This is a genomic window from Pseudomonas sp. DF11, assembly GCF_058148565.1.
Genome location: NZ_JBYVYN010000012.1, coordinates 1 through 57,671 on the forward strand (window position 1 = coordinate 1; position 57,671 = coordinate 57,671).

A 57,671-nucleotide genomic window follows, 5' to 3' on the forward strand; every position below is an offset into this window, starting at 1 on the left:
GGTCATGTGTCCTGCCAGTGGGCCCAGCATGCTTGCCACCGCTGAGGGTGCCCGCAGATGCTCCAACCACCCCAAACCCTGTGGCGAGAGGATTTATCCCCGTTGGGCTGCGCAGCAGCCCCAAGCAGATCGAACTCAATCAACCTGACACACCGTGCCGGATGGTTTCGGGGCTGCTTCGCAGCCCAGCGGGGATAAATCCCCTCGCCACAGATACCCCCCAACACCACAGATATCTCCCCTTACCAGAAATGGACCGCGCTAAAAAGCCAACCCCCTGTTGGCTTTTTCCACACCTGACGCCTCGCCCAGCCCTTGGTCAAAACGCCCATAAAATGAAGCAAATTGGCATATTTCACTGCCCACGCCACCTCCCTAACCTAGATCCCAACAACCTCATCACCCGGATCAAGGACATAACAAAAATGACTGAATACAAACTGGCGCTGGTCGGCTTCGGCGGTGTGAATCGGGCATTGGCTCAACTGATTGCCGAGCGCAACCCACAGTGGAAAACCGAACTCGGCTTCACCCTGAAAATCGTCGGCGTGACCGATCTGTTCCTCGGTTCGGTGATGGACCGCCACGGCCTCGACGCCGCCTCACTGGCCAAACTACCGGCCGTCAAAGGCGCCATGTCACAACTCCCAGGCGGCACCGTCGATGCCCTCAACGAAGCGGTGATCAAAGACTGCGGCGCCGACATCATCGCCGAAGCCACTTTCACCAACCCGGTGGACGGCGAGCCCGCCACTTCGTTCTGCCGCTGGGCGCTGGAGCGCGGCAAGCACGTGGTCACCACCAACAAAGGCCCCATCGCCCTGCACGGCGCCGAGCTCAAGGCCCTGGCCCAGCGCAACAACGTCGCCTTCGAATACGAAGGCTCAGTGATGAGCGGCACCCCGGTCATTCGCCTGGCCAAGCAATCCCTGGCTGGCAGTTCGATCAGCGGTTTCGAAGGCATTCTCAACGGCACCTCCAACTTCGTCCTCACCTGCATGGAAGGCGGCCTCGGATTCGCCGAAGCCGTCAGCCAAGCCCAAGTGCTGGGCTACGCCGAAGCCGACCCCACGGCAGACGTCGAAGGCCACGATGTGCGCCTCAAAGTGGTGATCCTCGCCAACGAACTGCTCGACGCCAAACTCACCGTCAACGACGTCACCTGCCGCGGCATCTCCTCCCTCGGCCTCGACGACATCGAAAAAGCCCGGCAAAACGGCGCGCGCTGGAAGCTCATCGGCGCCGCCACCCGCAATGCCGACGGCTCCATCAACGCCAGCGTCGAACCGCGCCTGCTGAACAACGACCACCCACTGGCGAGCATCAGCGGCGCCACCAACGCCGTGTCCTTCACCAGCGAACTGCTCGGCGCCGTCACCGTTTCCGGTCCGGGCGCAGGCCGCACTGAAACCGCCTTCGCATTGCTCTCAGACATCATCCACATCCACCAATCGGCAACCCGCAAACAGGAGCACACCCTGTGAACGTATCGCGCCTGGCCCTGGCGGTTGTCGAACCGCACATCGAAGTCCTCAACCCATTTGACGGCAGCGTCGTCGGCACCGTCGCCGACGTGTGCGCCTCAGAAGTCCCACACCTGCTCGAGACCGGACGCAGCGGCGTCCAAGCCTGCGCCGCACTGCCGCGTCATCGCCGCGCCAGCATCCTCGAACAGGCTGCCTTGAACATCGAACGCGACGCCAAAGCCTTCGCCCGGCTGATCGTCGACGAAGCCGGCAAGACCCTCAAACAGGCGGAAAAAGAAGTCAAACGCTGCGTCAACACCCTCAAGCTCTCCGCCGAAGAAGCCAAACGCAACGCCGGCGAAATCGTGCCGTTCGACGCCTACGAAGGCGCCGAATCGCGCCAGGGCTGGTTCACCCGCGAACCCCTGGGCCTGATCGTCGCCATCACCCCCTACAACGACCCGCTGAACCTGGTGGCGCACAAACTCGGCCCGGCCATCGCCGGCGGCAACGCGGTGATCCTCAAACCGTCCGAACTGGCGCCGTTGTCGGCCCTCAAACTGGTCTCGTACCTGGTCGCCGCCGGCCTGCCACAAACCGTGGTCACCGTCGCCACCGGCGGCGCCGAACTGGGCAAAGCCCTGGTCGCCACCCGCGACGTGCGGATGATCTCCTTCACCGGCGGCTTCGTCACCGGCGAACAAATCGCCCGCAGCGCCGGCCTGAAAAAACTCGCCATGGACCTCGGCGGCAACGCCCCGGTCATCGTCATGGCCGACTGCAACCTCGACGCCGCCGTCGAAAGCTGCGTCTCCGGCGCCTTCTGGGCCGCCGGGCAAAACTGCATCGGCACCCAACGCCTGCTCATCCACGCCCCGATCTACGCCGCCTTCCGCGAACGCTTCGTCAACCAGGCCCAAGCCCTCGTCGTCGGCAACCCACTGCTCGCAGGCACCGACATCGGCCCGATGATCACCCAACAGGCCGCGCAGAACGCTGAACAGGTGGTGAACGAAGCCCTGCAACAAGGCGCCACATTACTCTGCGGGCACCGTCGCCAAGGCAACTGCTACGCCGCCACGGTGCTGGAGAATGTCGATCATTCCAGCCGACTCTGGCGCAACGAAGCCTTCGCCCCGGTGGTGGTGTTGCAGCCGTTCGAGACGTTCGATGAAGCCATCGCGTTAGCTAATGAACCTGAATACGCGCTTCACGCCGGGATTTTCACCAACGACCTCAGCACCGCGATGAGCGCTGCACGACGGATCGAAGCGGGGGGCGTGATGATCAATGACTCGTCGGATTTTCGCTTCGATGCGATGCCGTTTGGCGGGTCGAAATACGGGAGTTTGGGTAGGGAAGGGGTGCGGTTTGCGTATGAGGAAATGACCCAGCCGAAGGTGGTGTGCCTGAATACGTTGGGTTGATGGGGCAGGTCGTTGGCATCGGGCAGGTTGGTCACCTGCCTGATTTTTTTTGCATCCCAAAGGGCCTCGACTCTTGCACTTCACAAATATTTTTCAGGGGCTGTCGGCCAAATCGTCCTGGCTCATCTAAGCTGAATTTTCCTGGAATATGCGCCAAGTGCCCCCTCACACGAATGCGGCCAACCCGGCTTGCGGCACCGCTCAGCAGCCAGGCGGGAGGAAAGGATGCCGAACGTACTGGTGGTGGTCTGGGACTTCGATACACGCAGATTACGAATCCCGATCAATAATAGCCTTGTCTGCATACAGCATAGAATTGGGGCCTTGGAGTACTTGGCGAAAACGGCTTTCGCCAAAAATGTCGATCAGCATCAACTGGATTACTGTTTGGTCGTTGCTCCCGAGTACCTCTTTTCCAAGGAAAAACCTGCCTCATTCCTTTCGGAAGAAGAAAAAGAAATCATCCGGGCTGCATTGGTGGATGTTTCAAAGAGAAACCCAAGGCTGATACTGGTCCCAGGCACGACGCTTTGGTCCAAATCAATGATGCGGCCAGATTTCAGGATGTTGAAAAGGGAAACGGGGGAGTTGAAATCTCTGGGGCAGGCTAGAAACATCAATAAGAGAAAATATCATGTGGAAATGGATGCGGTGGTGAACGAAATACCACCGACTGACCGCATGAACAAAGGGATTTATGGCGATTACGTAAGGGCTACGAAAGCGGTGATCGCCGAAATGGAATCAAGAGGTCCAAAAGCCAGCGACGGAATCGTCAGGAATACAGGCTTCATCATTTGGGATGGAAACGTTTTTTATCAGCATAAACGCTACCCCAATATCGGGAATGATGGGCTGGAAGAAATGTTTGGGACGGAGTTATGGTTCGATAAGATATTCATGCCAGGCAGTTATCGAGAAACCCCTGCTATCCATGGGCTGCAACTCGCTTTGGAAATATGCGCAGAGCACTTTGTTGGCGCGACGGTTCTGCATAAGAACAACGTCCTGGATTTTCATATCCTGGTCTCGGCCAGTATTACTCTCAATAGACAGCGTTTGGGTGTAAAGCACGGAGGGTATGTGGTTCACGCTGATTCGGAGGGCAGTTCAGTTTACCGACGTGAAGGCATGAACTTGGTTCGACTCCAAGCCATCGATGAAACACCCATAGGGGTGATGGGAATTGAAGCCGGCCGCGCCAGGAGTTTTGTTTGCGCGATTGCCTAGACCGAGCCTGACCCCGTCCGCCGAAAGAGCCGCGGTTGATGTGAAATCCAGAGCCGCGCTCACGCCAGGATTGTGTGACTGAGCGTTCGAAGTCAAAACAACAAACCCACCCCCTCAACCAAGCCATGCCCTTGAATTTTCTACCAAGCGTCAATTGTGCAGAAACCTGCCATGTCGCTAAAACCAAATTTCGACGACACGTTTTATTCTCATGTCGTCGCCAGCGACATGAGAACAGAACGTGTCGCAAAAACAGAAAAACAGCGACACGTTATCCCCTCGTGTTTACACTGACGACACGAGAGGGCGCCTGACTGAACGCCCTTGCCCTTTAATCTAAAGGACCAGGATCGCCCCCATGACTGCAGCCCCTAACGTCTGGCAGGCCGATAAGCCGTATAACCAATTACCGCCCCTGCCTCCGGCAGCCGAATTGGAAACCCGTGCAGTACTCAAACGCTGTATCGAGGCGCGCACGGCCTTGGCTGAGTTGAAGCAGGCGGCCGAACTGATCCCCAACCAAACGGTGCTGATCAACACCATTCCCTTGCTGGAAGCCAAGGACAGTTCCGAAATCGAAAGCATTGTCACCACCACCGACTTGCTCTTTCAGCATGCCCAGGAGGCTGACGGCCATGCCGATCCGGCGACCAAGGAAGCCCTGCGCTATCGCAAAGCCCTGCACCACGGCTACTTGTCACTGGCTGAGCGTCCATTATCCACGGGCACGGCAGTCGAGATCTGCCGCACGCTCAAGGGTGTGAACATGGACATCCGACGCGTACCGGGCACCCAGTTGGCCAACGACCGTACCGGCGAGATCATCTACACCCCACCGGACGGCGAAGGCCATCTGCGTGATTTGCTCGCTAACTGGGAGCGCTTCCTGCACAACGAGACGGATCTGGATCCGCTGGTGCGTATGGCCGTCGGGCACTACCAGTTCGAGGCTATTCACCCGTTCACCGATGGCAATGGCCGTACCGGGCGGGTACTTAATACGCTGTTCCTGATTCAGGAGGGGCTGCTGAATCTACCGATCCTCTATCTCAGCCGTTACATCATTGCCCATCGAGCCGATTACTACCGTCTCCTGCTCGACGTCACTCGTGAACAGGCCTGGGAACCCTGGCTGCTCTACATGCTCAGCGCCGTGGAAGAAACCGCCCGCTGGACCTGTGCCAAAATCGCCGCCATGCGCAGCCTGTCCGAACACACCACCCAATTCGTGCGTGAGCAACTGCCGAAAATCTATTCCCGTGAATTGGTGGATGTGATCTTCGAACAACCGTACTGCCGCATCCATAACGTCGTAGAGAAACAAATTGCCGGGCGCCAGGCTGCTTCTCGCTACCTCAAAGACCTCGTCAACATCGGCGTTCTGCAAGAGGCGCAGGTCGGCAAGGAAAAGCTCTTTATTCACCCGAAACTGATGCAGTTGTTGGCTCGGGATAACAATGAGTTCAAGCCTTATGCCTGACCTTCTCAGCCGAAGGTGGTTTGTTTGAATGCGTTGGGGTGACAGGTCAGGTCGTTGGCATCGGGCAGGTTTGGTCACCTGCTCGATGCTTTTCTGCACAAACCTCACGTCCCCCGCCATCCCCTGTGGGAGTGAGCCTACTCGCGAAGAGGCCAGCAAACCCACCCCGTCAACCAAGCCAGACCCTTGTGGGAGCGGGCTTGCTCGCGAAGAGGCTGGCAAACCCACCCCCTCAACCAAGCCAAACCATTGTGGGAGCAAGGCTTGCCCGCGATGCCCTTCGCTCACTCTCGACATTGGGCTTTGCGCAGAACGCGCAAGCTCAGTTGAACCCTCTATGCACTCCTTCCGCCCGTTGCCCAGTTAAGCGCGCTTTTCATCGAGCGGCGCTCAGAGCACCAACGTGCAGCCAACGTCGCCTATCTCCAGAGGAATGAACTTCTGCGAATGTTCATGGCTGAAACGTATCAGCTCCAAGAAAAAATCAAAATATGCACAAGTGCATTTTTTTTGCTTGACCCGCATGGGTGAGTCTCTATAAGGTGATTTCACTGTATGCACATACAGTATTTCTAAATCGCTATTTATTTGAATCCATTCATGGACGAGGCAATAACCTATGAAAACCACCACTGAAAAATTCGGTGTAACCCCCCATCAACCCAGCCTTTGGACCCGCGCTGATGCGTTGAAAGTCCGGGCAGACGATCCCACCACCACGCAGCCGCTGGTCCGCGCGGATTTCCCGGTACTGAACAACGACGTGTTTATCTGGGACACCATGCCCCTGCGCGACCTGGACGGTAACGTGACGTCTGTCGATGGCTGGTCGGTGATCTTCACCCTGACGGCCGATCGTCATCCAAACGACCCGCAGTACCTCGACGAGGACGGTAACTACGACATCCTCCGCGATTGGAACGATCGTCACGGTCGGGCAAAGATGTACTACTGGTTCTCTCGTACCGGCAAGAACTGGGAATTCGGTGGCCGTGTGATGGCCGAAGGCGTTTCGCCGACCGCTCGCGAATGGGCCGGTACGCCGATCCTGTTGAACGACCGAGGCGAAGTGGACCTGTATTACACCGCCGTCACTCCGGGCGCGACCATCGTCAAGGTGCGCGGTCGGGTGGTGACCACTGAACACGGTGTCAGCATGGTCGGCTTCGAGAAGGTCAAGCCGCTGTTCGAGGCCGACGGCAACATGTACCAGACCGAAGCACAAAACGCGTTCTGGGGTTTCCGCGACCCGTGGCCATTCCGCGATCCGAAAGACGGCAAGCTGTACATGCTGTTCGAGGGCAACGTGGCCGGCGAGCGCGGCTCGCACAAAGTGGGAGAGGCAGAAATCGGCGATGTGCCGCCGGGTTATGAAGATGTCGGCAACTCGCGCTACCAGACCGCCTGTGTCGGCATCGCCGTGGCCCGCGACGCGGACGGTGATGATTGGGAAATGTTGCCGCCACTGCTGACCGCCGTGGGCGTAAACGACCAGACCGAGCGCCCGCACTTCGTGTTCCAGGATGGCAAGTACTACCTGTTCACGATCAGCCATACCTTCACCTACGCCGACGGCGTGACCGGCCCGGACGGCGTGTACGGTTTCGTCGCGGACTCGCTCTTCGGCCCTTACGTGCCGCTGAACGGATCCGGCCTGGTGCTGGGCAACCCGTCCTCCCAGCCATTCCAGACCTACTCGCACTATGTAATGCCAAACGGCCTGGTGACCTCCTTCATCGACAGCGTACCGACCGACGAAACCGGCACGCAGATTCGTGTGGGTGGCACTGAGGCTCCAACGGTGGGCATGAAAATCAAAGGGCAGCAGACCTTCGTGGTGGCCGAGTACGACTACGGTTACATCCCGCCGATGCTCGACGTCACACTCAAGTAATAGCGACGCAGGGGGTTCAGGCAGCGGGTTTGCGGTCGATGACAAAACCGTTGTGGATATGATCGAGATATCCCGCCTGATTCATTGCGATGTTGCTCGCAAGCCCCATTGAACAATGAGTCGTAACCCTCTTCGCGACTGGCTGCAAGGATGCAGCCAGTCGCGAATGCATTCCCCAGCGACGTATGCACACAAGCTCCTCTGTGGGAGCGAGCCTGCTCGCGATAGCGGTGCATCAGCAACATTCCAGCCAGCTGTTTATCGTGACTCCACGAGACTAGCCACGACCGACATCGCCTTGCGCCATTGCCTACAACTACGCCAGAATCCGCCGGCTTGTGCGTCTTGGAGGGCGTCGGTAGTTTGAGTCCTGTCACTGAGCATCAGTGATCGGGTTTAGTCGCCCGTCTCAACCTAAGGCGTACCAAGTCCCGTCGGACAGGCTGTGCTGTTCCTGTATTGATGGTGGCTGTGCGCAGGGCGCCCCCGGGCGCGCCGGGATTCTTAGGTTCACCGGTCGACTAACCTGCGCACAGCTGCCGCCCTCTCGTTTAGTCGCGAGGTGGTTGCAGCACCACTTACAGGAACCTAAGTCGATGGCAAAAATTACACCGAACCCTCCGACTGCCGATGAGCATGTGTCTCGCGCTCAGTCTGCTCGTAACAACAAGCTTGATGATGCTGCCAACCGGGCGTTGGATTACTACCTGAAGCCTACGCCGAAGAACGAAACGTCTGACAAACCCAACACCATCTTCCGTATCGCACCGGATATTGATTCGGAATGTCTGCTTGCCAATCTCAGCGAAAACCTGGCTTCGGCGAATGCCATGATCAGTGATCTGGCGTTTGGTCTTGAGGGATCACGACGGCATTTTGCGTTGGGAATTTTGCAGGTGATTGAGGTGAGTGAACTGCTGGCGAATCGGGCTTTGGATATTGTTGAGGTGAGGTAGCAAGGGGCGGCGCTTACCCCGGGTATGAAAAAAAGGTCTTGCATGGCAAGGCCTTTTTTATGACTGCGCAATTGGAACAGCCTTCCATCACTCATCATCAAAATAATCTCGATCCAATGCGGGAAGCTTTAGTAAGCGTGAAGTAACACCCACCTCATGATCCATCATCAGGTTCACCAGACGGTTGCCGTCCACTAACACAATACCTTCCACTGACTTGGCGAAATCAATCGCGAGAGCGGTAAAACCTGAAGTAGTAATAAATACGCCTCGCTTCGCTTTCTGCCCAGCGAGCGCCCCGTAGAAGGCCTGTAGCTCAGGACGGCCAACGGTGTTCTGCCAGCGTTTGGCCTGAACGTAAACTTTCTCAAGTCCTAGCTTGTCGAGCGAAATGATCCCGTCGATCCCAGCATCGCCGGAACCGCCCACTCGCTGAAGATCATTGCGGCTCGCGCCATAGCCCAGACGGTGCAGCACGTCCAGCACGATCACCTCAAAACGGTTGGGAGATACTTGCAGAAGATTGTCTAGCAGATCCGCGGCAGTAGCTTCTCGCAACTCTTGCAAAGCTTGTTCGAGGCGGTCATCAGGACTGGCGGTGGCTGAAGTAGCATCCGGCTCCCCGGGAAGCGGTTCATCAAGCAGAACGGCATCTGCAGCGACTTTCAGTGTCACATTCTTATAACGGATGGCTAGACGTTCCACTTCGTCTTGAGGCAATGGCTCCGCCCTGGTTTGTGCGTAGGTCATCCCCGCATCAGTCAGCTTCCAATAACCACGTTTCGCGCTGCTGGATAAACCGGCACGTTTGAGTCGGTCATGAGCCCAGCCGGCTCGGTTCTTATAAGTGGCCTGGCCGCTGGCGATTAATTCCTGTCGTTGTTCTTCGGTGAGCTGGAGAGCCTTCGCCGCTGCTTCTTGCACGTCGCGCGCGGGAGCGCCTTCGGGTTTGGTGGCTAAGAAACGGAGCAGTGGCTCGATGAATTGGTCGTAGGTGGGAACGGGCATAGAGGCCTTTTTGTGCATAAGCTAGAGAAGTGATGGTCGCCGTCCTTCGATGGCCCCCTGAATCTCATCGGCTACTTCGGCATCAGCGATTGAGGAAGGTACTGCGAGTATTTACTGTGAAGCAGTGCTATGCCGTCGTCTTTTCTGGCTGTGTAGTCCAGTTTTTTTCGAAAGGCATCTAGTCTAGCGCGGGAGGCACCGAGAATTTCGCTCCATGTGGCAAGACCAATCCTTAGATTTGGCTCATCATGGAAGAAACCGAAGGCTTTTCCCTGCTGACGAACTGACCGTGCCGCTTCTTCAGTAATTTCGTTCGATACGGCGAGGAATGTCCAGTGAGTGTTGTGTTTGTCGAATCTTTCATCCGCTGCTACTGCCATCGCATAACTCTCTATCTGCGCTTTCACCTCAAGGTCAATTTTCTGTGATGGACGCTTCAGCTCTACGACCAAGTATTCTCGACGTGTATTCGCATATGCAGGTACCTCCCGGCCTAGTAGCAAATCGATGACTCCCTGTGAGCCATCATCTCGGAGCACCGCTTTTGTCTTTCTAGGTTTTTTCTCGGACGGCCGCAGTTTGCCCAGGTGTTTGCGCAGGACAGTATTTAGATTCTCATCGCTACTGGTAAGCAGGTATTCCTCGCCAAAGATCCAGGTCTCACTCTCCAGCATCCGATGCAATTGTGTGCGTTCCTTCAGTTCTCGTTTTGATTCCGAGTCGAACAGAAGCTCGTGTAACCCGACTAGAAATTGCAGCCGATCCGTGACTAACTTGCTTGCTTCGATAATGGCTGACAGAGTGGTGTACTGAAGTAAGTCGGCGAGCTCCGATTGTTTCTCTCTCGGAAGATCTAAAACTTCCGTAAGAATACGCTTCAAGGCTTCGGGGTTTTCATCAAGAGCTGTTTTGATCATTCGCAGTGTGAATTGGCGATTCCGTAGATGTCCTTCACGAAAAGAGTCCAAGTACTGATGTACGTTCAGAGCGCAGATGTCGAAGACTTCTCTTCGGGCTTGCTCTAACTCGTCATCAGCATCTCCTGTGAAGGGATAGACCCCTTCATCTTTCCACTGTTGAACCAACTCCGATGCAGTCTCTGCCTTTTTGCGGCGAAAATGAGCGCGCATTGCTTGGCGTGCGCTGTCGACAAGGCGACGGAGGTCGGCATTTAAGTCATCAAGCGCAAGCAGGTTTTCATGCTGCAGTTTTGCAATATAGTCTGAGCGTAAGAAAGCCGTGAAATTAAACTCTCCTCCGGGACGGATACCCGCCTCAACCTCGTGAAGGGCAAAACCATCACTGTCGCAGAGGCATATCCGCCGCTCTTTCTTTGCGAAACTCCATTCAACAATATCGAGTTTGGCCTGGATCTCGGTTCCATCTATTGCTTGGAAGACTGGCAATTCGACAGAATCATGCGACTTCTGAACCGATTTTGGATCAATGCGTTCATTACGAAAAGTTATGTTCGTGGCTGGGTAATTGCGCAGGTACAGGGCAAAAACCTCGGCAAACTGTCTGGCTGCGGAACCATCTTGCGTTAGTACCCCTAAAGAGTCTTGCAGATTCGAGATATGTACTCTGGTACCGCGATGTCGGCCTGCCGGTGCTGGATGAGCTTCTTTGATTTCGAAGTCTTGCAGACTGCTCGCTTGTCCTTTAATTACGTGCTGAAGCAACCTATCAGCGTCCTCAAGAAATATGGTGTCCCAGATCACATCTTGCCCCAGCGCGAAGGCTTTGAATCGACCCTTACCATTTCTGCCGTGTAATTTTTTTTGTGTCCCCGTAGTTGCTCTATGATCTCTTTTCCATGAACCACCAAGGTTGCCGAAAGCCTGCTCTGCTTCCTGCACAGTGATGCCGTTCCCGTTATCCAAAACCTCGATTTCCACTGGACTTCCCAGCTCGTTGTCAGTGATTCGGATATGCACCTGGTCCGCATCGGCGTCCAATGCATTCCAAATAAGTTCGGCTAGGGCGTTGACTGGCTTTCCGCGAGCGAGTGACTCCAGATGATCCGGCTGCGCTTGAACATGAACGTATTTTGATCCCGTCCGGTGCTTCGCTGTCTCTTCGCTCATCGTGCTATCCATGTTGTTCTCTTGATCCAATTTATTTAGTTCAGAACACCAGCGATTACGTCATCTACGCTGCTAGCTCTGCCGAAGTGCAGGCTAGCCTCATTCCTCGCGAGTAAGCTGAAGTGGGCGGTTCCGCAATCAATCTTCGCTTGTTCAACTGGGCGAAGGTCATCATTGAACAAGCTGCTCTTAGTTTCTACTACAAAATAAAGGCGCTCGGCACCGTCTTGCTCAACCAGAATGGCCCAGTCAGGGTTGTAGCTACCGAGAGGGGTAGGAATGCGGAACCAGCCGGGCAGCTTCGCGTACACCTTAACTGCGTCGTTGTATTCAAGTGCTTGCGCGAAGTCACGCTCTGTTCCTGAGTCGTATACTACGTGCTCGTAAACGGATTTCTTAGTATCGAGTAGCATGTTTTTCAGGTAGCCGGTCAGCTCCTGCTGTTCGAATAGCTCCTGCGCATAGTAACTGTCGTCTCCCAGCTTCACGTACCTGATGCCGTCTACCAATGCTAAGCGCTTACAGCGGTTAATGATTTCGCCCGCCAGCTCAATAAACTGCTGAGGGTTGCGCTTAAAGTCGTCCAGACGTTTGCTTTCTGTAAGTACGCGCACAAGAGTGCGGCGAGTGAGCTGCGTGCGGTCTTGCAGGTCGGTCAGAATATCCGGTAGTTCGATATTGCTTTCGTCAAGGGTGACAGTGTAAGCACCTCTTTTCTCGTTAGCCTCTATACCCGACTTGCCAATTGCCAAGTCTGCCTTGCGCCACTGTAGGCGCGGGCGGAAGACGGCAGGGGCTTTCTGTAGGTTGCCGATGCAATCGGCGATCAACTGTTCGTTGTTGAAGTCGACGCGATAGGTGGTCTGATGTTTTATTCGATCCCAGAGGGCTTTGAACTCCTCGCTCTGCAGTACTGCTTGGCGAGACGGGACTGCACGGCGCTCATCAGCGTTTTTGATCTCCAGACGACCGGATACTTTCTTCAATAGCTCGACTATTTGGGAGCGTTGGTCCTCGAATTCGGGTGGTAGTTGAAGCAAGCCATCTTTGAGTACTTGCTTCAGTGAGTCTTGAACTTTTCCTTTAGTATCAATGTATTGTTGAGCTTTGAGGAAGTCCCAGAGCACTTTGGACTGTTCAAAACCAAGAGGCTTGGACTCGCCTTCTGCATTGGTTATTGCAACGGCTGCGAACTGGTATTGTTCGACGATGCCGAAGCGGATCCCTGTGTCATCTTCGATCTCTTTCTGCAGGTTTTCGGCGAAGGTTTCATAGTTCTCTGTGGCAATCACGGTTAGTGTGTTAACTTCGAAACCGCGCACCCGCTCGCCGCTTTGATTGACGCATAGACGCAGGCCGCGTCCAATGGTCTGCCGGCGCTCGCGCTCGGATTGAATATCGCGCAGCGTACAGATCTGGAATACGTTGGGGTTGTCCCAACCTTCCTTGAGCGCAGAGTGGGAAAAGATGAATTTCAGAGGTGTGCTGAAGCTAAGCAGCTTTTCCTTTTCCCTCATTATCAGGTTGTAGGCGCGCTCAGCGTTTTCTCGGTTACCAGCATTGTTCTCAGTGGTGTTAGACCACCCACCCTTTTTGTCGATGGAGAAGTAGCCGTTGTGGACCTCTTCAGCGCTATGGTTGAGGTCGATCTCACTGAAAAGACTCTGATAGTCCGGGTGTTTGGCGAAGCGTTTGTATTCTTCTTCGAAAATGGTCGCATATACGCCTTTCACCGCATTGCCGTCGGTATCATATTGGCGATAGCGTTCGACCGACTCGATAAAAAATAAAGACAGCACCTTGATGCCCATGGGGCGGAGGCGCTTTTCCTTGTCCAGGTGCTCTTTAATAGTACGGCGGATCATTTCGCGCTGAATGGCCAGTGGCTCCACGCCGCCATGAACGTCACCGATGCGCAGGTACTTCTCGCCGCCAGGGTAGCGTAGCTCGACGAACTCCTCGCCTTTGGCTGTGTAGATTTCACCGATGCGAATATCCTGATAAACCGCTCGCTTGGTCGTTTGTTGCAAATCGTCACCGTCGTAGACCGTGACTTCTTGAGTGACCACACTACCAGTAGCTGTACCCACATCCAGTTCGATCTTGGCGGAGATGGTGCCTCGCTTGTTGTTCACTGCCACCAATCGAACAAATGCCTTGTTGTGGGCATCTTCCACGGTGGCTGAGGCAACCTCGATCTGCTTCACCAGGCGGCGTTCATAAGCGTCAACCGCATCTAGCCGGTAGACCATCTGGTGTTTGTCTACATGGGTTGCGGAATAGCGCAGGGTACATAGCGGGTTCATCGCATCCAGTGCGCTTTTACCAGCACCTTTGAGGCCTCCATCCACGCTCTGTGGCTCGTCGACAATCAGAATCGGTCGGGTAGCCTTGATCAGATCGATGGGCTTCTCGCCACCCGTCTTCTCGCTGTCTTTATAGAGGTTGTTGACGTCCTTCTTATTAATCGCGCCTACGGTGACCACCATGATCTGGATGGTTGAGCTGGTCGCAAAATTGCGAACTTCACCGAGTTTGTTTGAGTCGTACAGGAAGTAATCGTAGGGCACACCTGCGTAGAGGCCCTTGAAGTGTTCTTCTGTGATTTGCAGGGATTTGTAGACGCCCTCCTTGATTGCAACCGAAGGCACAACAATGACGAACTTGGTAAAACCGTAGCGCTTATTCAGCTCAAAGATACTGCGCAGATAGACGTAAGTCTTTCCTGTACCGGTCTCCATTTCGACGGTGAAGTCGCCTGAAATAAGCATGCCGGAGGGCGGTAGCCCGCCACGTAGCTGAATATCGTTCAAATTCTTATGTAGTTCATCGTCGAGCAGCGTCAGGCGATTACCCACGCCAAGGTCGGATTCTGCGATGCCCAGCGCAAACTGCTGTGGTGTTGTGCCGGAAAATAGATCAGTTTCTGCTGGGGTGGAGGTCTTCATCGTGACCGTAAATTCGGTACGGCAAGCTTCCTGTCCTCGGAACAAATCGCAGACTGCTTCGATCGCCTGTAATTGGTAGTCGAGATCTGGTTCGAAGTGCAGTTTCATGTTTCATCCATATACAAGTTCGCCCTTGCGTAAGCGCGAAGAGTGCCTGTCAATCGGTTACTTCGATTCGTGCTGAGCGATGTCGTTAATGAACATCAGCGCGAACCCCGTTAGGTGGACGCAGTATTGACTCAGGCGCTGAGCGAGAGAGGTTCAATCCAGCCTTTGGCTGCCAATATATCAATGGCGATACCAATTTGACGTGGTGTGAATTGCCTCTTGCGAACGTTCCATGCGTAGGTGTGGGCGACAACCTCATCGACGCTGGTTACGGGCTCGCCTTGCTTGACGATCCAGTGCACCGTGGCGAGCAGCTCTAAGCCAAAGGGCGTTTCAAACCCTTCCACTAGCTCTCCAACTCGGTCAAATCTGGCACGAGTCTCTGCATTCGCTTCCAGGAAGGCATTCGCCTCCTCGACTGCGCCAGGCACCAGTGTTAACGGCTTGTCGGGCGTATCTCCACCATCGGCATAGCCAGCAACCAAGTGCCCCTCAATTGTCCGCAATACATGTCGCAGGTTCTCAGCATAAGGGCCGTAAGCGGCTTGTACGTATTTAAGGCGCAAGGGTTCGCCCGACGCCTGCATGAAGTACATCAGTTTGTGCACTTCCAGTAGGCTGATCGTCGGATCAAGTAACCCTCGCACATAGCGACTCATCAGCTCGACAAGTGCGGCACGCCCGGCGGTCATACTTGGCACTTCACGGCTGTGGTGCATTGTGTCTGCTGCTGGTGCACCGTTAGGTTCGTAGATGCGAACACGCACATCCGGCAGGTCAGTCATGGCCGCCTCTATACGAGGGCGCACGTCGGCCCAATTTAACCCGCCCAAACCGCTACCCAGAGGAGGGATTGCGACTGATCGGATGCCACGGCTGCGTATTTCAGTCACCAGAGCGTTGAGGCCCGTGTCGATGTCCTGAATGCGGCTCTTACCGCGCCAGTGACGCTTGGTAGGGAAATTTATGATGTAGCGCGGCAGCGTGAGCTGCTCTGTATCGAATACAAACATCCGACCGGGCTGTACCTCATTGCGCTTGCAGGCAGCCTCATAGGCTTTGAAGTTCTCTGGCCACATGTTTTTGAACTGCAGCGCAATGCCACGGCCCATTACGCCGACACAGTTCACTGTGTTGATGATGGCTTCAGACTCATCCCGCAGAATGTCGCCGCTGGTAAATTCGATCATGACTGACTCTTCATTCAGTAATACCACTCAGGGCGTAGCTCGACTGCCGGTCTGTGCTCTTGTGCAGGCAACACATTAGCTACTTGCGTATAAATTTGCCTGGACTGCACTCCGATTCGCTCGAACAGATGCCAGGGGAAGGTATTTTCGAGCAAAAACTCGGCTTGCTTGCCTTCCTTGCACTGACTCCATTGCCGGGATTGCACGGCATTCCAGTCAACCTCATTGAGTAGGGCCAGATCGGCTCTGTCTTCGAAGTAGTAGGCCCCAGCGTTGGATAGTGTGAACGCCCAGCGTCTGGCCTGAGCGTTGGCCCACTGCACTGCCGCACGTAGGTCTGCTTCCAAATGCACGATAGGTCCTTGCCCTCCTTTGTAGGTTAGATCCTGATGTTGTCGATAAATCAGATACAACATCACCGAACGCGGACAGAAGTAGAACGGCACGCATTCGCCCACATGCAAGGCCGGATGGCTGGCCAGCTCTAGCTGAAGTCGGCGCTGCTTGATGTGGTTCATGCCAATGACCGTACCTGGCAATGCCTGATTCAACAGTACTGCATCGGACAGCAAGCCTGCGCTGGCAATGATGGACGGTAATCGGTCCACATGGCAGATATGGTAGATCTTGGGTTGCGCAGGCACTGTCATTTTTACAGGCTCCGCACGTTCTTGATGCCGGCTTGGTTGAGGATGGCAGCAAGGTTAGTTTTGGCTACGTCATCTGCAAATGCGCTGTCGCGGAATACACAAGTGCAATCGCCGGCAGGTGAGTTTTTCTTATGTAAAGCAATAATGCCCTGTGCCAGGTCTTCAACTTGGCTGCGGGTAATCTCTTCTGCAAGACAAACTAGCAGTACACCATCGCCAATGCTGTGTATTGTCTTTCCGGCAACTTGCTGGGGGGCTATAGGGACACACAGATCTAGACCGAGCTTGAGCAGCAACTCGTATAGAACATCGGTCTCAGTCCGTCCCGTGACCAGATGCTCCTGATGATTGAAGAGAGTTTGAGCAAGATTCTCCGGAGTAGGGCTCCATGCACGTATATTTGATGTGTTGAGCTTAAATACCCGAAAGCCAGTATCTCCAGAGAATAATCGGTTTTCTTCTTTTATTTTTGCTGCCGCTCGGCGAATTCGCTCCTTGGTTAGTTCTGCAATGTTCTCGGCGATGCCTAGGTTTTTGCAGACCATTGCGGCTGCTTTTTGAGATTTTTCAGATATATCAAGAGGTTCGGGAAGTTGCACACAGATAAAGCGACGAGATTGCCCGTCGATTACGTTTTGTTGCATTACCGCCTGTGCAGTAGATCCTGAACCTGCAAACAAGTCCAAAATAATGTCATTTTCGCTCGTTCCCAGCAAAAAACAGGTCCGCAAAAAATCTATCGACTTAGGAAAGTCGAATGAGTCACCGGGCAGCAGTTCTTTGAGCGCACGCTTTCCACTGTCTGTAGAGAATTCGCCGCCCATCCAGACTGACTTGGGTTTTGAAGTTCTTTCTACTGCACCTTCGTCGTCCTCGTCGTCCTCATCTACTTCGTCAACGGCGATAGAGGGGTCGAGATATATACGATGCTCAACATCTAATCTTCCGCTTCGGTCTGAGCGCTTAGGATGCATCCAATTTAGATATGCCTTAACTCGATCCGCTCCCCACCGCCACCGGCCTTCGGATCCGTCACCACGTATAGGTAAAATTTTAATGTCTTCTGGGGTCAGACGCTCAAGTGATACCCGGCCCGACTGTTCGTTCCAGTAAATTGGGAAAAACATATTTGGTCGGTCTTGCCTCTTGTCAGGACCCCCGCGTTTACGCAGATCACGCAAGGCATATTTAAGACCGCTATCATCTATATGTTTGAACGCTGCGCGTTGTTCCTCTGTGAGTGGCAATCCATTGGATACAAATTCAGTTCCAGAATAAATAACAACATATTCATGACAGGCGGCTATATGCTTTTTGTCGTTGCGGCCTTTTAGGTTGTTCACAACTGTTATTGTTGCTACGAAATTTTCTTCCCCGAATATTTCGTTCGCGAGTGTCCGGAGATTGTTGAGTTCTCTATCATCTATGGATATAAAAATGACGCCGTTGCTTTTCAGCAAAGAACGCGCGAGCTTCAGGCGGGGATACATCATGTTGAGCCAGTCAGTGTGAAAGCGACCGTTGCTCTCGGTGTTGCTGCTGATTTTTTGGCCGCTTTCAATCTGGCCTGTAAGCTCTAAGTAATTGCTTATGTTGTCTTGAAAGTTGTCGGGGTAAACAAAGTCCTTGCCAGTATTGTACGGTGGATCAATGTAGATGAGTTTGATTTTGCCTGCGTAGCTTTTTTGCAGCAGCTTAAGCACTTCGAGGTTATCTCCCTCGATCATTAGGTTTTGCGTGCGCTCCCACTCCACACTTTCATTGGGGCAGGGAAGCAGCGTGCCGGTGCTGGGGGTAAGCGCCAGTTGGCGGGCTGCACGTTTGCCGTGCCAGTTGAGGCCGTACTTTTCGTCCGCGTCTGTTGCGGTGGCGTCGCCGACCAGCTGCTTGAGCACATCCTGATTGATGGCCACGCCGTTGGGGCCTTCATTAAGCAGTTCAGGGAACAGGGTTTTGAGTTTGGCGATATTTTCGGCCTTGAAGTCGGCGCTGTGCGCTTCCGGCGACTGGGCGTCGATTTTTTGCATGGTCATTCTGCTAATTCCCTCACGGTCTGCCTGCACGTACTTGTTCGCAGGCGCGGTGTAATGCTGGTTAGCATGGTATTCCATTTCGGCATATTTTGGCGTGTGCATGGGGTTCTGGCGGCCTATTCGCTGCGCCGATAGGCTTATAGCTTTGCTTGAGCCTCGCCGAGTGCCCGTTGTAACTGCTTCAGTTGCAAGTTCAGCTCAACCTGACGGGCAATCTGCTGTGTATTTTTAGCCTTGCCGCGCAGAGCGAGGATTTTGGTTTCCAATTCGCTGCAGACCTGCAGTGCCAAATGTCGTGTTGTGGCGTCAAGTTGGCATTGGGCGACGCGAAAAATGCCAGTGTGCTGCGCGGCCTGAAGGGCTTGCAGGGTATCAATCCAGCCTTGGTAAAAGGCTTTCAGGTTGCTGCGTGGCTGGTGATCTATTCCCATTGCATTGAGAAATGCAAGGGTGAGCTGAGACGGCAGGGTCAGGCTTTGAGTGAGTATCGTGCCGTCCAGCACAATCTTGCCCGCTTCGTTTTGTGCCCAGCGCTTGTGGCTGAGGGATAGTTGTACGGAGTTTCCCTGAATGCTCAACAGCAGCGCTGGGTGTGGGACTGCACGGTGTAGCAGTTCGACGAGCCTATCGGTGCGAGCATCGGGGCGCAGGATCATTTGCAGCACGGCGACTTCAACGTATTCGCGCTGCGCGTCGCGGAGTTCGGGTATGCCGCAGTTGGCTGGCTTTAGCGCCGCAATCCAGTAGATCTCTTCAATACCGTCACTGATCTGCTTTCGGTCAGATGCGGTCGGCATTAAGTTCTCGATCAGCAGCTTCTTGGATATGCGCTGATTGACCTGCGCATGCTCAGGCAACTGCAGCGCTGCAATGATGTCCTTGGCAGTCACGATTCACTCCTGGGGCAATACGACCATAAAGGCGATAACTTCGAAGTCGTTGATTCCTGCGAACTCCCCCTTCATCGCATGACTGCCTGCGGGATTGAATAGGCTCGCGACCGCCCGTTCTTCGCTCTTGCCGACCACGGAAGATACAGCAGCGGCAAGCAGACTTTGAGCATGGCGCATATCCTCACCTTGTTTAGTGAGCTCGTCGAATAGGGCGCCGGCGGTGGCATCGGGCAGTTCGCGCCCTAACGCCAAGCGTTTGAGTCGATCCAGAATGCGCTTGGCCTGAGTGAACGGCAGCAGCACCACCTCATCTTCGGCGACATGGACGAGGTAGTGGGGGGCAAGAGGGTAGCCATCGCTAACCTTGTCTGCTGCCTCACCTTCTGCGCGGAGGCAAAAAATAATGCCCGGTGGAATATCGTCATCCCGCGTGGCAGTAATGGCACACGCTCCTAGCGGCATATTCTCCAAGAGGCCGGGATGGGCCTTGAGGTATTGCGCGAGGTCGATGCGGAAGTCAGTCAGAGTGAGGTCAGTGATAGAGACACCGCTGGACAGATCTTCTAGGTCAATCACCGCATCTTGAAGCTTGAGTAGCTGCGTGCGACGGTACTCCAAGTCATTCATGGAGTTGCCGGACTGCTCTTCGATGAGGTTTTCCTCTCCGGTTGCGGAAATATCGAGCAATACCATTCGGCCGCTGACGCGCTGTTCCAGATTGATGTACTCCTCCAGTTCCATGTTGGGCCAGAAATTGACTAGCTGGATGCGCTCGTTGGGAGAGCCAATCCGGTCGATACGACCAAAGCGTTGAATGATGCGCACTGGGTTCCAGTGGATGTCGTAATTGATAAGCCAGTCGCAATCCTGAAGGTTCTGGCCCTCGGAAATGCAGTCGGTGGCAATTAGTAAATCCAGCTCACCTTCTCCATTCATATCGGCGGGGCGCTCTTTGGAGCGTGGCGAAAAAGCGGTGAGTATCGAGGCCAGATCCTTACGCAGCCCTGGTATCGTGCTTTGATTACGACCAGAGCCGGTAACCAAGGCAGTTTGAATACCCAGCGACTCATCGGCCCACGGGGCCAATTGTTCATAGAGGTAGCGGGCGGTGTCCGCAAAAGCTGTGAAGATTATGACTTTACGATTGTTGGGGTTGATAGGGTTCTGACATTTGTCTGCGAGTATTTTTCGCAGGGCTGCCAGTTTGGCATCTCGGTGTGGCTGTACCTGTTGAGCAGCAGATAGCAGAGTCGCCAGACGGTTACGGTCTTCGAGCAGGTCTTGCTTCCAGCTCACTAAGTCAACGTCGGCTAGCAAAACTTTGACCTTGCGTCCTACCAGTAGTGCTTCAAACGCTGGGTCATCTATATCGACATCCGCAATATCTATCTCTTCAATGTCATGTGCATGCTGTTGGATACGATCCAGTGTGTGCTCGACATCGTTGAGTTGACGTTCAAGAGTCAGGGCAAAAGACGATACCGCGCTTTCCATACGCTTTAGAACATTGATCCGCAGCAGATGGATTAGGCTCTCTTCGCGGTCGGCCTGACGGAAGAAGCTCTCACCCCCTCTAATCTCTGTACTGTATTTGGCATCGTAGGCCGCTTGCTTATGCTGCAAGACGTAACGCAGTGGCGCGTAGCTGGCTAGGTTAAGACGGCGAATCTCCTGGTTGATTTCGCGAATGGCACGGAACTGCCCGGCGGCATCGACGTCGGCCTTGATGTTGATAGGCGGTAGGCGATCTGGGAAGCGGCCCGTTTCAATGGTGCCGTAATATTTTTCTATATGTCGGCGGGAGCGTGCGATGGTCAACAAATCGAGCAGGGTGAAGTAATCGAAGCCGAGCATTTCGATCAGGCGCTCTGAGGTCTTTTCTCTCGCATCTAAATCCAGCCAACGGTTGAACTGCAGCTGCGCTTTGCGTGTGGTCGATTCGATACTACTGATGCCATGCTCAAACAACGCGCTATCGTCACCCTCAGTGACAAAGGCAATCTGATTGCGCAAGTCGGCCAAGCGGTTGTTAACCGGCGTCGCTGATAGCATCAGAACGCGGGTTTTTACGCCCTCGCGGATAATTCGGCGCATGAGTCGGTCGTAACGCGTTTCCAATCCTTGGCGCGGAGCCTTCTTGTTGCGGAAATTGTGTGATTCATCGATCACCACCAAATCATAGTTGCCCCAGTTGATGTGGGACAGATCAAGATCACCGGAGAGTCCCGCGTCACGTGAAAGGTCAGTGTGATTCAGTACGTCGTAGTTGAAACGATCTGAGGCGAGCACGTTACGTCGGTCATTCGCCTTGTAGATAGTCCAGTTATCTCTGAGGCGCTTCGGGCACAGTACCAGCACACGATCATTGCGCAGCTCGTGATACTTGATCACTGCGAGTGCTTCGAAGGTTTTGCCCAAACCTACGCTGTCGGCAATGATGCAGCCGCCGAAGCGATTGAGCTTGTCGATAGCCCCCACTACCCCATCGCGTTGGAATTTGAAGAGTTTGTTCCAGACGACGGTATTGCGGATGCCGGTAGCTGATTTCACTACACGCTCTTCATCCAGAACGTCATTTTTCTCTCTGAAGAGATTGTGCAGAATCAAACTGTATATAGTCGCAGGGGACTTTTGCTCCGCAATGGTTTGGAGGATTTCTATTAGCTCAGCCTTTTCGTTAGGGCGTGAGCTCAAGGCTCGCCACTGATTGTCAAACCAAGGAGCGAACATGGAAGCTTCCAGCGGAGATTCACTGGCTTGAATTAAAGACATTGGGTTGCCAGGGGTAATTCCTAGGCCTTCCGTGGTCAAGGCGAAAGAGCCCATGACTACTTGCCGCGGCTCCCCTGCAGCGTTTTTTAGCAGGCCTATGCCTTGAGGAATTGTTGCGGTTGCATGTTTAAGATCAACTTTTGAGTTCAGCCATAAAAGGCAGTGCTTCGCCAGGCTGCGTGTGAGTAGGCGATTTCGTGCTGCACGGTCGGCGTCCGTGCCGAGCAGTCCTAGGCTTTCGCTAATAGAGGGGAGGATGAGCTCGATTTTTTTGAGTTTCGCGAAAGCTTGGGCTAGCTCAGAAAGGGCGAACAAGGATAGTGCGGGCGATGCGCAGGCTAGTTGATCATTCAAGTTGATTTGTGAGTGGAGTAAATCGATGACTCGGTCTTTGCCTGCATTCTGAATCAGCCTCATCGCACGTTCCCTTCTGCAATGCGTGGCATTATTTGCCACTTCCCTAAGGTAACTTGTGATTGGGAGGGGCTCAAGAAAAGCTGACGGTGAGGTGCCGGTGGCGACGATAGCCTGCCTGGCAATTCTGTAAGAAGGCGTTGAAGAGGGACGGGACTGTGCAGAACATTAAAAAGCCGGCTTATGGCCGGCTTCTCGTTGACTAACTCAGTTCGTTTTTGACAAACCTCACCAGCCTTCAAAACGTACATTCGGCTCTTGCGGCCGGCTGTGGGACTTGGTCAGAAAGTGATCTGCCTTGTCGGTGCGAGGCGTGGGCTCGCAAATGTGGGGCGGAGGATACGCGGGTTTTCTTCGGAAGCCCAGTGGTAAGTGGTGTGGAATCATTGGGTTAGGGGGATTCAGGGGGAAAGCAGGGGGCTGCTACGCAGCCCAGCGGGAGCAAGCTCCCTCGCCACAAAAGCTGCTGCCACAGCTCCTACTGCAGTTCCTGCCACGGTTTCTGGTCTTGGGTGGGTTAGTCGAATACCGGTGGTCTCTGTTTGTTGAGGGTTGACCACCAGAACACCCAGCCAATCACTCGGATATGTTGCGCATCGATCTGTTCAGCACTGAAGACTTCGTCCGGATACGCAGCCTTATTGTGGCTACGCAGCCGCAGCCGATTACCAGGGACGCGATGCAGGTACTTGATACGCAGCATCCCATCATGCTCAAGCGCATAGATCTGGCCATCAACGATTTGCGTCAGGCCGCGGTCGATGGCGAGGGTGGAGCCGTCTTCGATGCGTTCGGCCATGCTGTCGCCGACCATGGTGATGCAGATGGCGTCGCTGGGGTCTATTTCCAGGGATTCGAGGTGGCTGCGGGGCAGGCGGATGGATTGGTCGGGGACTTCGACGATGTGGGTTTTGGTTTCGCCGGGGGCGATGGGGACTTCCTTGTAGAAAGGCAGTTCGATGTCCGTGGGTTCCACCACGCTGTAGACGCCGTCGTTTTCGGCGGCTTCGTAGGTGGTGCCGGGGCCGAGGCCCAATGGGGTTTGGGGGCCTTCGCCGTGGGCGAGCCACTCCGGGCTGACGGTCAGCAGGCTGGCGATGGAGTGGATGCGCCCGGGCGGGATGCCACGGTTGAACCAGTTGTTCACGTGCTGGGATTTCACGCCGTATAACTTCGCAAAGTCGGCGGAACGGATATGGGCTTCTTTTAGAAGGGCTCTGAAGCGGTCGCCACTGGAGATCTTTTTCATAAACGGAAAGTTTAGGGGCGACTGTGTTTTCGGCAATAAACATGTCGTTCAAATATATAAGACGATCTTTCCGTTTGCAGGATTTGAAAGGGGCGGGCTAAACGCTGTTAAACAGTATTAATACGAGTTGGTATTAAGCATCATTAAGGCATAAAAAAACCCCGGTGCAAACCGGGGTTCTTCTGCAAATTCAGTTTCAGCCTTTGTAGGCGGCAACCGATTTAGTGATCGCTTCGCGGGCGGCGTCTGCACCGGCCCAGCCTTCGATCTTGACCCACTTGCCTTTTTCGAGGTCTTTGTAGTTCGCGAAGAAGTGCTCGATCTGCTGGATCAGCAGCGGTGGCAGGTCGGTGTATTCCTTCACGTCAACGTACAGTTGCGACAGTTTGTCGTGTGGCACTGCGATGACTTTGGCATCGCCGCCGCCGTCGTCGGTCATGTTCAGGATGCCGACCGGACGGGCGCGGATGACCGAGCCTGGGGCCACTGGGTATGGGGTCACGACCAGCACGTCGAGGGGGTCGCCGTCGTCGGCCAGGGTGTTGGGGATGTAACCGTAGTTGGCCGGGTAGAACATCGGGGTGGCCATGAAACGGTCAACGAACAGGCAGTCGCTGTCTTTGTCGATTTCGTATTTGATCGGGGCGTGGTTGGCCGGGATTTCGATCGCGACGTAGATGTCGTTCGGCAGGTCTTTGCCAGCCGGAATCTTGCTGTAGCTCATTGGGCGGTGCCCCCGTTAGTTGACCAAATGACTGGTCGGATTGACCAAAAAGTGGCGGCGATTATAGGCATATTCGGCCGCTGTTGCCACGTTAGCAGGGTCTTAGAGACCTTAGTATGACGCCTGATAGACCGGATCTTCGGCTTGAAGTTGCCGCAGCCGGGCCAAAGGATCCTGGCGGTAGAACGCCTGGAGCTGTTCGTAGACCTTGGGATAGGCCTGGTGCAGCAGGTCCGGGGCGCTGAAGAAGTATTCGCTGGTGACGGCGAAGAATTCCGCCGGGTTTTCGGCGGCGTAGGGGTCGATGACGGTTTCTGCGTCGGGGTTGTGGTCGAGTTGGCGGTTGAGGTCATCGAAGGCCTGTTGCATGGCGTCGGCCCAATCCTGAACGCGCATGTCGGCGTGCAGCGGCGGCAGGCCGTTGGCGTCGCCGTTGAGCATGTCGAGTTTGTGCGCCAGTTCGTGGATCACCAGGTTGTAGCCGTCCCAGCCGCCGCTGGCGAGCACGCCGTCCCAGGCCAGGATGATCGGGCCCTGGGGCCAGGCTTCGCCGCTGTGTTCGCCGTCCCATTCGTGCTCGATGCCGCTGGCGTCGCGGTAGCGCTGGGGGCTGAGGAAGTCGTCGGGGTAGAGGACGATTTCGTGGAAGCCCTGGTACCAGTTCAGTTCGCCGAGGTGCATCAGTGGTAGTTGCGCCTGGGCGGCGAGCCGCAGGCGTTGTTCCTGGTGCAGTTCGACGCCGGGCAGGGCGGTGAGGTGTTTGTCGTGCAGGAACAGTACGCAGGCTTCCCGTAGCCACTGGTCCTCGGCGGCGCTGATGCCGTCGAGGAAGCTCAATTGTTGGCGCACGCGCTGCCAGGTTTCCTCGGTGACGGGGTGTTTGGCGAGGGTGCGTTGGCGGCGCCAGTTGCTCAGGGACCACATGGGCGATCAGGCTTTCGAGGCGCGCTGGCTCATTTTGCTGCGCACCAGGCTGATGATCATCGGCAACAGCGACAGCAGGATGATGCCCACCACCAGCAGCGACAGGTTCTGCTTGATGAAAGGGACGTTGCCGAAGAAGTAGCCGAGGGTGACCAGGCCGCCGACCCAGAGGACCGTACCGAGGACGCTGAAGCCGAAGAAGCGCAGGTAGTTCATTTTGCCCACGCCGGCGACGAAGGGGGCGAAGGTGCGGATGATCGGCAGGAAGCGCGCCAGGGTCACGGTTTTGCCGCCGTGTTTGTCGTAGAAGTCGTGGGTTTGCTGCAGGTAGTCGCGGCGGAAGATTTTCGAGTTGGGGTTGCTGAACAGTTTTTCGCCAGCGGTGCGGCCGATCAGGTAGTTGGTGCTGTCGCCGAGGATTGCCGCCAGCATCAACAGGCCGGCCAACAGCAGTGGGTCCATGGCACCACCGGCGGCGACGGCACCAGCGATGAACAGCAGCGAGTCGCCCGGCAGGAATGGCGTCACCACCAGGCCGGTTTCGCAGAAGATCACCAGGAACAGGATGGCGTAGACCCAGGTGCCGTAGTTGGTCACCAGCATGTCGAGGTAGACGTCGAGATGCAGAATGAGGTCGAGGGGGTTGAAATCCATGCAAAACACCTGTGGTGGCGGCCCGACTCGGCAGGCTGGTGGGGCTGGCTTTGAGTATGGCTACAGAGTGTGTAGCTTTTTCTTACAAGCCGGGAAGAGCGGCATTATACGGTGAGGATTGTGAAGCGCGTGTTGAGTTTGTAGCGGGGGATGTCGGCGCGTGCATTGCCTGTGGCGAGGGGATTTATCCCCGCTGGAGCGCGAAGCGGTCCCAAAAGGGCTGGCTTGATCAGTCCTGATGTTCCGTGTGCTCAGGTTTTGGGGCTGCTGCGCAGCCCAGCGGGGATAAATCCCCTCGCCACAAGGGGTTCACTCAGCCACAGAGGTTTCACCCAGCCACAGGCTCAGATCCCCTCGCTGATCGGCAACACGTAGTTCTTGAACTCGGTGTCTTCCTTGAAGCCAATCGACTCGTAGGTTTTCTGCGCGACTTCGTTGTTGCTGCTGGTGGAGACGCGCATGCGTACGGCGTTGGTTTCCTTGGCCATTTTTTTCGCGGTGCGGATCAGGTTGTCGGCCACCAGTTGGCGGCGGGCGTCTTCGGCGACGTAGATGTCGTTGAGGATCCACACGCGCTTGAGCGACAGCGACGAGAAGCTTGGGTAGAGCTGGCAGAAGCCCAGCAGCTTGTTGTCGTCGTCATCGGGCAAGGCCAGGTAGATCACCGATTCCTTGCGGCGCAGGCGTTTTTCGAGGAAGGCTCGGGACGAGTCCGGGTAGGGCAGTGAGCCGTAGAATTCCCGATACTTGACGAACAATGGGGTCAGCAGGTCCAGGTGTTCCAGGGTCGCTTGGATAATCCGCATGGTAGGTCTCGTCTGCAAGGGTCGACAGATATTCAGACAACAACTTCGCGCTGCCGTGCTTTTGATGCTGCCTGAAAGCGGATCAAAAACGCAATCGGATAAACGGATCAGCTTTGGGGCGGAGTCAGTAGGAAGTTACCTTTCATATCGGCGGTATTTTCCGAGTCTAGAGTTTGTACCTGGGCTTCATCCTTCAGGTTGACCCCCGAGAGCTGGCGGCGACAGGCCTCGCGCATCAGGTAGACCAGGCGATGGGCAGCCATGCCGTAGCTCAGGCCTTCGAGGCGGACGTTGGAGATGCAGTTGCGATAGGCATCGGTCAGGCCGACCTTGGGGTTGTAGGTGAAATACAGCCCGAGGCTGTCGGGGGAGCTGAGGCCGGGGCGTTCGCCGATCAGGATCACCGACATTTTTGCGCCAAGCCGCTGCGCCACTTCATCGGCCACCGCCACCCGGCCTTGTTCCACCAGGATCACGGGCGACACTGACCAGCCATCAGCGGCGATCTGTTCTTCTAGCCGCGCGAGAAACGGCAACGTATGCCGATGCACCGCCAGCGCCGACAGGCCATCGGCGACGACGATGGCCAAGTCCACGCCGCCGGGATGGGCCGTTGCGTAGTCGTCCAGGATTTGTGCAGAGGCCTCGTCGAGCCGTCGGCCCAGGTCCGGGCGCTGCAAGTAGCTGTGGCGGTCGGTGGCGGCACTGTGGAGCAGCAGGCTTTCGCGGCCGCGTTCAGTCAGTTGCGCACGAATACCCTGATGGTCGAACGCCAGGTGCACCGCATCGCGGGCCTGGGCGTGGGCGTATTGGAAGTCCAATTGCGCCTGGGTCGGCAGGCTGGTGCCGGTGCGGCCCAGGGCGATGCGCGCCGGCGTGAGGTTACGTAGATTCAGCCAGGGGTTTTGTGGATCGACAGGTTTGTTATTCATCGGCAGCTCATTTATCCCAAATGTGCCAGGGCGTGACGAAACGCCGGTGGCAGGTTGTCACCGAACCGCACCCGGCCATCGGCCTGGGTGAAGATGCCCATGTTCGCCAGCCAGGTTTCGAATTCCGGCGCCGGTTTCAGGCCCAGGGTCTGGCGGGCGTAGAGGGCGTCGTGGAACGAGGTGGTCTGGTAGTTGAGCATGATGTCGTCGGAGCCGGGGATGCCCATGATGAAGTTGATCCCGGCCACGCCCAGCAGGGTCAGCAGGGTGTCCATGTCGTCCTGGTCGGCTTCGGCGTGGTTGGTGTAGCAGATGTCGCAGCCCATCGGCACGCCCAACAGCTTGCCGCAGAAGTGGTCTTCGAGGCCGGCGCGGATGATCTGTTTGCCGTTGTACAGGTATTCCGGGCCGATGAAACCTACAACCGTGTTCACCAAAAACGGCTTGAAATGGCGTGCCACGGCGTAGGCTCGGGTTTCGCAGGTCTGTTGATCGACGCCGTGGTGGGCGTTGGCCGACAGCGCGCTGCCCTGGCCGGTTTCGAAGTACATCAGGTTGTTGCCCAAGGTGCCGCGATTCAGGCTGAGCCCGGCGTCGTAGCCTTCCTTCAACACGTTGAGGTTGATGCCGAAACTGGCGTTGGCCGCTTCGGTGCCGGCGATGGACTGGAACACCAGGTCCAGGGGCACGCCTCGGTTGGCCGCTTCGATGGAGGTGGTGACGTGGGTCAGCACGCAGCCTTGGGTGGGGATGTCGTAGCGCTGGATGATGGCGTCGAGCATTTCCAGCATCGCGCAGATCGAGGCGGTGCTGTCGGTGGCCGGGTTGATGCCGATCATGGCGTCGCCGTTACCGAAGAGCAGGCCGTCGAGGATGCTCGCGGCGATGCCGGCGGGTTCGTCGGTGGGGTGGTTGGGTTGCAGACGCGTGGACAGGCGCCCGCGCAGGCCGAGGGTGCCGCGGAACTTGGTGACCACGCGGATTTTCTGCGCCACCAGCACCAGATCCTGCACGCGCATGATCTTCGACACGGCGGCGACCATTTCCGGCGTCAGCCCCGGAGCCAGTGCCCGCAGGCTCTGTTCATCGGCGGCATCGCTGAGCAGCCAATCGCGAAAGCCGCCGACGGTGAGGTGGCTGACGACGGCGAAGGCCTGTTTGTCGTGAGTGTCGACGATCAGCCGGGTGACTTCGTCGGCCTCGTAAGGAATCAGCATTTCTTGCAGGAAATGACTGAGGGGCAGGTCAGCCAGGGCCATTTGCGCGGCTACCCGCTCACCATCGTTGAGCGCCGCGACTTCGGCCAGGAAATCCCCGGAACGTGCCGGGCTGGCCTTGGCCATCAGCTCTTTGAGACTGTCGAAGCGATAGGTCTGGGCGCCGGCGGAATGGGCGAATGCGGCCATGGGGCGGTGTCCTCCTGAATCTCTAAATAATTCAACTACAGCGCAGACCCAACCCCTGTGGAGTAGCCCTGCTCCCACAGAGTTTCCCCACACAGGGCTAACCCTAAAACAGGGCTCTCCCACACAGGGAGGAAACTGCGTGCACTTCTATAAGGCAGGCACCGGGCCCTCAGCCCGGCACCGGTGCAACTTCAGATACCTGTGAGCATAGCGTCCGCCGGGGCATCGGAGCGTTGCTTGGCGGTCAGTTGGAAATACAGGTAGCCGACAACCATGAACGCCAGGAACACCAGGCCGATCAGCATGTTGAACCACGCCATCGCCACCAGGCACACCACCGCCAGGAACAGTGCGATGCCCGGTACGATCGGGTAGCCCGGGGCACGGAAGGTGCGTTCCAGGTTCGGTTCGGTCTTACGCAATCTGAACAGGCTGAGCATGCTGATGATGTACATCACGATGGCGCCGAACACCGACATGGTGATCATCGCTGCGGTCAGGGTCATGCCTTGCAGGTTGACCAGGCCATCGCTGTAGATCGCCGCGATGCCGATCACGCCGCCGGCCAGGATCGCCCGGTGCGGGGTCTGGAAGCGCGAGAGTTTCGCCAGGCCACGGGGTAGGTAGCCGGCCCGGGCCAGGGCGAAGAACTGCCGCGAGTAGCCGAGGATGATCCCGTGGAAACTCGCCACCAGGCCAAACAGGCCGATCCACACCAGCATGTGCATCCACGTTGAATTGTTGCCGACCACGGCCTTCATGGCCTGGGGCAGCGGGTCGTTGATGTTCGACAGGGTGCGCCAGTCACCGACGCCGCCGGCCATGATCATCACGCCGATGGCCAGGAACACCAGGGTCAGGATGCCGCTGACATAGGCGCGGGGGATCGTGCGTTTCGGGTCCTTGGCTTCTTCGGCGGCCATGGCCGCACCTTCGATGGCAAGGAAGAACCAGATCGCGAAGGGAATCGCGGCGAAAATGCCCGGGATTGAGGCGAGGCTGAATTCATTGGAGCCGGCCCAGCCGTTGAGCACGAAGTTGCTGAAGCTGAAGCCCGGCGCGACCACGCCCATGAACACCAGCAATTCGGCGACCGCCAGCACCGTGACCACCAGCTCGAACGCGGCGGCGATGCTGACGCCGAGGATGTTCAGGGTCATGAACACGATGTACGCGCCAACCGCGGCGAGCTTGGGGTCCAATTCCGGGAATTGCACGTTGAGGTAGGCGCCAATCGCCATGGCGATGGCCGGGGGCGCGAAGACAAATTCGATCAGCGTGGCGATCCCGGCGATCAACCCGCCTTTCTCACCAAAGGCCCGTCGGCTGTAGGCAAACGGCCCGCCAGCGTGGGGAATCGCGGTAGTCAGTTCGGTGAAACTGAAGATGAAGCAGGTGTACATCAACGCCACCATCAGGGCGGTGACGAGAAACCCCAGGGTCCCTGCGGTGCCCCAGCCGTAACTCCAGCCGAAGTATTCGCCGGAAATCACCAGGCCGACGGCGATGCCCCATAAATGCAGGGTGCCGAGTGTGGGTTTGAGTTGAGTGGTAGAAGTCATAAGTCCTCTCTGTCTTTTTTATTGTTTGATCTGTTGGACTTTCGGGTTTGTTGTGGAGCGGGCACGCAAGGCTCATGCCAGAGCGGTGGGGCGGCAATTTGATGTTGTCAGTGAGGGCGCCATCGCGAGCAGGCTCGCTCCCACAGGGGATTTGGGCCAACCCACAGAAAAAGGGTCACCCACAGTCCCTGTGGGAGCGAGCCTGCTCGCGATAGCTATCTAAAGGGCGAAGCAGGACCACCTGCCTCGCCCCGAAGGCTTAGAAGAACCCCAACGGATTGATGTCGTAGCTCACCAGCAGGTTTTTGGTCTGCTGATAATGATCGAGCATCATCTTGTGGGTTTCACGACCCACGCCGGACTTCTTGTAGCCACCGAACGCGGCGTGCGCCGGGTAGAGGTGGTAGCAGTTGGTCCAGACGCGACCGGCCTTGATCGCCCGGCCCATGCGGTAGGCGCGGTTGATGTCGCGGGTCCACAGACCGGCGCCGAGGCCGAACTCGGTGTCGTTGGCAATCGCCAGGGCTTCGGCTTCGTCCTTGAAGGTGGTGATGCTCACCACTGGGCCGAAGATTTCTTCCTGGAACACGCGCATTTTGTTGGTGCCCTTAAGCAGGGTCGGCTGGATGTAATAACCGCTGGCCAGGTTGCCTTCGAGTTTTTCCACCTTGCCGCCGGTCAGCAGCTCGGCGCCTTCGCCCTTGGCGATTTCCAGGTACGAAAGAATCTTGTCGAATTGCTGCTCGGACGCCTGGGCGCCGACCATGGTGTCGGTGTCCAGCGGGTCGCCGCGTTTGATCTGCAGGACTTTGTTCATCACCACTTTCATGAACTCGTCGTAGATCGATTCTTGCACCAGGGCGCGGGATGGGCAGGTGCAGACTTCGCCCTGGTTGAAGAACGCCAGCACCAGGCCTTCGGCGGCTTTCTCGATGAAGCTCGGCTCGGCCTGCATGATGTCTTCGAAGAAGATGTTCGGCGACTTGCCGCCCAGTTCCACGGTGGACGGGATGATGTTCTCGGCGGCGCATTTCATGATGTGCGAGCCGACCGGGGTGGAACCGGTAAAGGCGATCTTGGCGATGCGCTTGCTGGTCGCCAGGGCTTCACCGGCTTCTTTACCGAAGCCTTGCACCACGTTCAACACGCCGGGTGGCAGCAGGTCGCCGATCAGTTCCATGAGCACGCAGATGCCCAGCGGGGTTTGCTCGGCTGGCTTGAGCACCACGCAGTTACCGGCGGCCAGGGCCGGGGCGAGTTTCCAGGCGGCCATCAGCAGCGGGAAGTTCCACGGGATGATCTGCCCGACCACGCCTAGTGGTTCATGGATGTGATAGGCCACGGTGTTGCCGTCGATCTCGGCGGCGCTGCCTTCCTGGGCCCGCAGGCAACCGGCGAAGTAGCGGAAGTGGTCGGCGGCAAGGGGGATGTCGGCGTTGAGGGTTTCGCGCACGGCCTTGCCGTTGTCCCAGGATTCAGTGATCGCCAGCACTTCGAGGTTGGCTTCGATGCGGTCGGCGATTTTCAGCAGGATCAGCGAACGGGCCTGGGCCGACGTGGCGCCCCAGGCATCCGCGGCGGCGTGGGCGGCGTCCAGGGCTTTGTCGATGTCTTCGGCCGTGGAGCGCGGGAATTCGGCAATGGGCTGGCCATTGACCGGGGAAGTATTGGTGAAGTACTGACCTTTGACAGGCGCGACGAACTCGCCGCCGATGTAGTTACCGTATTTGCTCTTGAACGAAACGATAGCGCCTTCAGTACCGGGGTGAGCGTAACGCATGATGAGTTCTCCTTGGCTTTTGTGCTTATACGGGAGGCCGCGCAAAATTGAGCGCCGGTAATTAAGCCTAGAGCAAAGGTTGGGCCATTGCCTTGCAAGGCCCGTAAATCAAGACTTTAGGAGGAGTTCGCCGGACAAACGGATGCCGTGCGTGACGATTGCGATACAGCCGGTGTGACAGTTTGTGCCATCGGCGAGACAGTCTGTGACTGACAAGTCGCGCCAGCATTGCAAAGGTTGTTGGGCTGGAGGATGCTGACGCGAGTTGGCGGGAGGGCTGCTAAGCAGCCCAACGGGGATAAATCCCCTCACCACAGAGAACAATAAGAAATGCACAGCAACCACTTGAGTCGCCATGCCCAACAAGTCCTGACGGTCACCCAGGGCAAGGCCCATTTGCAGGGCCCCGGCAGCGATCCGTCGATTGCCCGTTCCTGGCTGCGTTGCCTCGAGGACTATCACCTCGACCCGGCCCAAAACCTCGCCCCGACAGTGCTCGAACATGGCCGGGTGCTGGAAAGCCGCGAACGCCTGCAACAGGTGTTGCACATCGCCGGCACCGAAATGACCAGCCTCCATCAGCAACTCTCCGGCGTCGGCCACGCGGTGCTGCTGACCGACGCCCGGGGCGTGATCCTCAACTGCGTCACCGCCCCCAGCGAACGCAAGATTTTCGAGCGGGCCGGGCTCTGGCTCGGCGCCGACTGGAGCGAAGCCTGCGAAGGCACCAACGGCATCGGCACCTGCCTGGTGGAACGCCAGGCCCTGACCATCCACCAGGAAGAACATTTCCGTGGCCGCCACACCGGCCTGACCTGCTCGGCCAGCCCGGTGTTCGATCCCCAGGGCGAGCTGCTGGCGGTGCTCGACGTGTCTTCGGCCCGGCCAGACGTGTCGCGCCAGAGCCAGTTCCACACCATGGCCCTGGTCAATCTCTCGGCGAAGATGATCGAGAGCTGTTATTTCCTGCGTTGCTTCGACAATCAATGGCTGCTGCGCTTTCACCTGCAAGCGGAGTCCGTGGGGCTGTTCAGCGAAGGGTTGCTCGCGTTCGACGGCGAAGGGCGGATCAGCGCGGTCAACCAGAGCGCGCTCAATCTCTTGGGGCATATTCGCGGCAGCTTGCTGGGCCAGCGGGTGGAAGACTTTTTCGATTGTTCGCTGGACGAGTTGCTTGGCCGCGCGAGCGTCAATGCCAGTGCCAGCTGGCCGTTGCGTACCCGTGACGGTCGGCCTTTGTTCGCCGTGCTGCGGGGGCAGCCGCGCAGCGTGCCGGTGCCGATCGCCCCGGCGTTCAAAACCATCGAGCCCGCGCGGCTGCCGGGCATCTGCCTGGGGGATGCGGCGTTGCAGGAGCATTTTCGCAAGGCGCTGCGGGTGTTCGAGCGCGATGTGCCGCTGCTGATCCACGGCGAAACCGGCTCCGGCAAAGAAGCCTTCGCCAAGGCCGTGCATCACGCCAGCCAACGCGCCGGTAAGCAATTCGTCGCCCTCAACTGCGCGGCCATCCCGGAAAGCCTGATCGAAAGCGAGCTGTTCGGCTATCGCGGCGGCAGCTTCACCGGCGCACGCAAGGAAGGCATGCGCGGCAAGCTGCAACAGGCCGACGGCGGCACGTTGTTCCTCGATGAAATCGGCGACATGCCCCTGGCCTTGCAGACCCGTTTGCTGCGGGTGCTGGAAGATCGCCAGGTGGTGCCCATCGGCGGCGAGCCCGAAGCGGTCAACGTGCGCATCATCAGCGCCACCCACCGGCAATTGCTGGAGCGGGTGCAGGACGGCAGTTTCCGCGAGGATTTGTACTACCGGCTCAATGGCCTGGAAATCCCGCTGCCGGCGTTGCGCGAGCGCAGCGACAAGTCGCAACTGTTGGATTTCCTGCTGGCCGAGGAGAGCGGCGGCGAGACGGTGATCATCGACGAACCGGCACGCCAGGCGTTGCTGGGCTTCGACTGGCCGGGCAACGTGCGGCAACTGCGCAATGTGTTGCGGACCCTTGCTGCATTGTGCGACGGCGGGCGGATTACGCTGGAGGATTTGCCGGCGATGATTCGCCAGCGTCCGCTGGCGCTGGTTGAAACCGTGGCGGAGCGGCCGCTGGAGGATGCCGAGCGTGTGGCGCTGCTCGATGTGCTGGAGCGCCAGCGCTGGCACATGACCCACGCGGCGGAGCAACTGGGGATCAGCCGCAACACCCTCTACCGGAAGCTGCGTAAACACGCCATCGCCCGCTGAACCGCGTCGCGGTCGTCCTGAAGGAATGCGATCAACTGTGGGAGCGAGCCTGCTCGCGATGGCGGCGGCACATCCGATATCAATGCAAGTTGACCCACCGCTATCGCGAGCAGGCTCGCTCCCACAGGGATTGTGTGCTGTTTGCAAGTCTGGCGGCCACCCGTAAAGGCGAGGTGAAGTCGAAACACAAGGTGCGATTTCCCCCTCCCTACGCTAACCTGCGGCCATGTTTTACGAGGTCGACTATGCACATCCATATTCTCGGTATTTGCGGCACTTTCATGGGTTCGATGGCGGTCCTGGCCAAGGAGCTGGGTCATCACGTGACCGGTTCCGACGCCAACGTCTACCCGCCGATGAGCACGCAGCTGGAGGCCCAGGGCATTGAGCTGACCCAAGGCTACGACCCGGCGCAGCTGGACCCGGCGCCGGACCTGGTGGTCATCGGCAACGCCATGTCCCGTGGCAACCCGGCGGTGGAGTACGTGCTCAACAAAGGCCTGCCGTACGTGTCCGGGCCGCAATGGCTGGCCGATCACGTGTTGCAGGGCCGTTGGGTCCTGGCCGTGGCCGGCACCCATGGCAAGACCACCACCAGCAGCATGCTCGCCTGGGTTTTGGAGCACGCGGGCATGAGCCCGGGCTTTTTGATCGGCGGCGTGCCGCAGAATTTCTCGGTGTCGGCACGCCTGGGCGGCACGCCGTTCTTCGTGATCGAGGCCGACGAATACGACAGCGCGTTTTTCGACAAACGCTCGAAATTCGTCCACTACCGTCCACGCACGGCGATCCTCAACAACCTTGAGTTCGATCATGCGGACATCTTCCCCGATCTTCCGGCCATCGAGCGGCAGTTTCACCATTTAGTGCGCACTATTCCGAGCGAAGGCCTGGTGATTCACCCGACCACCGAACCGGCCTTGCAGCGCGTCATTGAAATGGGCTGCTGGACCCCGGTGCAAACCACTGGCGCGGGCGGGCAGTGGCAGGTCAAGTTGCTCAAGGACGACGGCTCGCAGTTCGAAGTGCTGTTCGAGGGCGCGTCCCAAGGCGTGGTCGAGTGGGACATGACCGGCCAGCACAACGTCGCCAACGCTCTGGCGACCCTCGCGGCGGCCCGCCATGTCGGCGTGGTGCCGTCCATGGGCATCGCCGCGTTGAGCGCGTTCAAGAGCGTGAAGCGGCGTATGGAGAAAGTCGCCGAGGTGCGCGGCATCACCATCTATGACGACTTCGCCCACCATCCGACCGCCATCGCCACCACCCTCGATGGGCTGCGCAAGCGCATCGGTGACGCACCGTTGATCGCGATCATCGAGCCACGCTCCAACTCCATGAAACTCGGCGCCCACCGCGACGGCCTGCCGGAAAGCGTGGTCGATGCCGACCAGGTGATCTGGTATGCGCCGGCCAACCTCGGCTGGGACCTCGGCGCCACCGCCGCGCTGTGCTCGGTGCCGTCGATTGTCAGCGATTCCCTGGAAGGCATCATCGAGCGCGTGAAAAGCCAGGCCCAGCCCGGCACTCACGTGGTGATCATGAGCAACGGCGGCTTCGGCGGCCTGCACGGCAAACTGGCCGAGGCACTGAAATGAACACTCGCTTGGAGAGCAATGGCCCCGACCGCATCACGCTGGCGATGACCGGCGCTTCCGGCGCCCAGTACGGCTTGCGTCTGCTCGATTGCCTGGTGCGCGAAGACCGCGAGGTGCATTTCCTGATCTCCAAGGCCGCGCAACTGGTGATCGCCACCGAGACCGACGTTACTCTGCCGGCCAAGACCCAGATGATGCAGGCCTTCCTCACCGAATACACCGGTGCGGCGGCGGGGCAGATTCGTGTGTACGGTAAGGAAGACTGGATGTCGCCGGTGGCCTCGGGCTCCGGCGCCCCGGCGGCGATGGTGGTGGTGCCGTGTTCCACCGGGACGCTGTCGGCGATTGCCACCGGCGCCTGCAACAACCTGATCGAACGGGCTGCGGACGTGACGCTGAAGGAGCGCCGCCAGCTGATTTTGGTGCCGCGGGAAGCGCCGTATTCGAGTATTCACCTGGAGCACATGCTCAAGTTGTCGAACATGGGCGTGACCATCCTGCCGGCCTCGCCGGGTTTCTATCATCAGCCACAGACCATCGACGACCTGATCGATTTCGTGGTCGCGCGGATTCTCAATCTGCTGAACATTCCCCAAGACATGCTGCCGCGCTGGGGCGAGCATCATTTGAGCAGCGATGAATAAGCTCCTGATGGTGCTGCTGGCGCTGCAACTGGCTGGCTGCGCCACCGCCCGCACCCTCGACGCCGCCAAGCCCGGCGCGCCAATGGTGTACGCGGGCACGCGCCTGGACCTCTACGCCCTCAATGGCGGCTGTTGCGCCAAGGACCGCTTCGGCGCCGAAGCCCCGAGCTACCCAGGGCTCGACCTGCCGGGTAGCGCGCTGCTGGATACCTTGTTGTTGCCGTTGTCGTTGTTCACGGCGATAGGTGTGGGGTTTCAGGCTACGGGTGGGTTGTAAAAGATCTAACTGTGCTGAAGGATTTATCTGTGGCGAGGGGATTTATCCCCGCTGGACTGCGAAGCAGTCCCAAGAATTGAGCCATCACTGCTGGGCAACCGGTTGAAACCGAGAGATTAATTGGGGCCGCTGCGCGGCCCAGCGGGGATAAATCCCCTCGCCACAATGACTGCGCCTCACTTACCAAGCTTGCGCAGCTCATCCGACTCCACCACCCGCACCCCATCCTGCTCTTCCAGCGCCAAGCGCCACATGGCGCGGGCCAGTTGGCAGGCTTCGATGCCGTGGTATTTGCCCGGGATCAGCTTCGACAACGGCCCGGCCAGTTGCTCGGCCAGGCGCGGTTCGACGCGCTCGCCCAGCAACAGGGAAGGGCGGCAAATGGTCAGTTGCGGCCAGCCCTGGGCTTTGAGTGCCGCCTCCATTTCACCTTTGACCCGGTTGTAGAAGATCGATGACTTGGCGTCGGCCCCCAGCGCGCTGATCACGACGAGGTGGCGTGCGCCCAGTTCCCGGGCGCGTTTGGCAAATGCCACCACCAGGTCCAGATCGACTGCGCGAAAGGCTGCTTCAGAGCCGGCTTTCTTGATCGTGGTGCCGAGGCAACAAAAGGCGATGTCCACCTGTCCACTGAGTTGAGGCAACACCTGCGCCGGTTCCCCGACCGGATTTTCCAGGCGTGGATGCTCGGCCAGCGGCCGGCGAGTGGGGGCCAGGACCCGGGAGATGGTCGGCTCGTTGAGCAGCCGGTCCAGTAGGTGTTCCCCGGTCAACCCGGTGGCTCCGGCGAGCAAAACATGCTGAGGCGTCAAGTACATGGTGTTTCCCCCTTGATACGATTCAGCTTAGTTGCTCTTTATAGCTCCGTCGTTCAATGCAGCACTTTGCAATGCTTTTCGTGCCTGTTGCTTGCGCAGCAATTGCCAATGGGAAAGGACGGTCCTGGGCGCCCAGATCTGCGGTTCGGAGGCTTCGAAATTGTCTGCCTGCTCCCGTTCGGCGACGGTGGCCTTGGCCCGTTTGAAGGCTTGCTCCAGGTCGTCGGTCTGGTTCAGCGCCTGGGCGAACAGGGCATCGCCGAAATAGGTGAAGTTGGCCTCCTCGGAGCAGCCGAAGGACACCCGGTCGGCCCGGGACGCAGTCATGATCAGCGTACGCTCATCCTTGAGGGCCGGGATGAAACCACCGGAGTAGCACGCCGAGATCACTATGATCTTGTCGCGGTTCTTCAGTGGCGCCAGCACTACCGCCAGTTCATCGGCGGGCAGGTCGGCCAGTTCCATGCGCGGCTGGTCGAGCACCAATTCGTGTTCGCTGGTGCCGTGGCTGGTCAGGTAGATGAAGATCAGGTCTTCCGGGCCGCTGCGTTCGGCCAGGGTGGCGGCGGCGCGGCGCAGGCTTTCGCGGCTGGCCATGGGCCGGTCGCCGAGGTGATCGCGATGGTTCACCAGGCGGATCTGTCCGAACGCGCCGAAACGGCTGTTGAGCATGTTGGCGACATAGTCGGATTCGCGCAGGAATACGCTTTGTTTGCCGTCGCCGCCCAGGGTCAGGCTGTACAGCTCCACCGCCGGCGTCGAGGCCGGGATGTTGGCCAGGGCATCCTCCAGCAGGCGGCCCTGGGCCAACAGGCCGAGTTCGAGCACATCTGGCAGCAGCCGGCCATCGGCGTCGCGCACCCGCTGACCATTGGCCCAGGTGCCGCTTTGTACCGTGCCGTCGGTCAGCGCCAGGGTGCCACGGCCGTGGTAACTGTCGTTTTCGAACTGGCCGATGTAGAAGCTGCCGTCGGGCAGGTTCAGGCGGCCCTCGCCGGTAAAGCGCCAATCCTTGAAATGACCGAGATAGTGGCTGCCGTCGGCACCGATCAATTCGCCCTTGCCGGTCAGCGCGCCGTCCTTGAACTGGCCGATCCAGACATCGCCGTCGGCATTTTCGTAGCGACCGCGACCGTTGAGCTGGTTGTTCTTGAAGCCGCCGACATAGACATCGCCGTCGGCGCTGTTGAAGGTGCCCTTGCCCTGCAGTTGCCCATCGACGAAGTGCCCGGTGAACTGGTTGCCGCTGGCGTCGAAGCGTTGGCCTTCACCGTTGGGCTTGCCGTTGGCGAACGGGCCCTGGTATTGGCTGCCGTCGTCGAGTTCCAGGCGTCCGAGGCCGGAATAGCGGTCGGCCTTGAACTCGCCCCGGTAGGTCATGCCGTTTTCCTTGAGCGTTCCTTCACCGTCCCGTCGCCCCAGCTTGAAGCCGCCGCTGTAGCTGCTGGTCGGTGTGGTCAGGCTGCCCTGGCCGTGGAACAGGCCTTGCTCGAACTGGCCGCGATAGACTTCGCCATTGCTGCCATGCCATTCCCCAGTGCCATGCCACTGGCCTTTGTCGAATTGCCCGGCGTACCAGCTGCCATTGGGGTAGTCGATGCGTCCCAGGCCCTGGAGCAGCCCGTCCACGAGGTCGCCGCGATAGCGGCCGCCGTCGGGCAGGCGCGCGTCGGGAGGCAGCGGCGATTCGCCGTCGCCACAGGCGGTGAGCAACAGGGTCAGGGTCAGTGGGACGAGTAAGCGCATAACGAGATCCAGGTCATCAGGCCACGAGTATGCCGCAGCTATGCCCCTTGGATACAGAGAAGCGATGCGAAACTGCCTGAGCGGTTTCGCGACCGCGCAGGTTTACACGAAGCAGAGCGACAGCGGCTCGGCGATGTAGGCCGGTTTTTCCGAGCCTTCGATCTCCAGGGTGGCGGTAGCCTTGAGCAGCCATTGGCCGGGTTTTTTCTCGGTGGCGTCCACCAGGTCGACCTTGAGCCGGACCTTGGAGTCGACCTTGACCGGTTGGATGAAGCGCACGCTGTCCAGCCCGTAGTTGACGACCATCTTCACGCCTTCGGGCAGGATCAGGATGTCTTCCATCAGCTTGGGCATCAGCGACAGCGACAGGAAACCGTGGGCGATGGTGCTGCCGAACGGGGTCTGCGCGGCCTTGACCGGATCGACGTGGATGAACTGAAAGTCGCCAGTGGCTTCGGCGAACAGGTTGATGCGGTCCTGATCGATGGTGAGCCATTCGGAACGTCCAAGTTCCTTGCCGACATAATCTTTGAGCGCTGCAACGGGGACGTAAGGCATTGAGACTCTCCTTGGGTTCATCTGTTGTGCTTTTGCTGGAACGGGGATCTGCGTCCCCGGAGAACCACTGTAGATCAACATGGCGTGCACGTAAGGTCACCGAACATGCTTTTTACGAATGCCGAACCATAGCGCGGGCATGCTTATAATGCCGGCGCATTCTTTGAGTAAGTGTTGCAGGGGAGAGAGCGGATGTTGCTACGGGGCCTGACCTGGCTGGTGCTGTTCCAATTGCTGGGCACTGCGATCAATCATTTGTTCTTGCCGGTGCTGCCTGGGCCGATCATTGGCCTGCTGTTGCTGCTGTGCTATCTGGTGGTGCGCGGTGAAGTCAGCGAGCCGTTGAACCTGGCCGCTAGCAGCCTGCTGCGTTACTTGCCCTTGCTGCTGGTGCCGCCCGCAGTGGGGGTGATGGTTTACGCCCGGGCGATAGCCGCCGATTTCTGGGCCATCGTTGGCGCGTTGACCTTGTCTCTGGTGCTGTCCGTGGCGCTGGCGGGGGTGCTGATGCAGCGCCTGGCCCGCCGTCACGTCGCCGCCCCGGAGGACCGCCAATGATGCTCGACTGGCAGGGCGCCTGGAACTCGGTGATTCACCATCCGCTGTTCGGCATAGGCATTACCCTGGGCGCCTATCAATTGGTGCTGGCAGCGTTCGAAAAGACCCGCTGGGTGTTCCTGCAACCGGTGTTGATGTCCATGGTGCTGTTGATCGGCGTGTTGGTCGGTTGCGGCATCGGCTACGCCGAGTACCGCAAGAGCACCGAGATCCTCAGCATCCTGCTGGGCCCGGCCACGGTCGCTTTGGCGGTGCCGCTGTATTTGAACCTGCGACGGATCCGGCAGTTGTTCTGGCCGATTTTTACTACGCTGGTGATAGCCGGGGTGTTTGCCACGGGCTCTGCGGTGGTGTTGGGCTGGGCCTTCGGTGCCGAGCACATGATTCTGATGACCATGGCGCCCAAGTCGGTGACGTCGCCGATCGCCATGCTGGTGGCCGAACAGATCGGCGGCGTGGCGGCCATGGCGGCGGTGTTCGTGTTGATTACCGGTGTACTCGGGGCGATCCTCGGTCCGAGTATTCTGACCCGCTTAGGTGTCCATAGCCCTGAGGCCCGGGGCATGGCCCTGGGGTTGGCGGCCCATGCGGTGGGTACGTCGGTGGCGTTGCAGGAAAGCGAGGAGTCGGGTGCCTTTGCGGCGCTGGCAATGAGTCTGATGGGCGTGGCCACGGCGGTGCTGCTGCCGTTGGTGGTGTCGATGACGGTTTAAGGAATTGGTTATGAGCTTGCCGCTTTTCCCGTTGAACACCGTGCTGTTCCCCGGTTGCATCCTCGACTTGCAGATTTTCGAGGCGCGTTACCTCGACATGATCGGGCGCTGCATGAAAAAGGGCGAAGGCTTCGGCGTGGTGTGCATCCTCGATGGCGAGGAAGTCGGCATCGCCCCCGAAGGCTATGCGCGGGTTGGTTGTGAAGCGTGTATCACCGACTTCTCCCAGCAGGACAATGGTCTGCTGGGCATTCGCGTGCGAGGCGGGCGGCGCTTCATCGTGCATGGCAGCAGCGTCCAGGCGGATCAACTGACGGTTGCCGAGGTCGAGTGGCTGGAGGAAGAGCCGGAGCAACCGCTGCAAGATGAAGACGCCGACCTGGTGGCGCTGCTCAAGGCCTTGGCCGAGCACCCGATGGTCGAGGCCCTGAACATGGGCACCGAAGCCACCGGCCAGCAGTCCCTGGCCAATCAGCTGGCCTACCTGCTGCCGTTCAACGAACTGGACAAGATCGACCTGCTGCAGCTCGATGACCCCCAGCAGCGGCTGGATGCGATCCAGGCCTTGCTCGATGAGTTGCAGGGCGAACTCTTTGCCTGAAACACGCGCATTCACTGGAAGGATTCAGAACCCTTGTGGGAGCGAGCTTGCTCGCGATGGCGCCGGGTCAGCATGCTCGATGTCGACTGACGCACCGCAATCGCGAGCAGGCTCGCTCCCACAGTCGATCACATTCCTTCTGAAGAAATTCCGTCTCCTGTGGGAGCGAGCCTGCTCGCGATTGCCTAATAGGCATACCGCAACATCGCATGGGGCAAATGCCGCAGGGCGAAGAAGCTGAACACCGCCACCAGCGCCGGCAGGATCAGCCACCAGATTTTCGGCGGCATGGCCGGCAGCGGGGTCTGGCGCTGACTCAACCACAGGACGGCGGCGCAGACACAGGCGGCGAGCATCGCCCCGGCAACGACATCGCTCGGCCAGTGAGCCCCCAGATACACCCGCGACAGGGCAATGGCCAAGGCTGGCAGGCACGCCAGTAACAGCCAGGTCAGGCGCATGCGCGGTGGCTGGCCGCGACCGGCCAGGATGGCGAGGCTCAGGAACAGCGCGAATGCGCCTGAGGCATGGCCGCTGGGCATGCTGTAGCTGGTCAGTGGGTCGGTGAGGATTTCCGGGCGTACGCGGGCGAAGAAATGTTTGCTGCCGGTATTGGCCAGGGACGTGAGCAGCATCGTGCCGCCGGCGAAGATTGCCTGCCGCCATTGGCGCGTCAGCAGCAGTAACCCGGTCAGCAGGCTGCAGACAATCAGCATGTTGCGGAATTCGCCGATCAGTGTGAAGGTCACGGCGATTTCATCCAGCGTCGCGCTGCGATGCTCCTGGACCAGGGCCATCAGGCCCTGGTCGAACGCCGTCAGGTAGCGAAAGCCGATGAACAGGCCGATCAGGATCACCAGGCCCAGGCCTGCGATCAGCGCCGTGGCGTGGCGATGGCGACGCATGCTGCTGTTGACGCTCAGCCCGACCATCACCGCGATGCTGCCGATGACCACGCCGGCTTGTGGCCAGAAACCTTCGGGCAGTGGCAGGCGGAACGCCGCCCCGGTGGCCCAGCCCGGCAACAGATACGCTACGGTCCAGCCGGTCGCGGCCAGCACGCTGACGGCGGCGAAACGTGGGAATGGCATGTCGCACATCCCGGCCACCATCGGCAGCATCGGCCTGAGGGGGCCGATAAAACGGCCCACCAGCAGGCTGGCGATGCCGTAGCGCTGGAAATAGCTCTCCGCAGCGCTCATCCATTCAGGGTGATGCCGCAGCCCCGGCAGGCGCCGGATATTCTGGTGAAAATGCCGGCCGAGGAAGTACGACACCAGGTCCCCCAGCAAGCCACCGAGCAGGCCGAGTAGCAACGTCTCGCCCAAGGACAGCGCGCCGCTGCCGGCCAGCACGGCTATGGCAAACAACAGCACGGTCCCCGGCACGATCAACCCGGCAATGGCCAGGCACTCCACACAGGCGACGATGAACACCGCCACCGCCAGCCATTGCGGGTTGACGGTCAACCAGCCAGTGATGCTATCGAGCCATGGGCCCATAAATACAACTCCATTGAATAGTGAACGGCATGCATTTTTACTGTGGGAGCGAGCCTGCTCGCGATTGCGGTGTGTCAGTCAACATCTGATTCTACTGATCTGACGCCATCGCGAGCAGGCTCGCTCCCACATGGGGTTTTGTTGTGAGCACAAACCCGTGACCACCGAAAATCAACTGTGGGAGCGAGCCTGCTCGCGATTGCGGTGTGCCAGTCAACATTCATTCTGCTGACCTGACGCCATCGCGAGCAAGCTCGCCCCACATGGGGTTCTGTTGTGAACACAAAACCTGTGGTCACTGAAAATCAACAATGGGGCGGTGTTGTGTTCATGAAAGCAAAAAATAATCCCGCCCTTCGATCTGCCCGCGCCGCAACGGGTTGCGGGTGCACCAGGGCGCGTAGGCGGCGTCGACGAAGCGGTAGGGCAGGTGTTCGTCCCGGCCCTGGGGGATGCCCAGGCGGGTGGTCTGGATCGCGTTGACCGTTGGCACGCCGACGTCTTCCACCAGCAAACGCTCGGGATCGAAGCGTTTGGCGTCCCAGTCCGGCACCTTCAACCCCAACGCCTTGCACAGCAAAGTCTGACCGGCACAGAGTTTCTGCGGCGTGCGTGGCCGGCCCTGGGCGTCGGGGTTGTTCAGCAGCATCTGCGCCAGGCTCTCCGGGCCGGAGACGGTGTCGACCCATGGGTACGCCGATTTGATCAACACCGCGTTGCCGGGCCCCTGGGCACTGAAGTTCAGCGAATCGCCGCCCCGGGCGTAGTACATATAGATGTGGCCGCCATCCAGAAACAAAGCCTTACGTTTTTCTGTGTAGCCCAGCGAGGCGTGGCTGCCCTTTTCGGCGAAGTAGTACGCCTCGGTCTCGATGATCCGCGCACTGAGCCACAAGTCACCGACCTTGTGGCGAATGACTTTGCCCAGCAGGTCTTTGGCAAGCACCTGGGCATCGCGATCGAAAAAGGCGTGGGGCAGGGCGTCGGGCAATGGCAAATCGGTCATGGTGATAGACGAAGGGAGGCCAAAGGAAGCGCGATGATAGCAATGGAAAGCTTAATCACCGCTGAACACGCGCTTCAACAGGCTGTTTACGCCGGTTTTGCTCCTCCGCCGGTCACCACTGCGAGTCCACGCTGTTAGTCGAGGGTTACGACAGCTATAATCTGCCGCTTTCCTCTTTGCCAAGACCACACAGACCATGACTGAGTCCGTTCTTGACTACATGACCCGCCTGGGTCGCGCCGCTCGCGAAGCGTCGCGCATCATCGGCCGTGCCAGCACCGCGCAGAAAAACCGCGCCCTGCAGGCCGCCGCCAATGCGCTGGACGCTGCGCGCGCCGAGTTGTCCGCCGCCAACGAGCTGGACCTGGCCGCAGGTCGGGCCAATGGCCTGGAGCCGGCCATGCTTGAGCGCCTGGCGCTGACTCCGGCCCGCATCGACGGCATGATCGTCGGCCTGCGCCAGGTCGCGGCGTTGCCGGACCCGGTCGGGGCGATCCGCGACATGAGCTACCGGCCGTCGGGCATCCAGGTCGGCAAGATGCGCGTGCCCCTGGGCGTGGTCGGGATCATCTACGAGTCGCGGCCGAACGTGACCATCGACGCCGCGAGCCTGTGCCTGAAGTCGGGCAACGCGACCATCCTGCGTGGCGGCTCCGAGGCTATCCACTCCAACCGCGCCATCGCCGCCTGCATCCAGCGCGGCCTGGCCGAGGCCAATCTGCCGGCGGCCGTGGTGCAAGTGGTGGAAACCACCGACCGCGCCGCAGTCGGCGCGCTGATCACCATGCCCGAATTCGTCGATGTCATCGTGCCCCGTGGTGGCAAGGGCCTGATCGAACGGGTCAGCCGCGATGCCCGCGTGCCGGTGATCAAGCACCTGGACGGCATCTGCCACGTCTACGTCAGTGCCCACGCCGAATTGCCGAAGGCCCAACGCATCGCTTTCAACGCCAAGACCTACCGTTATGGTATCTGTGGCGCGATGGAAACCCTGCTGGTGGACCAGGCCGTTGCCCAGGCCTTCCTGCCGTCGATGGCCGCCCAGTTCCGCGAAAAAGGCGTCGAGTTGCGTGGTTGCGAGCGCACCCGGGCGATCATCGAAGCCGCTGTCGCCACCGAAGAAGATTGGAATACCGAATACCTGGCGCCGATCCTGTCGATCCGCGTGGTCGACGGGCTGGACGAGGCCATCGAGCACATCAATCGCCACGGCTCGCACCACACCGATTCCATCGTCAGTGAGCACCAGGGCGAAACCCGGCGGTTCGTGGCCGAAGTGGATTCGGCGTCGGTGATGATCAACACGCCGACCTGCTTCGCCGATGGCTTCGAATACGGATTGGGTGCCGAGATCGGCATTTCTACTGATAAGCTGCACGCCCGCGGCCCGGTCGGTCTGGAAGGCCTGACCTGCGAGAAGTACATCGTGGTCGGTGACGGCCAGTTGCGTGGACAGGAGCCGGCCTGACTTGGGCGACCTTGACCCGTCAGCCGCAGTGACGACGACAACTGCGCCCCGGCGCATCGGTATCCTGGGCGGCACGTTCGACCCGGTGCACATCGGCCATTTGCGCGGTGCGCTGGAGGTCGCCGATGCCCTGGCCCTCGATGAGCTACGCCTGACGCCCAGCGCCAGGCCGCCTCATCGGGACACGCCACAGGTGTCGGCGCAAGACCGCCTGGCGATGGTCGAGTGCGCGGTGGCCGGTGTGGCACCGTTGGTGGTGGACGCCCGCGAATTGCAGCGGGACAAACCGTCCTACACCATTGATACCCTGGAGCTGATGCGTGCCGAACTGGCCGCCGATGCCCAGGTTTTTCTGCTTCTGGGCTGGGACGCATTTTGCGGCCTGCCCACTTGGCATCGCTGGGAAGAGTTGCTCCAGCATTGCCACATCCTGGTGCTGCAACGCCCGGATGCCGACAGCGAGCCGCCGGATGCCTTGCGCAACCTGCTGGCGGCCCGCTCGGTGAGCGACCCGCTGGCCCTGAAAGGGCCGAGCGGACAGATTGCATTCGTCTGGCAGACGCCGCTCGCGGTATCCGCCACCCAGATCCGTCAACTGCTGGCCAGCGGTAAGTCGGTACGTTTCCTGGTGCCCGACGCGGTCCTGGCCTACATCGATGCGCACGGGCTGTACCGTGCGTCGAACTGAAAAAGGCGCGCTTCAAGGCACGTGAATGCGTGTAGCGAAGCGCCCGAACATACGAGCAAAACGAGTTTTATATGACTGACAAAGACGTAAACAAAGTAAAGCGCAAAGGCACGTTCAAAAGCGCCCCGCTGCCTGTAGAAGCCCATACCGGCGTGGCACTGGCCGGCGAAGAGCTGGTCAAGGTGGCCGTGGCGGCCCTGGAAGACGTCAAGGCCCAGGACATCCAGGTGATCGACGTTCGTGAAAAGCAGAGCATCACGGACTACATGATCATCGCCACCGGTACCTCCAACCGCCAGATCGGCGCGATGCTGGACAAGGTCCGCGAAGCGGTCAAGGCCAAGGGCGTCAAGCCGCTGGGTGAAGAAGGCAAGGGCGACAGCGACTGGGTGCTGCTGGATATGGACGACGTCATCGTGCACATGATGACCGCCTCGGCGCGCCAGTTCTACGACCTGGAGCGCCTGTGGGCCGGTGCCGAGCAGAGCCGTTCGGCCAGCGCCGCGCACCACAGCCCGGAAAATCCCCATGAGCACTTCACCAAGCTCAACAAAGACCAGCAATAAGGGACCGCTGTGCGACTGCGCCTGATCGCCGTCGGTTCTCGCATGCCCAAGTGGGTGGAAGAAGGCTGGCATGAATATGCCAAGCGTCTTCCGTCCGAGCTGGCCCTGGAACTGGTGGAAATTCCGCTCAACACCCGTGGCAAGAACGCCGACGTGGCGCGCTTCATCCGCCAGGAAGGCGAAGCCATGCTGGCCAAGGTCGGGCCGAACGAGCGCATCGTCACTCTCGAAGTCCACGGCAAGCCCTGGAGCACCGAGCAACTGGCGGTGGAGCTCGATCGCTGGCGGCTGGACTCGCGCACGGTCAATTTCATGGTCGGTGGCCCGGAAGGGCTGGCGCCGGAAGTCTGTGCCCGGGCCGATCAGCGTTGGTCGTTGTCGCCGTTGACGTTGCCACACCCGCTGGTGCGGATCCTGATCGGCGAACAGCTGTATCGTGCCTGGACAGTTCTGTCCGGGCACCCTTACCACAAGTAATCCTGCCCCATGCCTCAGCCGATCCGCATCAAGGACCACGAAAAAGACGCCCGCCTGGTGCGGGGCCGCGTCGTGTTCGGCGCTATTACCGTGGTGACGCTGATCGGCGTGCTGATTGCGCGGCTGTATTTCCTCCAGGTGATCCAGTACGAGTACCACTCGACCCTGTCGGAAAACAACCGGGTGCATGTGCAACCGATTCCGCCGACCCGCGGGCTGATCTTCGACCGCAACGGCGTGGTGGTGGCGGATAACCGGCCCAGCTTCAGCCTGAGCATGACCCGCGAGCGCTCCGGGGATTGGCAGCACGTACTCGACGTGATCGTCGAAGTGCTGCAACTGACCCCCGAAGACCGAGCGATCTTCGAGAAGCGCATGCGCCAGGGCCGACGGCCGTTCGAGCCGGTGCCGATCCTGTTCGAGCTGACCGAAGAGCAGATCGCCCTGATCGCCGTGAACCAGTTCCGCCTGCCCGGCGTCGAGGTGGTGGCGCAGCTGGTGCGGCACTATCCCCAGGGGCCGCACTTCGCCCACTCGGTCGGCTACATGGGGCGGATCAACGAGAAAGAGCTCAAGACGCTCGATCCGGTGAATTACAGCGGCACCCACCACATCGGCAAGACCGGTATCGAGCGCTTCTACGAGCCCGAGCTGCATGGCCAGGTGGGTTACGAGGAAGTCGAGACCAACGCCCGTGGCCGCGTCTTGCGGGTGCTCAAGCGTACCGATCCGATTCCCGGCAAGGACATCGTCCTGAGCCTGGACATCAAGCTGCAAGAGGCCGCCGAAGCGGCGCTGGGCGGGCGTCGTGGTGCCGTGGTGGCGCTGGACCCGAACACTGGCGAGGTGCTGGCGATGGTCAGCCAGCCGAGTTTCGATCCGAACCTGTTCGTCACTGGCATCAGCTTCAAGGCCTACGCCGAGTTGCGTGACTCCATCGACCGGCCGCTGTTCAACCGTGTGCTGCGCGGCCTCTATCCGCCGGGCTCGACCATCAAGCCGGCCGTGGCGATTGCCGGGCTGGACTCCGGCGTGGTGACCGCGTCGAGCCGAGTCTATGACCCCGGTTATTACATGCTGCCCAACTACGACCACAAGTACCGTAACTGGAACCGCACCGGCGACGGTTATGTGGACCTGGAAACGGCCATCATGCGTTCCAACGATACCTACTTCTATGACCTGGCCCACAAGCTGGGGATCGATCGGTTGTCGTCCTACCTGGGCAAGTTCGGCATCGGCCAGAAAGTCTCGCTGGACATGTTCGAAGAGTCCCCCGGCCTGATGCCGTCCCGGGAGTGGAAGCGCGCGACCCGGCGCCAGGCGTGGTTCCCCGGTGAAACCCTGATCCTGGGGATCGGCCAGGGCTACATGCAGGCCACACCGTTGCAACTGGCCCAGGCCACGGCCCTGGTGGCGAACAAGGGCAAGTGGTATCGCCCGCACCTGGCCAAGACCATCGAAGGCCAGAAACCAGTGGACCCGAACCCGATGCCGGACATCATCCTGCACAATCCCTCGGACTGGCAGAAGGTCAACAACGGTATGCAGCAGGTAATGCACGGTGCCCGGGGCACCGCCCGCAAGGCGGCCATCGGCGCGCAATACCGCATTGCCGGCAAGAGCGGTACGGCCCAGGTCGTCGCTATCAAGCAGGGCGAGAAGTACGACCGCTCCAAGGTCCAGGAACGCCACCGCGACCACGCCTTGTTCGTCGGCTTCGCACCGGCCGACAACCCGAAAATCGTCGTGTCGGTGATGGTCGAGAACGGTGAGTCGGGCTCCGGCGTCGCCGCGCCAGTGGTGCGCCAGATCATGGACGCCTGGTTGCTGGACGAGCACGGCCAGCTCAAGCCTGAATACGCAAGCCCCACCACTGCGGAGGCTACGGCCCGTGAAGAATAATTTCGACCGGATCCTCTCCAGCGAAGACGTGATGCGCCGGCGAGCCACGCTGTTGCAGCGCATGCACATCGATGGCCCGCTGTTGATCCTGCTGCTGACCCTGGCCGCCGGTAGCCTGTTCGTGCTGTATTCGGCCAGTGGCAAGAGCTGGGACTTGCTGGCCAAGCAAGCCACGTCGTTCGGCATCGGCCTGGTGTCGATGATCGTCATCGCCCAGCTCGAGCCGCGCTTCATGGCCCGTTGGGTGCCGCTGGCCTATGTGGTGGGCGTGAGCTTGCTGGTGGTGGTGGACGTGATGGGCCACAACGCCATGGGCGCCACGCGCTGGATCAACATCCCCGGGGTGATCCGCTTCCAGCCTTCGGAATTCCTCAAGATCATCATGCCGGCGACCATCGCCTGGTACCTGTCCAAGCGCACCTTGCCGCCGCAGCTCAAGCACGTGTGCATCAGCCTGTTGCTGATCGGCATCCCGTTCATCCTGATCGTGCGCCAGCCGGACCTCGGCACTTCGCTGTTGATCCTGGCCGGTGGCGCCTTCGTGCTGTTCATGGGCGGGCTGCGCTGGCGCTGGATCCTCAGCGTCATCGCCATCGCCGTGCCGGTGTCGGTGGCCATGTGGTACTTCGTGATGCACGACTACCAGAAGCAACGAATCCTGACCTTCCTCGACCCGGAGAGCGATCCGCTGGGCACTGGCTGGAACATCATCCAGTCCAAGGCCGCCATCGGCTCCGGCGGGGTGTTCGGCAAGGGCTGGCTGATGGGCACCCAGTCGCACCTGGACTTTTTGCCGGAAAGCCACACCGACTTCATCATCGCCGTGATGGGCGAGGAGTTCGGCCTGGTGGGCATCTGCGTGCTGCTGCTGATCTATCTGCTGCTGATCGGCCGCGGGCTGGTGATCACCGCCCAGGCCCAGACGTTGTTCGGCAAGTTGCTGGCGGGCAGCCTGACCATGACGTTTTTTGTTTATGTTTTCGTCAACATCGGTATGGTCAGTGGCCTGTTGCCGGTCGTGGGGGTGCCGTTGCCATTCATTAGCTACGGAGGAACTTCGCTGGTGACACTACTGTCAGCGTTTGGGGTTTTGATGTCGATTCATACGCATCGCAAGTGGATCGCACAGGTTTGAATAAGGTGAAGAGTTCAATGCAAGCAATGCGTGGCTGGTCGACGCGATATGCGCCGTGGATCGGCCTGGTCGGCTTCCTGGGCAGTGCATCGCATGCCTTGGCGGGCGAATACGAAGGTTCGCCGCAGGTGGCCGAATTCGTCGGTGAGATGACCCGCGACTACGGTTTTGCCGGCGAGCAACTGATGGGGGTGTTTCGCGAGGCCGAACGCAAGCAGTCGATCCTCGACGCCATCTCCCGACCTGCCGAGCGGGTCAAGCAGTGGAGCGAGTACCGGCCGATGTTCATCACCGAGGCGCGTATCGCCCGGGGCGTGGACTTCTGGCGCCAGCACGAGGCCGCGCTGGCCCGGGCCGAGCAGGAATACGGCGTACCGGCCCAGGTCATCGTGTCTATTATTGGCGTGGAGACCTTCTTTGGCCGCAATACCGGGAATTTCCGGGTGATCGACGCGCTGTCGACCCTGGGTTTCGATTACCCGCCGCGTGCCGAGTTCTTCCGCAAGGAGCTGCGCGAATTCCTGTTGCTGGCCCGCGAAGAGCAGGTCGATCCGTTGACCCTCAAGGGCTCCTATGCCGGGGCCATGGGCCTGCCGCAATTCATGCCCAGCAGTTTCCGCGCCTATGCGGTGGACTTTGACGGCGATGGCCACATCAATATCTGGACCAACCCGACCGACGCCATCGGCAGTGTCGCCAGCTATTTCAAGCGCCACGGCTGGGAAGCCGGCCAGCCGGTGGTCAGCCGTGCCGACGTGCGTGGCGAGCAGGTGGACGAGGGCCTGACCGAGGGCATCGAGCCGACGAAAACCGTCGGGGAGTTGCGGGCGCTGGGCTGGTCGAGTCATGATGCGCTGCGTGACGACATGCCGGTCACCGCGATGCGCCTGGAAGGCGAACAAGGCCCCGAATACTGGATGGGCCTGAAGAATTTCTACGCGATTACGCGTTATAACCGCAGCGTGATGTACGCCATGGCTGTATATCAACTGTCTGAAGAGCTGGTCAAAGCACGGGGCGTCAAATAATGCGGGCAATGCCTACCTATCAACCCCTGAAAGCCAAGCCCCTCAAGCTCGTGGCATTGGCTGCGCTGTCGTTGTTGGTCGTCAGTTGTTCGACCAGCCGCGCGCCGACCCAGAAAAACACCACTGCCGTGCGGGCGATGCCGGGCCTGGACATCAACCGGGCCCACAAGGACGGCGCGCCGTGGTGGGACGTGGACGTCTCGCGCATTCCCGACGCCACGCCGACCCTGCACACCGGCCCGTACAAGGCCAACCCGTACACGGTACTGGGCAAGACCTATTTCCCGATGGCCGACTCCAAGCGCTACGTGGCTTCGGGCACGGCGTCCTGGTACGGCACCAAGTTCCACGGCCAGAACACCGCCAACGGCGAAGTGTATGACCTGTATGGTATGAGCGCGGCCCACAAGACCTTGCCGCTGCCCAGCTATGTGCGGGTGACCAACCTGGACAACAACAAGAGCGTGATCCTGCGGGTCAATGACCGCGGGCCGTTCTATTCCGACCGTATCATCGACCTGTCGTATGCGGCGGCGAAAAAACTCGGTTACGCTGAAATCGGCACCGCCCGGGTCAAGGTCGAAGGCATCGACCCGCAGGAATGGTGGGCCCAACGTGGCCGTCCGGCGCCTTTGATGCTCAACGAGCCGAAAGTGGCGCAAAATGCCGCGCCGACCGTGACGGCGTCCACCGGCACGGTCGAGCAGTGGACACCGCCGCCGCAGCAACACGCCGCGGCCGTGCTGCCGGTACAGATCGATGCAAAAAAAAACGCTTCTGCACCAGCGTCTGGCCAGTTTCTGCAAGTGGGCGCGTTCGCCAACCCGGACGCTGCCGAACTGCTCCGGTCGAAGCTGAGTTCGATGGTGAGCGCCCCGGTGTTCATCAGCTCGATCGTGCGCAACCAGCAGACACTGCATCGGGTGCGCCTGGGGCCGATCGGTTCTCCGGGTGAAGTCCAGCAAGTGCAGAACAGTGTGCGCCTGGCCAATCTCGGTTCGCCGAGCCTGGTCACCGCCGAGTAATTGATTGAGGCCCGCTTGCGGTTGGAGCGGGTCAGGTTGTTGGCTCCATGAATAATAAAAGCCCGGCAAGGGTGTGAGTGAGCAACTTAAATACGCGGCAACCCGTTAGAAGGTTGCCTGTTTTAGTTTTGCCTTCGGGCAAGTCCCATTAGCGATTTCGAGAGACGGATGAACATCACCACCTTTGCCAAACGCCTTTGCCTGCTAGTCCCGCTGCTTCTCTCACCCGCCGCGTTCGCGGTCGAGATGATGCCGGCCCCGCCTCAATTGGCCGCCAAATCCTTCGTGCTCATGGATGCCAGCAGCGGCGAGGTGCTGGTAGAGAACAACGGTGACCAGCGCCTGCCACCGGCCAGCCTGACCAAGCTGATGACCGCCTACATCGCCACCCTGGAAATCCGTCGTGGCCAGATCGGTGAAAACGATCCGGTGACCGTCAGCGAAAACGCCTGGCGCACCGGCGGTTCGCGGATGTTCATCAAGGTTGGTTCGCAAGTGACCGTCAGCGACCTGCTGCACGGCATCATCATCCAGTCCGGCAACGACGCCAGCGTCGCCCTGGCCGAGCACATCGCCGGCAGCGAAGATGCGTTCGCCGACATGATGAACAAAACCGTGGCCGATCTGGGCATGACCAACAGCCACTTCATGAACCCCACCGGCCTGCCGAACCCCGAGCATTATTCCTCGGCTCACGACATGGCGCTGTTGGCTCGGGCGATCATCCATGAAGACCCGGCGCACTACGCCATCTACTCCCAGAAGGAATTCTTCTGGAACGGCATCAAGCAGCCTAACCGCAACCTGCTGCTGTGGCGCGACAAGACCGTCGATGGCCTGAAGACCGGCCACACCGACGAAGCCGGCTACTGCATGGTGTCTTCGGCGGTGCGTGATGGCATGCGCCTGATCGCCGTCGTCTTCGGCACCAGCAGCGAAGTGGCCCGCGCCGCCGAGACCCAGAAGCTGTTGACCTACGGCTTCCGCTTCTTCGAAACCCAGACCTTCTACCAGAAGGGCACCGAACTGGCCCAGGCCCAGGTCTGGAAAGGCTCGAGCAACCAGGTCAAGGCCGGCCTGGCCCAGGACCTGACCATGACCCTGCCAAAGGGCCAGCTCAAGAAGCTCGCTGCCAGCATGACCATGAACCCGCAACTGACCGCTCCTATCGCCAAGGGCGACGTGATCGGTAAAGTCGAAGTCAAACTGGATGACAAAGTGGTGCACAGCGCTGACCTGATCGCTCTGGACGCGGTCGAGGAAGGTGGTATCTTCCGCCGCATCTGGGATAGCATCCGTCTATTCTTCTACGGCTTGTTCAACTGATCGAGTGTTGACCTGCATGGCCCCGTTTCCATCCGGAGCGGGGCCATGTGCGTTACCACGGCTTACGAGGCCGTTACGCCATGACAGACTCTGAAGTAAAGGCGCCAAAAATCGAATTCCCTTGCGCGGATTATCCGATCAAGGTGATTGGCGATACCGGTGTGGGTTTCAAGGACCGGATCATCGCGATCCTTGAAAAACATGCCACCGTTGATCACAAGACCCTGGCCGAACGCCAGAGTACCAACGGCAAGTACACGACGATCCAGTTGCACATCATTGCCACCGGCCAGGAACAGCTCTACGACATCAACAGCGAGCTGCGAGCGACCGGTTTCGTGCACATGGTGTTGTGATGCCGGGCACGCTGGGCTTTCGCGAGCTGGGCACGATGGCCTACGAGCCGGTCTGGCATGCCATGCAACGCTTTACCAACGAACGCGGCAACACCGCCGCCGACGAAGTCTGGCTGGTGGAACACCCACCGGTGTTCACCCAGGGCCAGGCCGGCAAGGCCGAGCACTTGTTGCTGCCGGGGGATATCCCGGTGGTGAAGGTCGACCGCGGCGGGCAGGTGACCTACCATGGCCCTGGCCAATTGGTTGCCTACTTGTTGCTGGACGTGCGCAAGCTGGGGTTTGGCGTGCGCGAGCTGGTCACGCGCATGGAGACATGCCTGATCGAGCTGCTGGCCAGCTACGGTGTAGCGGCGGCGGCCAAGCCGGATGCGCCGGGTGTCTACGTCGACGGGGCGAAAATCGCCTCCCTGGGCCTGCGGATCCGCCACGGTTGTTCGTTTCACGGCCTGGCGTTGAACGTGGACATGGATCTGGCGCCGTTTCGACGGATTAATCCCTGTGGCTACGCGGGGCTGGCGATGACCCAGCTTCGCGATCACACAGGATCGATTGAATTTGCCGAGGTAAGTGCCCGGCTGCGCGCGCAGCTCGTCAAACACCTCGACTATGCTGAGCAGACGACCCTTACGGGCGGAATCGACTGATATGACTACTGATGCTGTGCAAACCATTATCCCGACGCAGGACGTCACCGAGCGTCCGGCCCCGCGTGCCAAGGTAGAGGCCGGCGTCAAGCTGCGCGGCGCCGAAAAGGTTGCACGCATCCCGGTCAAGATCATCCCGACCACCGAGTTGCCGAAGAAGCCCGACTGGATTCGCGTACGCATCCCGGTGTCCCCGGAAGTCGACCGGATCAAGGCCCTGCTGCGCAAGCACAAGCTGCACAGCGTCTGCGAAGAAGCCTCCTGCCCGAACCTGGGCGAATGCTTCTCCGGCGGCACCGCCACGTTCATGATCATGGGCGACATCTGCACCCGTCGCTGCCCGTTCTGCGACGTCGGCCACGGCCGTCCGAAACCCTTGGACGTGAATGAGCCGGAAAGCCTGGCCATCGCCATCGCCGACCTGAAGCTCAAGTATGTGGTCATCACCTCGGTAGACCGCGACGACCTGCGTGACGGCGGTGCCCAGCATTTCGCCGATTGCATCCGCGAGATCCGCAAGCTGTCGCCGAACGTCCAGCTGGAAACCCTGGTGCCCGATTACCGTGGCCGCATGGACATCGCCCTGGAAATCACCGCCGCCGAGCCGCCGGATGTGTTCAACCACAACCTGGAGACCGTGCCGCGCCTGTACAAGGCTGCGCGTCCGGGTTCGGATTATCAGTGGTCGCTGACTTTGCTGCAGCGCTTCAAGCAGATGATGCCGCACATTCCGACCAAGTCCGGCTTGATGCTGGGCCTGGGTGAGACTGACGAGGAAGTCATCGAGGTCATGAAGCGCATGCGTGAGCATGACATCGATATGCTGACCTTGGGGCAGTACTTGCAGCCTTCGCGTAGTCACTTGCCGGTGCAGCGTTTTGTGCATCCAGATACCTTTGCCTGGTTTGCCGAGGAAGGGTACAAGATGGGGTTCAAGAACGTTGCTTCTGGGCCGTTGGTGCGGTCTTCGTATCATGCGGATGAGCAGGCGAAACTGGTTAAGGCTGAGTTGCTGGGGTCCTGATTTAAGGTTGGGATTTTTTGGGTTGATGGGGTGGTGTGTATATCCGTTGCTGCGGTAACGGCCACTTATGGTTCCGCTCTTACAGCGGGTCACTTTTGAAAAGCGCAAAAGTAACCAAAACGCTCTTGCCCCACCACTCGGTACCTCGCTAGGGCTCGGCATGCCTTCACTCCGGCATTGGTTCGTGGGCCGCCGCGAAGGGCCATCCATGGCCCAGCGCGGCTAACCCGGCATCCATGCCGGGTTGCCCACGAACCAATGCCTGCGTTCAGCCATCGTGGTTAACGGGGCGCCCGAGATCAACGTCCTCCGCGAGGCGGCCTGATAGCCGACCTGGTTCTGGTGGGACCGCATTTCTTCTGTGGGAGCGGGCTTGCTCGCGAAAGCGGTGGGTCAATTTGCGGTGATGTTGAATGTGCTGACGCCTTCGCGAGCAAGCCCGCTCCCACAGGTTTTTGCACCTGGCCAGATATTGTGAGCGCCGCCAAGCCATGTGGGAGCGAGCCTGCTCGCGATAGCGGTGGTTCAGCTACAAAGATGCTGGATGTATCCCGATCTAGCTTTGCTTTGCTTTGCTTTGCTTTGCTTTGCTTTGCTTTGCTTTGCTTTGCTTTGGATCTTGATCTTGATCTTGATCTTGATCTTGATCTTGAGGCCCCGTTAAACCACGCTGGCCGAACGCAGGCATTGCGCAGTGGGCATCCCGGCATGGATGCCGGGATAGCCGCGCTGGGCCATGGATGGCCCTTCGCGGCGGCCCACGGAGCAATGCCGGAGTGAGGGCATGCCGAGCCTAGGCGAGGCACCGAGTGGTGGGGCAAAGCGTTTTTGGTTACTTTTGGCGCTTTTCCAAAAGTGACCCGCTGTAAGAGCGGAACCATAAGTGGCCGTTACCGCAGAAACGGATATACACACGATCAAAAAAGCCGGGAACCCCATGGCCCACACCTTAACCCCCCATCACCCCGTCCCAGCCCTCCCGCCAGAAGGTCTGATCGCCGTAATCGCCCCCGCCGGCCCCGCCCCCCTGGACACGGACAAAGCCATCCAATGGATGCGCGCAAGGGGCCATGAACTGCGAATATTCCCAGGCGTCTACGAAAAGGACAACTACCTGGCCGGCAGCGACGAAGTACGTCTCAACGACCTGCACGCCGCCTTCGCCGACCCAGAAGTCAAA

Annotated in this window: 49 protein-coding genes (1 of these 49 running past the window's edge); 26 read left to right on the forward strand and 23 right to left on the reverse strand. The window is 59.1% G+C overall.

Annotated elements, in window-relative coordinates:
• Positions 1-425 precede the first annotated feature (425 nt).
• From AC30D9_RS26325 to AC30D9_RS26350, 6 genes are all read left to right on the forward strand, one after another.
• Positions 426-1,484 carry a homoserine dehydrogenase gene (locus AC30D9_RS26325; RefSeq protein ID WP_490145157.1) on the forward strand — a complete coding sequence of 353 codons (1,059 nt, stop codon included), beginning with the start codon at positions 426-428 and terminating at the stop codon, positions 1,482-1,484.
• Positions 1,481-2,893, forward strand: coding sequence for an aldehyde dehydrogenase family protein (locus AC30D9_RS26330; RefSeq protein ID WP_490145158.1), 1,413 nt, complete (start codon positions 1,481-1,483; stop codon positions 2,891-2,893). Before AC30D9_RS26325 ends, AC30D9_RS26330 begins: the two co-directional genes overlap by 4 nt.
• Before the next feature lie 225 nt (positions 2,894-3,118).
• Positions 3,119-4,123, forward strand: coding sequence for a hypothetical protein (locus AC30D9_RS26335; RefSeq protein ID WP_490145159.1), 1,005 nt, complete (start codon positions 3,119-3,121; stop codon positions 4,121-4,123).
• Positions 4,124-4,481: 358 nt separating this feature from the next.
• Positions 4,482-5,603 carry a protein adenylyltransferase Fic gene (fic, locus tag AC30D9_RS26340; RefSeq protein ID WP_490145160.1) on the forward strand — a complete coding sequence of 374 codons (1,122 nt, stop codon included), beginning with the start codon at positions 4,482-4,484 and terminating at the stop codon, positions 5,601-5,603.
• Between the two features lie 619 nt (positions 5,604-6,222).
• Positions 6,223-7,497 carry a glycoside hydrolase family 68 protein gene (locus tag AC30D9_RS26345; RefSeq protein ID WP_490145161.1) on the forward strand — a complete coding sequence of 425 codons (1,275 nt, stop codon included), beginning with the start codon at positions 6,223-6,225 and terminating at the stop codon, positions 7,495-7,497.
• Between the two features lie 596 nt (positions 7,498-8,093).
• The gene (locus AC30D9_RS26350; protein WP_490145162.1) at positions 8,094-8,453 is read left to right on the forward strand and encodes a DUF6124 family protein; all 360 of its coding nucleotides are present in this window, start codon (positions 8,094-8,096) and stop codon (positions 8,451-8,453) included.
• 87 nt (positions 8,454-8,540) lie between these two features.
• On the opposite strand, the gene AC30D9_RS26355 is transcribed toward AC30D9_RS26350, so the two are convergent.
• The 17 genes from AC30D9_RS26355 to exaC form a co-directional block, all read right to left on the reverse strand.
• Positions 8,541-9,461, reverse strand: coding sequence for a restriction endonuclease (locus AC30D9_RS26355; protein WP_490145163.1), 921 nt, complete (start codon positions 9,459-9,461; stop codon positions 8,541-8,543).
• Between the two features lie 71 nt (positions 9,462-9,532).
• Positions 9,533-11,560 (reverse strand): ATP-binding protein, encoded by a 2,028-nt coding sequence (locus AC30D9_RS26360; RefSeq protein WP_490145164.1) that lies wholly within the window; start codon positions 11,558-11,560, stop codon positions 9,533-9,535.
• A 23-nt stretch (positions 11,561-11,583) separates the two neighbouring features.
• Positions 11,584-14,604 carry a type III restriction-modification system endonuclease gene (locus AC30D9_RS26365; RefSeq protein ID WP_490145165.1) on the reverse strand — a complete coding sequence of 1,007 codons (3,021 nt, stop codon included), beginning with the start codon at positions 14,602-14,604 and terminating at the stop codon, positions 11,584-11,586.
• 131 nt (positions 14,605-14,735) lie between these two features.
• Complete coding sequence (darG, locus tag AC30D9_RS26370) at positions 14,736-15,794, reverse strand: type II toxin-antitoxin system antitoxin DNA ADP-ribosyl glycohydrolase DarG (protein WP_490145166.1); 1,059 nt, start codon at positions 15,792-15,794, stop codon at positions 14,736-14,738.
• Between the two features lie 14 nt (positions 15,795-15,808).
• The gene (gene darT / locus AC30D9_RS26375; protein WP_490145167.1) at positions 15,809-16,444 is read right to left on the reverse strand and encodes a type II toxin-antitoxin system toxin DNA ADP-ribosyl transferase DarT; all 636 of its coding nucleotides are present in this window, start codon (positions 16,442-16,444) and stop codon (positions 15,809-15,811) included.
• Positions 16,445-16,446: 2 nt separating this feature from the next.
• A complete protein-coding gene (locus AC30D9_RS26380; protein WP_490145168.1) occupies positions 16,447-18,579 on the reverse strand; it encodes a site-specific DNA-methyltransferase in 2,133 nt (710 codons plus the stop codon).
• Between the two features lie 35 nt (positions 18,580-18,614).
• Positions 18,615-19,367, reverse strand: a complete 753-nt coding sequence (locus tag AC30D9_RS26385) for a DUF4391 domain-containing protein (protein ID WP_490145169.1) — start codon at positions 19,365-19,367, stop codon at positions 18,615-18,617.
• 3 nt (positions 19,368-19,370) lie between these two features.
• On the reverse strand, positions 19,371-22,559 hold the full coding sequence (locus tag AC30D9_RS26390) for a helicase-related protein (protein ID WP_490145170.1): 3,189 nt from the start codon (positions 22,557-22,559) through the stop codon (positions 19,371-19,373).
• A 514-nt stretch (positions 22,560-23,073) separates the two neighbouring features.
• Positions 23,074-23,805, reverse strand: a complete 732-nt coding sequence (locus AC30D9_RS26395; RefSeq protein ID WP_490145171.1) for a LexA family transcriptional regulator — start codon at positions 23,803-23,805, stop codon at positions 23,074-23,076.
• Between the two features lie 196 nt (positions 23,806-24,001).
• The gene (gene ppa, locus AC30D9_RS26400) at positions 24,002-24,529 is read right to left on the reverse strand and encodes an inorganic diphosphatase (protein ID WP_003205933.1); all 528 of its coding nucleotides are present in this window, start codon (positions 24,527-24,529) and stop codon (positions 24,002-24,004) included.
• A 111-nt stretch (positions 24,530-24,640) separates the two neighbouring features.
• Complete coding sequence (locus AC30D9_RS26405) at positions 24,641-25,453, reverse strand: M90 family metallopeptidase (RefSeq protein ID WP_490145172.1); 813 nt, start codon at positions 25,451-25,453, stop codon at positions 24,641-24,643.
• A 6-nt stretch (positions 25,454-25,459) separates the two neighbouring features.
• Positions 25,460-26,107, reverse strand: coding sequence for a DedA family protein (locus AC30D9_RS26410; protein ID WP_307575225.1), 648 nt, complete (start codon positions 26,105-26,107; stop codon positions 25,460-25,462).
• Between the two features lie 344 nt (positions 26,108-26,451).
• A complete protein-coding gene (locus AC30D9_RS26415; RefSeq protein ID WP_025569618.1) occupies positions 26,452-26,913 on the reverse strand; it encodes a GNAT family N-acetyltransferase in 462 nt (153 codons plus the stop codon).
• A gap of 107 nt (positions 26,914-27,020) precedes the next feature.
• Complete coding sequence (gene eutC / locus AC30D9_RS26420; RefSeq protein WP_490145173.1) at positions 27,021-27,845, reverse strand: ethanolamine ammonia-lyase subunit EutC; 825 nt, start codon at positions 27,843-27,845, stop codon at positions 27,021-27,023.
• Positions 27,846-27,856: 11 nt separating this feature from the next.
• A complete protein-coding gene (locus tag AC30D9_RS26425) occupies positions 27,857-29,251 on the reverse strand; it encodes an ethanolamine ammonia-lyase subunit EutB (protein ID WP_232201657.1) in 1,395 nt (464 codons plus the stop codon).
• 191 nt (positions 29,252-29,442) lie between these two features.
• Positions 29,443-30,813 carry an ethanolamine permease gene (gene eat / locus AC30D9_RS26430; protein ID WP_232201656.1) on the reverse strand — a complete coding sequence of 457 codons (1,371 nt, stop codon included), beginning with the start codon at positions 30,811-30,813 and terminating at the stop codon, positions 29,443-29,445.
• A 259-nt stretch (positions 30,814-31,072) separates the two neighbouring features.
• On the reverse strand, positions 31,073-32,593 hold the full coding sequence (exaC, locus tag AC30D9_RS26435) for an acetaldehyde dehydrogenase ExaC (protein WP_025569726.1): 1,521 nt from the start codon (positions 32,591-32,593) through the stop codon (positions 31,073-31,075).
• A gap of 330 nt (positions 32,594-32,923) precedes the next feature.
• Between exaC and AC30D9_RS26440 the strand changes: the two genes are divergently transcribed.
• From AC30D9_RS26440 to AC30D9_RS26455, 4 genes are all read left to right on the forward strand, one after another.
• Positions 32,924-34,828, forward strand: a complete 1,905-nt coding sequence (locus AC30D9_RS26440; protein ID WP_490145174.1) for a sigma-54-dependent Fis family transcriptional regulator — start codon at positions 32,924-32,926, stop codon at positions 34,826-34,828.
• Positions 34,829-35,073: 245 nt separating this feature from the next.
• Positions 35,074-36,423: a UDP-N-acetylmuramate:L-alanyl-gamma-D-glutamyl-meso-diaminopimelate ligase gene (gene mpl, locus AC30D9_RS26445; protein ID WP_490145175.1), complete on the forward strand. Its 1,350-nt coding sequence runs from the start codon at positions 35,074-35,076 to the stop codon at positions 36,421-36,423.
• Positions 36,420-37,067, forward strand: a complete 648-nt coding sequence (ubiX, locus tag AC30D9_RS26450) for a flavin prenyltransferase UbiX (protein WP_109756301.1) — start codon at positions 36,420-36,422, stop codon at positions 37,065-37,067. The genes mpl and ubiX overlap by 4 nt, the downstream gene beginning before the upstream one ends.
• Positions 37,060-37,344: a YceK/YidQ family lipoprotein gene (locus AC30D9_RS26455; RefSeq protein ID WP_490145176.1), complete on the forward strand. Its 285-nt coding sequence runs from the start codon at positions 37,060-37,062 to the stop codon at positions 37,342-37,344. The genes ubiX and AC30D9_RS26455 overlap by 8 nt, the downstream gene beginning before the upstream one ends.
• A 176-nt stretch (positions 37,345-37,520) precedes the next feature.
• Here the strand turns inward: AC30D9_RS26455 and AC30D9_RS26460 are convergent, their stop codons facing one another.
• The 3 genes from AC30D9_RS26460 to AC30D9_RS26470 form a co-directional block, all read right to left on the reverse strand.
• Positions 37,521-38,162, reverse strand: a complete 642-nt coding sequence (locus AC30D9_RS26460) for an oxidoreductase (RefSeq protein WP_490145177.1) — start codon at positions 38,160-38,162, stop codon at positions 37,521-37,523.
• 27 nt (positions 38,163-38,189) lie between these two features.
• A complete protein-coding gene (locus AC30D9_RS26465; protein ID WP_134925971.1) occupies positions 38,190-39,908 on the reverse strand; it encodes a C13 family peptidase in 1,719 nt (572 codons plus the stop codon).
• 102 nt (positions 39,909-40,010) lie between these two features.
• The gene (locus AC30D9_RS26470; RefSeq protein WP_053125683.1) at positions 40,011-40,466 is read right to left on the reverse strand and encodes a MaoC family dehydratase; all 456 of its coding nucleotides are present in this window, start codon (positions 40,464-40,466) and stop codon (positions 40,011-40,013) included.
• Positions 40,467-40,658: 192 nt separating this feature from the next.
• Here AC30D9_RS26470 and AC30D9_RS26475 point away from each other — a divergent pair, with 192 nt between their 5' ends.
• The 3 genes from AC30D9_RS26475 to AC30D9_RS26485 are packed head-to-tail and all read left to right on the forward strand — an operon-like array spanning position 40,659 to position 42,338.
• Positions 40,659-41,024, forward strand: coding sequence for a CidA/LrgA family protein (locus tag AC30D9_RS26475; RefSeq protein WP_134925970.1), 366 nt, complete (start codon positions 40,659-40,661; stop codon positions 41,022-41,024).
• Positions 41,021-41,737, forward strand: coding sequence for an LrgB family protein (locus tag AC30D9_RS26480; protein WP_109756296.1), 717 nt, complete (start codon positions 41,021-41,023; stop codon positions 41,735-41,737). Before AC30D9_RS26475 ends, AC30D9_RS26480 begins: the two co-directional genes overlap by 4 nt.
• A 10-nt stretch (positions 41,738-41,747) precedes the next feature.
• Positions 41,748-42,338 (forward strand): LON peptidase substrate-binding domain-containing protein, encoded by a 591-nt coding sequence (locus AC30D9_RS26485; protein ID WP_109756295.1) that lies wholly within the window; start codon positions 41,748-41,750, stop codon positions 42,336-42,338.
• 185 nt (positions 42,339-42,523) lie between these two features.
• Here the strand turns inward: AC30D9_RS26485 and AC30D9_RS26490 are convergent, their stop codons facing one another.
• Positions 42,524-43,840 (reverse strand): bifunctional DedA family/phosphatase PAP2 family protein, encoded by a 1,317-nt coding sequence (locus tag AC30D9_RS26490; RefSeq protein ID WP_490145178.1) that lies wholly within the window; start codon positions 43,838-43,840, stop codon positions 42,524-42,526.
• Positions 43,841-44,168: 328 nt separating this feature from the next.
• Positions 44,169-44,846 (reverse strand): DNA-3-methyladenine glycosylase, encoded by a 678-nt coding sequence (locus AC30D9_RS26495; RefSeq protein ID WP_490145179.1) that lies wholly within the window; start codon positions 44,844-44,846, stop codon positions 44,169-44,171.
• Between the two features lie 196 nt (positions 44,847-45,042).
• Here AC30D9_RS26495 and AC30D9_RS26500 point away from each other — a divergent pair, with 196 nt between their 5' ends.
• The 12 genes from AC30D9_RS26500 (at position 45,043) to lipA (ending at position 56,491) form a co-directional block, all read left to right on the forward strand.
• Positions 45,043-46,314 (forward strand): glutamate-5-semialdehyde dehydrogenase, encoded by a 1,272-nt coding sequence (locus tag AC30D9_RS26500; RefSeq protein WP_490145180.1) that lies wholly within the window; start codon positions 45,043-45,045, stop codon positions 46,312-46,314.
• Position 46,315: 1 nt separating this feature from the next.
• Positions 46,316-47,002 carry a nicotinate-nucleotide adenylyltransferase gene (gene nadD, locus AC30D9_RS26505; RefSeq protein ID WP_063324226.1) on the forward strand — a complete coding sequence of 229 codons (687 nt, stop codon included), beginning with the start codon at positions 46,316-46,318 and terminating at the stop codon, positions 47,000-47,002.
• 71 nt (positions 47,003-47,073) lie between these two features.
• Positions 47,074-47,568 (forward strand): ribosome silencing factor, encoded by a 495-nt coding sequence (gene rsfS / locus AC30D9_RS26510; RefSeq protein ID WP_109756290.1) that lies wholly within the window; start codon positions 47,074-47,076, stop codon positions 47,566-47,568.
• A gap of 9 nt (positions 47,569-47,577) precedes the next feature.
• Positions 47,578-48,045: a 23S rRNA (pseudouridine(1915)-N(3))-methyltransferase RlmH gene (rlmH, locus tag AC30D9_RS26515; protein WP_003185785.1), complete on the forward strand. Its 468-nt coding sequence runs from the start codon at positions 47,578-47,580 to the stop codon at positions 48,043-48,045.
• 9 nt (positions 48,046-48,054) lie between these two features.
• On the forward strand, positions 48,055-49,950 hold the full coding sequence (gene mrdA, locus AC30D9_RS26520) for a penicillin-binding protein 2 (protein ID WP_134925966.1): 1,896 nt from the start codon (positions 48,055-48,057) through the stop codon (positions 49,948-49,950).
• Positions 49,951-49,981: 31 nt separating this feature from the next.
• Complete coding sequence (gene rodA, locus AC30D9_RS26525; RefSeq protein ID WP_167659400.1) at positions 49,982-51,085, forward strand: rod shape-determining protein RodA; 1,104 nt, start codon at positions 49,982-49,984, stop codon at positions 51,083-51,085.
• A 17-nt stretch (positions 51,086-51,102) separates the two neighbouring features.
• Positions 51,103-52,113, forward strand: a complete 1,011-nt coding sequence (gene mltB, locus AC30D9_RS26530) for a lytic murein transglycosylase B (RefSeq protein WP_134925964.1) — start codon at positions 51,103-51,105, stop codon at positions 52,111-52,113.
• Positions 52,113-53,138: a septal ring lytic transglycosylase RlpA family protein gene (locus tag AC30D9_RS26535; protein WP_134925963.1), complete on the forward strand. Its 1,026-nt coding sequence runs from the start codon at positions 52,113-52,115 to the stop codon at positions 53,136-53,138. Before mltB ends, AC30D9_RS26535 begins: the two co-directional genes overlap by 1 nt.
• A 168-nt stretch (positions 53,139-53,306) precedes the next feature.
• Positions 53,307-54,464: a D-alanyl-D-alanine carboxypeptidase family protein gene (locus AC30D9_RS26540; protein ID WP_060740482.1), complete on the forward strand. Its 1,158-nt coding sequence runs from the start codon at positions 53,307-53,309 to the stop codon at positions 54,462-54,464.
• Between the two features lie 80 nt (positions 54,465-54,544).
• Positions 54,545-54,820, forward strand: coding sequence for a DUF493 domain-containing protein (locus AC30D9_RS26545; protein ID WP_003185772.1), 276 nt, complete (start codon positions 54,545-54,547; stop codon positions 54,818-54,820).
• Entirely contained in the window at positions 54,820-55,467 is a 648-nt protein-coding gene (gene lipB, locus AC30D9_RS26550) for a lipoyl(octanoyl) transferase LipB (protein ID WP_490145181.1), read from the forward strand. Before AC30D9_RS26545 ends, lipB begins: the two co-directional genes overlap by 1 nt.
• 1 nt (position 55,468) lies before the next feature.
• A complete protein-coding gene (gene lipA / locus AC30D9_RS26555) occupies positions 55,469-56,491 on the forward strand; it encodes a lipoyl synthase (RefSeq protein ID WP_109756285.1) in 1,023 nt (340 codons plus the stop codon).
• A 660-nt stretch (positions 56,492-57,151) separates the two neighbouring features.
• Here the strand turns inward: lipA and AC30D9_RS26560 are convergent.
• Entirely contained in the window at positions 57,152-57,277 is a 126-nt protein-coding gene (locus AC30D9_RS26560; RefSeq protein ID WP_256211728.1) for a hypothetical protein, read from the reverse strand.
• A 151-nt stretch (positions 57,278-57,428) separates the two neighbouring features.
• Here AC30D9_RS26560 and AC30D9_RS26565 point away from each other — a divergent pair, with 151 nt between their 5' ends.
• Positions 57,429-57,671, forward strand: partial view of a S66 peptidase family protein gene (locus tag AC30D9_RS26565; RefSeq protein ID WP_490145182.1) — the beginning only. The gene runs 696 nt beyond the window's last position; 243 of the gene's 939 nt are visible here — the first part of the coding sequence; its start codon is at positions 57,429-57,431; its stop codon lies off the right edge, out of view.

Bases quoted from the DNA above. Each gene is read 5' to 3' on its own strand.
- AC30D9_RS26410 (WP_307575225.1), bottom strand. From the start codon at position 26,107: ATGGATTTCAACCCCCTCGACCTCATTCTGCATCTCGACGTCTACCTC.
- AC30D9_RS26455 (WP_490145176.1), top strand. From the start codon at position 37,060: ATGAATAAGCTCCTGATGGTGCTGCTGGCGCTGCAACTGGCTGGCTGC.
- AC30D9_RS26405 (WP_490145172.1), bottom strand. From the start codon at position 25,453: ATGTGGTCCCTGAGCAACTGGCGCCGCCAACGCACCCTCGCCAAACAC.
- AC30D9_RS26545 (WP_003185772.1), top strand. From the start codon at position 54,545: ATGACAGACTCTGAAGTAAAGGCGCCAAAAATCGAATTCCCTTGCGCG.
- eutC (WP_490145173.1), bottom strand. From the start codon at position 27,845: ATGAATAACAAACCTGTCGATCCACAAAACCCCTGGCTGAATCTACGT.
- AC30D9_RS26540 (WP_060740482.1), top strand. From the start codon at position 53,307: ATGAACATCACCACCTTTGCCAAACGCCTTTGCCTGCTAGTCCCGCTG.
- exaC (WP_025569726.1), bottom strand. From the start codon at position 32,593: ATGCGTTACGCTCACCCCGGTACTGAAGGCGCTATCGTTTCGTTCAAG.
- AC30D9_RS26360 (WP_490145164.1), bottom strand. From the start codon at position 11,560: ATGGATAGCACGATGAGCGAAGAGACAGCGAAGCACCGGACGGGATCA.
- AC30D9_RS26380 (WP_490145168.1), bottom strand. From the start codon at position 18,579: ATGCACACGCCAAAATATGCCGAAATGGAATACCATGCTAACCAGCAT.
- AC30D9_RS26415 (WP_025569618.1), bottom strand. From the start codon at position 26,913: ATGCGGATTATCCAAGCGACCCTGGAACACCTGGACCTGCTGACCCCA.
- lipB (WP_490145181.1), top strand. From the start codon at position 54,820: ATGCCGGGCACGCTGGGCTTTCGCGAGCTGGGCACGATGGCCTACGAG.
- mrdA (WP_134925966.1), top strand. From the start codon at position 48,055: ATGCCTCAGCCGATCCGCATCAAGGACCACGAAAAAGACGCCCGCCTG.
- AC30D9_RS26465 (WP_134925971.1), bottom strand. From the start codon at position 39,908: ATGCGCTTACTCGTCCCACTGACCCTGACCCTGTTGCTCACCGCCTGT.
- AC30D9_RS26440 (WP_490145174.1), top strand. From the start codon at position 32,924: ATGCACAGCAACCACTTGAGTCGCCATGCCCAACAAGTCCTGACGGTC.
- AC30D9_RS26480 (WP_109756296.1), top strand. From the start codon at position 41,021: ATGATGCTCGACTGGCAGGGCGCCTGGAACTCGGTGATTCACCATCCG.
- fic (WP_490145160.1), top strand. From the start codon at position 4,482: ATGACTGCAGCCCCTAACGTCTGGCAGGCCGATAAGCCGTATAACCAA.
- darG (WP_490145166.1), bottom strand. From the start codon at position 15,794: ATGATCGAATTTACCAGCGGCGACATTCTGCGGGATGAGTCTGAAGCC.
- AC30D9_RS26325 (WP_490145157.1), top strand. From the start codon at position 426: ATGACTGAATACAAACTGGCGCTGGTCGGCTTCGGCGGTGTGAATCGG.
- AC30D9_RS26490 (WP_490145178.1), bottom strand. From the start codon at position 43,840: ATGGGCCCATGGCTCGATAGCATCACTGGCTGGTTGACCGTCAACCCG.
- AC30D9_RS26495 (WP_490145179.1), bottom strand. From the start codon at position 44,846: ATGACCGATTTGCCATTGCCCGACGCCCTGCCCCACGCCTTTTTCGAT.
- rodA (WP_167659400.1), top strand. From the start codon at position 49,982: ATGCGCCGGCGAGCCACGCTGTTGCAGCGCATGCACATCGATGGCCCG.
- AC30D9_RS26335 (WP_490145159.1), top strand. From the start codon at position 3,119: ATGCCGAACGTACTGGTGGTGGTCTGGGACTTCGATACACGCAGATTA.
- mpl (WP_490145175.1), top strand. From the start codon at position 35,074: ATGCACATCCATATTCTCGGTATTTGCGGCACTTTCATGGGTTCGATG.
- ubiX (WP_109756301.1), top strand. From the start codon at position 36,420: ATGAACACTCGCTTGGAGAGCAATGGCCCCGACCGCATCACGCTGGCG.
- AC30D9_RS26395 (WP_490145171.1), bottom strand. From the start codon at position 23,805: ATGAAAAAGATCTCCAGTGGCGACCGCTTCAGAGCCCTTCTAAAAGAA.
- ppa (WP_003205933.1), bottom strand. From the start codon at position 24,529: ATGAGCTACAGCAAGATTCCGGCTGGCAAAGACCTGCCGAACGACATC.
- AC30D9_RS26470 (WP_053125683.1), bottom strand. From the start codon at position 40,466: ATGCCTTACGTCCCCGTTGCAGCGCTCAAAGATTATGTCGGCAAGGAA.
- AC30D9_RS26355 (WP_490145163.1), bottom strand. From the start codon at position 9,461: ATGCCCGTTCCCACCTACGACCAATTCATCGAGCCACTGCTCCGTTTC.
- AC30D9_RS26485 (WP_109756295.1), top strand. From the start codon at position 41,748: ATGAGCTTGCCGCTTTTCCCGTTGAACACCGTGCTGTTCCCCGGTTGC.
- AC30D9_RS26560 (WP_256211728.1), bottom strand. From the start codon at position 57,277: ATGCCCTCACTCCGGCATTGCTCCGTGGGCCGCCGCGAAGGGCCATCC.
- AC30D9_RS26350 (WP_490145162.1), top strand. From the start codon at position 8,094: ATGGCAAAAATTACACCGAACCCTCCGACTGCCGATGAGCATGTGTCT.
- AC30D9_RS26535 (WP_134925963.1), top strand. From the start codon at position 52,113: ATGCGGGCAATGCCTACCTATCAACCCCTGAAAGCCAAGCCCCTCAAG.
- AC30D9_RS26390 (WP_490145170.1), bottom strand. From the start codon at position 22,559: ATGAGGCTGATTCAGAATGCAGGCAAAGACCGAGTCATCGATTTACTC.
- lipA (WP_109756285.1), top strand. From the start codon at position 55,469: ATGACTACTGATGCTGTGCAAACCATTATCCCGACGCAGGACGTCACC.
- darT (WP_490145167.1), bottom strand. From the start codon at position 16,444: ATGACAGTGCCTGCGCAACCCAAGATCTACCATATCTGCCATGTGGAC.
- AC30D9_RS26365 (WP_490145165.1), bottom strand. From the start codon at position 14,604: ATGAAACTGCACTTCGAACCAGATCTCGACTACCAATTACAGGCGATC.
- rsfS (WP_109756290.1), top strand. From the start codon at position 47,074: ATGACTGACAAAGACGTAAACAAAGTAAAGCGCAAAGGCACGTTCAAA.
- AC30D9_RS26345 (WP_490145161.1), top strand. From the start codon at position 6,223: ATGAAAACCACCACTGAAAAATTCGGTGTAACCCCCCATCAACCCAGC.
- eat (WP_232201656.1), bottom strand. From the start codon at position 30,813: ATGACTTCTACCACTCAACTCAAACCCACACTCGGCACCCTGCATTTA.
- AC30D9_RS26425 (WP_232201657.1), bottom strand. From the start codon at position 29,251: ATGGCCGCATTCGCCCATTCCGCCGGCGCCCAGACCTATCGCTTCGAC.
- mltB (WP_134925964.1), top strand. From the start codon at position 51,103: ATGCAAGCAATGCGTGGCTGGTCGACGCGATATGCGCCGTGGATCGGC.
- AC30D9_RS26500 (WP_490145180.1), top strand. From the start codon at position 45,043: ATGACTGAGTCCGTTCTTGACTACATGACCCGCCTGGGTCGCGCCGCT.
- AC30D9_RS26460 (WP_490145177.1), bottom strand. From the start codon at position 38,162: ATGTACTTGACGCCTCAGCATGTTTTGCTCGCCGGAGCCACCGGGTTG.
- AC30D9_RS26475 (WP_134925970.1), top strand. From the start codon at position 40,659: ATGTTGCTACGGGGCCTGACCTGGCTGGTGCTGTTCCAATTGCTGGGC.